General features: G+C 63.5%; 52 protein-coding genes, 4 tRNA genes, 1 other RNA gene and 1 riboswitch (2 of these 58 running past the window's edge). Of the genes, 25 read left to right on the top strand and 32 right to left on the bottom strand.

What is annotated here, in order from left to right:
• From JAB1_RS00545 to JAB1_RS00530, 4 genes are all read right to left on the bottom strand, one after another.
• Positions 1–158: the 5' portion of a bifunctional diguanylate cyclase/phosphodiesterase gene (locus JAB1_RS00545; RefSeq protein ID WP_070278054.1), read on the bottom strand. The gene continues 1,888 nt to the left of window position 1, outside the view; the window shows 158 of its 2,046 coding nt (coding positions 1–158); it begins with the start codon at positions 156–158; its stop codon lies beyond the left edge, outside the window.
• A gap of 1 nt (position 159) precedes the next feature.
• Complete coding sequence (locus JAB1_RS00540; protein ID WP_343215969.1) at positions 160–1,248, bottom strand: HDOD domain-containing protein; 1,089 nt, start codon at positions 1,246–1,248, stop codon at positions 160–162.
• 302 nt (positions 1,249–1,550) lie between these two features.
• A complete protein-coding gene (locus tag JAB1_RS00535; RefSeq protein ID WP_070278050.1) occupies positions 1,551–2,180 on the bottom strand; it encodes a response regulator transcription factor in 630 nt (209 codons plus the stop codon).
• A 9-nt stretch (positions 2,181–2,189) separates the two neighbouring features.
• A complete protein-coding gene (locus JAB1_RS00530) occupies positions 2,190–3,560 on the bottom strand; it encodes a cache domain-containing protein (RefSeq protein ID WP_070278048.1) in 1,371 nt (456 codons plus the stop codon).
• A 241-nt stretch (positions 3,561–3,801) separates the two neighbouring features.
• On the opposite strand from JAB1_RS00530, the gene JAB1_RS00525 reads away from it, so the two are divergent.
• From JAB1_RS00525 to JAB1_RS00510, 4 genes are all read left to right on the top strand, one after another.
• Positions 3,802–5,862, top strand: coding sequence for a carbon starvation CstA family protein (locus tag JAB1_RS00525; protein WP_034786604.1), 2,061 nt, complete (start codon positions 3,802–3,804; stop codon positions 5,860–5,862).
• Positions 5,862–6,062, top strand: coding sequence for a YbdD/YjiX family protein (locus JAB1_RS00520; protein ID WP_070278097.1), 201 nt, complete (start codon positions 5,862–5,864; stop codon positions 6,060–6,062). The genes JAB1_RS00525 and JAB1_RS00520 overlap by 1 nt, the downstream gene beginning before the upstream one ends.
• A gap of 302 nt (positions 6,063–6,364) precedes the next feature.
• Positions 6,365–9,226, top strand: a complete 2,862-nt coding sequence (locus JAB1_RS00515; protein WP_070278046.1) for a response regulator — start codon at positions 6,365–6,367, stop codon at positions 9,224–9,226.
• A gap of 1 nt (position 9,227) precedes the next feature.
• Positions 9,228–11,387 (top strand): EAL domain-containing protein, encoded by a 2,160-nt coding sequence (locus JAB1_RS00510; RefSeq protein WP_034786602.1) that lies wholly within the window; start codon positions 9,228–9,230, stop codon positions 11,385–11,387.
• Here JAB1_RS00510 and JAB1_RS00505 read toward each other — a convergent pair.
• From JAB1_RS00505 to ubiD, 7 genes are all read right to left on the bottom strand, one after another.
• A complete protein-coding gene (locus JAB1_RS00505; protein WP_070278044.1) occupies positions 11,356–12,504 on the bottom strand; it encodes an esterase-like activity of phytase family protein in 1,149 nt (382 codons plus the stop codon). The genes JAB1_RS00510 and JAB1_RS00505 overlap by 32 nt on opposite strands.
• A 100-nt stretch (positions 12,505–12,604) precedes the next feature.
• Positions 12,605–13,825 (bottom strand): CaiB/BaiF CoA-transferase family protein, encoded by a 1,221-nt coding sequence (locus JAB1_RS00500; protein ID WP_070255267.1) that lies wholly within the window; start codon positions 13,823–13,825, stop codon positions 12,605–12,607.
• A gap of 7 nt (positions 13,826–13,832) precedes the next feature.
• On the bottom strand, positions 13,833–14,423 hold the full coding sequence (recR, locus tag JAB1_RS00495; RefSeq protein WP_034786598.1) for a recombination mediator RecR: 591 nt from the start codon (positions 14,421–14,423) through the stop codon (positions 13,833–13,835).
• A 47-nt stretch (positions 14,424–14,470) separates the two neighbouring features.
• Complete coding sequence (locus JAB1_RS00490) at positions 14,471–14,797, bottom strand: YbaB/EbfC family nucleoid-associated protein (RefSeq protein ID WP_034759121.1); 327 nt, start codon at positions 14,795–14,797, stop codon at positions 14,471–14,473.
• A 41-nt stretch (positions 14,798–14,838) separates the two neighbouring features.
• Positions 14,839–17,157 (bottom strand): DNA polymerase III subunit gamma/tau, encoded by a 2,319-nt coding sequence (gene dnaX / locus JAB1_RS00485; RefSeq protein WP_070278042.1) that lies wholly within the window; start codon positions 17,155–17,157, stop codon positions 14,839–14,841.
• 237 nt (positions 17,158–17,394) lie between these two features.
• Positions 17,395–17,493: signal recognition particle sRNA small type (ffs, locus tag JAB1_RS00480), an RNA gene on the bottom strand.
• A gap of 181 nt (positions 17,494–17,674) precedes the next feature.
• Complete coding sequence (ubiD, locus tag JAB1_RS00475; RefSeq protein WP_071653274.1) at positions 17,675–19,159, bottom strand: 4-hydroxy-3-polyprenylbenzoate decarboxylase; 1,485 nt, start codon at positions 19,157–19,159, stop codon at positions 17,675–17,677.
• Between the two features lie 479 nt (positions 19,160–19,638).
• Here ubiD and JAB1_RS00470 point away from each other — a divergent pair, with 479 nt between their 5' ends.
• A complete protein-coding gene (locus JAB1_RS00470) occupies positions 19,639–20,553 on the top strand; it encodes a lytic transglycosylase domain-containing protein (RefSeq protein WP_052140520.1) in 915 nt (304 codons plus the stop codon).
• Positions 20,554–20,674: 121 nt separating this feature from the next.
• Here the strand turns inward: JAB1_RS00470 and nusB are convergent, their stop codons facing one another.
• From nusB to ribBA, 3 genes are all read right to left on the bottom strand, one after another.
• Positions 20,675–21,145 (bottom strand): transcription antitermination factor NusB, encoded by a 471-nt coding sequence (gene nusB / locus JAB1_RS00465; protein WP_034786595.1) that lies wholly within the window; start codon positions 21,143–21,145, stop codon positions 20,675–20,677.
• Between the two features lie 91 nt (positions 21,146–21,236).
• The gene (ribH, locus tag JAB1_RS00460; protein WP_034786791.1) at positions 21,237–21,719 is read right to left on the bottom strand and encodes a 6,7-dimethyl-8-ribityllumazine synthase; all 483 of its coding nucleotides are present in this window, start codon (positions 21,717–21,719) and stop codon (positions 21,237–21,239) included.
• Between the two features lie 176 nt (positions 21,720–21,895).
• Positions 21,896–23,014, bottom strand: coding sequence for a bifunctional 3,4-dihydroxy-2-butanone-4-phosphate synthase/GTP cyclohydrolase II (gene ribBA / locus JAB1_RS00455; protein ID WP_034786594.1), 1,119 nt, complete (start codon positions 23,012–23,014; stop codon positions 21,896–21,898).
• 422 nt (positions 23,015–23,436) lie between these two features.
• Between ribBA and JAB1_RS00450 the strand changes: the two genes are divergently transcribed.
• Complete coding sequence (locus tag JAB1_RS00450) at positions 23,437–23,862, top strand: OsmC family protein (RefSeq protein ID WP_070278038.1); 426 nt, start codon at positions 23,437–23,439, stop codon at positions 23,860–23,862.
• On the opposite strand, the gene JAB1_RS00445 is transcribed toward JAB1_RS00450, so the two are convergent.
• The 11 genes from JAB1_RS00445 to glyA all read right to left on the bottom strand — a co-directional run bounded on the left by JAB1_RS00445 (position 23,859) and on the right by glyA (position 36,686).
• Positions 23,859–25,271, bottom strand: coding sequence for a hypothetical protein (locus JAB1_RS00445; RefSeq protein WP_070278035.1), 1,413 nt, complete (start codon positions 25,269–25,271; stop codon positions 23,859–23,861). The two genes, JAB1_RS00450 and JAB1_RS00445, sit on opposite strands and share 4 nt — an antisense overlap.
• Before the next feature lie 99 nt (positions 25,272–25,370).
• Positions 25,371–26,006: a riboflavin synthase gene (locus tag JAB1_RS00440; protein ID WP_070278033.1), complete on the bottom strand. Its 636-nt coding sequence runs from the start codon at positions 26,004–26,006 to the stop codon at positions 25,371–25,373.
• 29 nt (positions 26,007–26,035) lie between these two features.
• Complete coding sequence (gene ribD, locus JAB1_RS00435; RefSeq protein ID WP_070278031.1) at positions 26,036–27,136, bottom strand: bifunctional diaminohydroxyphosphoribosylaminopyrimidine deaminase/5-amino-6-(5-phosphoribosylamino)uracil reductase RibD; 1,101 nt, start codon at positions 27,134–27,136, stop codon at positions 26,036–26,038.
• Between the two features lie 35 nt (positions 27,137–27,171).
• Entirely contained in the window at positions 27,172–27,759 is a 588-nt protein-coding gene (locus JAB1_RS00430) for a GspH/FimT family pseudopilin (protein WP_070278095.1), read from the bottom strand.
• 9 nt (positions 27,760–27,768) lie between these two features.
• Positions 27,769–28,269, bottom strand: a complete 501-nt coding sequence (locus JAB1_RS00425) for a type IV pilin protein (protein ID WP_083299503.1) — start codon at positions 28,267–28,269, stop codon at positions 27,769–27,771.
• A 57-nt stretch (positions 28,270–28,326) separates the two neighbouring features.
• Positions 28,327–32,232: a PilC/PilY family type IV pilus protein gene (locus JAB1_RS00420; protein WP_083299502.1), complete on the bottom strand. Its 3,906-nt coding sequence runs from the start codon at positions 32,230–32,232 to the stop codon at positions 28,327–28,329.
• Positions 32,229–32,885, bottom strand: a complete 657-nt coding sequence (locus JAB1_RS00415; protein WP_070278027.1) for a pilus assembly protein — start codon at positions 32,883–32,885, stop codon at positions 32,229–32,231. The genes JAB1_RS00420 and JAB1_RS00415 overlap by 4 nt, the downstream gene beginning before the upstream one ends.
• A gap of 12 nt (positions 32,886–32,897) precedes the next feature.
• Positions 32,898–33,875: a PilW family protein gene (locus JAB1_RS00410; RefSeq protein ID WP_070278025.1), complete on the bottom strand. Its 978-nt coding sequence runs from the start codon at positions 33,873–33,875 to the stop codon at positions 32,898–32,900.
• Complete coding sequence (gene pilV / locus JAB1_RS00405) at positions 33,872–34,441, bottom strand: type IV pilus modification protein PilV (protein ID WP_139144400.1); 570 nt, start codon at positions 34,439–34,441, stop codon at positions 33,872–33,874. The genes JAB1_RS00410 and pilV overlap by 4 nt, the downstream gene beginning before the upstream one ends.
• Positions 34,442–34,670: 229 nt before the next feature.
• Positions 34,671–35,132 (bottom strand): transcriptional regulator NrdR, encoded by a 462-nt coding sequence (gene nrdR, locus JAB1_RS00400; RefSeq protein ID WP_034759169.1) that lies wholly within the window; start codon positions 35,130–35,132, stop codon positions 34,671–34,673.
• A 306-nt stretch (positions 35,133–35,438) separates the two neighbouring features.
• Positions 35,439–36,686 carry a serine hydroxymethyltransferase gene (gene glyA / locus JAB1_RS00395; RefSeq protein ID WP_034786580.1) on the bottom strand — a complete coding sequence of 416 codons (1,248 nt, stop codon included), beginning with the start codon at positions 36,684–36,686 and terminating at the stop codon, positions 35,439–35,441.
• 111 nt (positions 36,687–36,797) lie between these two features.
• Positions 36,798–36,922, bottom strand: a riboswitch (ZMP/ZTP riboswitch).
• Positions 36,923–37,237: 315 nt separating this feature from the next.
• On the opposite strand from glyA, the gene ybgC reads away from it, so the two are divergent.
• The 9 genes from ybgC (at position 37,238) to JAB1_RS00350 (ending at position 42,941) form a co-directional block, all read left to right on the top strand.
• The gene (gene ybgC / locus JAB1_RS00390) at positions 37,238–37,639 is read left to right on the top strand and encodes a tol-pal system-associated acyl-CoA thioesterase (protein WP_046682324.1); all 402 of its coding nucleotides are present in this window, start codon (positions 37,238–37,240) and stop codon (positions 37,637–37,639) included.
• Positions 37,640–37,686: 47 nt separating this feature from the next.
• A complete protein-coding gene (gene tolQ, locus JAB1_RS00385) occupies positions 37,687–38,376 on the top strand; it encodes a protein TolQ (protein ID WP_034759183.1) in 690 nt (229 codons plus the stop codon).
• Positions 38,377–38,391: 15 nt separating this feature from the next.
• Entirely contained in the window at positions 38,392–38,832 is a 441-nt protein-coding gene (locus JAB1_RS00380; protein WP_223278896.1) for an ExbD/TolR family protein, read from the top strand.
• A gap of 48 nt (positions 38,833–38,880) precedes the next feature.
• Entirely contained in the window at positions 38,881–39,900 is a 1,020-nt protein-coding gene (tolA, locus tag JAB1_RS00375) for a cell envelope integrity protein TolA (protein WP_083299501.1), read from the top strand.
• A complete protein-coding gene (tolB, locus tag JAB1_RS00370) occupies positions 39,897–41,174 on the top strand; it encodes a Tol-Pal system beta propeller repeat protein TolB (protein WP_080753660.1) in 1,278 nt (425 codons plus the stop codon). The genes tolA and tolB overlap by 4 nt, the downstream gene beginning before the upstream one ends.
• Positions 41,175–41,217: 43 nt before the next feature.
• A complete protein-coding gene (pal, locus tag JAB1_RS00365; RefSeq protein WP_034786578.1) occupies positions 41,218–41,739 on the top strand; it encodes a peptidoglycan-associated lipoprotein Pal in 522 nt (173 codons plus the stop codon).
• A 135-nt stretch (positions 41,740–41,874) separates the two neighbouring features.
• Positions 41,875–42,633 carry a tol-pal system protein YbgF gene (gene ybgF, locus JAB1_RS00360; RefSeq protein WP_034786577.1) on the top strand — a complete coding sequence of 253 codons (759 nt, stop codon included), beginning with the start codon at positions 41,875–41,877 and terminating at the stop codon, positions 42,631–42,633.
• A 67-nt stretch (positions 42,634–42,700) separates the two neighbouring features.
• Positions 42,701–42,776: transfer RNA gene (locus JAB1_RS00355), tRNA-Lys, on the top strand.
• Positions 42,777–42,865: 89 nt separating this feature from the next.
• A tRNA-Lys gene (locus JAB1_RS00350) sits at positions 42,866–42,941 on the top strand.
• Between the two features lie 45 nt (positions 42,942–42,986).
• Here the strand turns inward: JAB1_RS00350 and JAB1_RS00345 are convergent.
• From JAB1_RS00345 to JAB1_RS00330, 4 genes are all read right to left on the bottom strand, one after another.
• Positions 42,987–43,286 (bottom strand): BrnA antitoxin family protein, encoded by a 300-nt coding sequence (locus JAB1_RS00345; RefSeq protein ID WP_070278022.1) that lies wholly within the window; start codon positions 43,284–43,286, stop codon positions 42,987–42,989.
• Positions 43,246–43,518 carry a BrnT family toxin gene (locus JAB1_RS00340; protein ID WP_070278014.1) on the bottom strand — a complete coding sequence of 91 codons (273 nt, stop codon included), beginning with the start codon at positions 43,516–43,518 and terminating at the stop codon, positions 43,246–43,248. The genes JAB1_RS00345 and JAB1_RS00340 overlap by 41 nt, the downstream gene beginning before the upstream one ends.
• 83 nt (positions 43,519–43,601) lie before the next feature.
• Complete coding sequence (locus tag JAB1_RS00335; protein ID WP_070278012.1) at positions 43,602–44,732, bottom strand: acyltransferase; 1,131 nt, start codon at positions 44,730–44,732, stop codon at positions 43,602–43,604.
• Positions 44,733–44,854: 122 nt separating this feature from the next.
• On the bottom strand, positions 44,855–45,196 hold the full coding sequence (locus tag JAB1_RS00330) for a helix-turn-helix domain-containing protein (RefSeq protein WP_070278089.1): 342 nt from the start codon (positions 45,194–45,196) through the stop codon (positions 44,855–44,857).
• Positions 45,197–45,302: 106 nt separating this feature from the next.
• On the opposite strand from JAB1_RS00330, the gene JAB1_RS00325 reads away from it, so the two are divergent.
• The 3 genes from JAB1_RS00325 (at position 45,303) to JAB1_RS00315 (ending at position 46,905) form a co-directional block, all read left to right on the top strand.
• Positions 45,303–46,391: an NADH:flavin oxidoreductase/NADH oxidase gene (locus JAB1_RS00325; RefSeq protein WP_070278011.1), complete on the top strand. Its 1,089-nt coding sequence runs from the start codon at positions 45,303–45,305 to the stop codon at positions 46,389–46,391.
• 292 nt (positions 46,392–46,683) lie between these two features.
• Positions 46,684–46,759: transfer RNA gene (locus JAB1_RS00320), tRNA-Lys, on the top strand.
• A gap of 70 nt (positions 46,760–46,829) precedes the next feature.
• A tRNA-Lys gene (locus JAB1_RS00315) sits at positions 46,830–46,905 on the top strand.
• Between the two features lie 54 nt (positions 46,906–46,959).
• Here the strand turns inward: JAB1_RS00315 and JAB1_RS00310 are convergent.
• Entirely contained in the window at positions 46,960–47,673 is a 714-nt protein-coding gene (locus JAB1_RS00310; RefSeq protein ID WP_254671922.1) for a helix-turn-helix transcriptional regulator, read from the bottom strand.
• Positions 47,674–47,801: 128 nt separating this feature from the next.
• On the opposite strand from JAB1_RS00310, the gene JAB1_RS00305 reads away from it, so the two are divergent.
• Together JAB1_RS00305 and JAB1_RS00300 are read left to right on the top strand one after the other, a co-directional pair.
• Complete coding sequence (locus JAB1_RS00305; protein WP_070278009.1) at positions 47,802–48,059, top strand: hypothetical protein; 258 nt, start codon at positions 47,802–47,804, stop codon at positions 48,057–48,059.
• A gap of 67 nt (positions 48,060–48,126) precedes the next feature.
• Positions 48,127–48,732 (top strand): YigZ family protein, encoded by a 606-nt coding sequence (locus JAB1_RS00300; protein ID WP_070278008.1) that lies wholly within the window; start codon positions 48,127–48,129, stop codon positions 48,730–48,732.
• Positions 48,733–48,735: 3 nt separating this feature from the next.
• Here JAB1_RS00300 and JAB1_RS00295 read toward each other — a convergent pair whose 3' ends face one another.
• Both JAB1_RS00295 and JAB1_RS00290 read right to left on the bottom strand, forming a co-directional pair.
• A complete protein-coding gene (locus JAB1_RS00295; protein WP_070278007.1) occupies positions 48,736–49,125 on the bottom strand; it encodes a hypothetical protein in 390 nt (129 codons plus the stop codon).
• A 13-nt stretch (positions 49,126–49,138) separates the two neighbouring features.
• Positions 49,139–49,516: a nuclear transport factor 2 family protein gene (locus tag JAB1_RS00290; protein WP_034785122.1), complete on the bottom strand. Its 378-nt coding sequence runs from the start codon at positions 49,514–49,516 to the stop codon at positions 49,139–49,141.
• Between the two features lie 262 nt (positions 49,517–49,778).
• Here JAB1_RS00290 and JAB1_RS00285 point away from each other — a divergent pair, with 262 nt between their 5' ends.
• The 5 genes from JAB1_RS00285 to JAB1_RS00265 all read left to right on the top strand — a co-directional run.
• Complete coding sequence (locus tag JAB1_RS00285; protein WP_070259747.1) at positions 49,779–51,179, top strand: cation:dicarboxylase symporter family transporter; 1,401 nt, start codon at positions 49,779–49,781, stop codon at positions 51,177–51,179.
• Between the two features lie 239 nt (positions 51,180–51,418).
• Entirely contained in the window at positions 51,419–52,183 is a 765-nt protein-coding gene (locus JAB1_RS00280; protein ID WP_034785117.1) for a histidine phosphatase family protein, read from the top strand.
• A gap of 17 nt (positions 52,184–52,200) precedes the next feature.
• Positions 52,201–53,079: an NAD(P)H-hydrate dehydratase gene (locus JAB1_RS00275; RefSeq protein ID WP_070278006.1), complete on the top strand. Its 879-nt coding sequence runs from the start codon at positions 52,201–52,203 to the stop codon at positions 53,077–53,079.
• A gap of 126 nt (positions 53,080–53,205) precedes the next feature.
• Positions 53,206–55,719 (top strand): TonB-dependent receptor, encoded by a 2,514-nt coding sequence (locus JAB1_RS00270; protein ID WP_254671920.1) that lies wholly within the window; start codon positions 53,206–53,208, stop codon positions 55,717–55,719.
• 17 nt (positions 55,720–55,736) lie between these two features.
• Positions 55,737–56,629, top strand: the 5' portion of a protein-coding gene (locus JAB1_RS00265) for an S-adenosyl-l-methionine hydroxide adenosyltransferase family protein (protein ID WP_083299500.1). It continues 31 nt past the right edge of the window; the window shows 893 of its 924 coding nt (coding positions 1–893); the start codon lies at positions 55,737–55,739; its stop codon lies beyond the right edge, outside the window.

Raw genomic sequence — 56,629 nt, 5'->3', positions numbered from 1 at the left:
ATGCTGGCCGCAGGCAGGAACCGGCCATGCGGGCTGGCCATCACGGCGCTGGCGATACGGCCCAGCTCGGCCACCAGCGCAGGGCCGCGCAAACGCACGACTGCGTCGCACAGGGCGGCGCTGTCACCGAGGAAATCCGACACCGGAAACAGGGTCATGCTAGAGGTTCCGGCTGACCTGGATGGCCCATTGGTAGGCCTGCAGCAGGCTGCGCCAATAGGTTTCTCCATCGATGCCGGCGCGGCGCAAGCCCTCGGGCGACGGCGCGGCGCTTTCGACCAGCGCCAGCAAGGTGCCCAGTTCGCCATTGCGTTCGAGCAAGGCGGCGCTCACTTCCGGCGCCAGATTCAGAGTGGCGATGATTTCCTGCATCGGCATGCCCAGCAGGACGTCGAGCAGCGAAAACACGCCCGCCATGAAGGCCAGGTCCTGCGCGTCGCGGTCGCCGCCGCGCAGCTGGCACAGCGCTTCCATCTGCGCCGCGCGCACGGCCGCCAGCGGCAGCAGCGCGTGGATCTTGCCATCGTCCTGTTGCCGCGCATACAGCAGCAGTTGCAGCCAGCGCTGCAGCTGGCGCCGGCCCAGCAGGGTGATGGCCTGGCTGAAGCTGGTAATCGGCGCCGTGAAGCCGAAGGCGGCTGAGTTGACCAGTTTCAATAAATGATAGCTGAGCGATGGATCTTGCTTGAGCGGCACTTCCAGCTCGTGCGCGTCCGCATCGCGGGCCAGCAAGCCCAGCAGCGCCAGCAGGCGGCGCCGCGACGTGGCGTCTTCCGGCTCGCTTTGCTGGCGCGCATGGTGCAGGGCGTAGTCGCCGGCAAACCAGCTCACGCCGAGTTCTTGCAAGGCAGCAAACTGCTCCGCGTCGGCGATGTTGTAGGCCAGGTGCGGCCCCGCCAAGGGCAGCAACTGGTGCAGGGCCGGGCGCGCGCCGGACGCGTCAAAGCTCAGCGCGCGCGCGTCGACTTGCGCCGCCGCCACGGGACCGGCATCAGCGCCATCGAGGATGAGGCGGTAGCCGGCGTCGCGCCATTGCTGGCATTTTTTCTGGATCTGCTTGTCGCCGGCAAGATGGGCGGGCAAACGGAAGATGGTGCGTTGCGGCGCCAGTTGCGCCAGCACGGCCTCGTCCACGCCATGCGGATCGGCCAGGGGAATGATGCAGTCGAGCGGCGCCAGGAAGGCATACGCATCGGCGGCGGCCAGCGCCGCCAGCAGCGGCGCCGTCGAGGCCTGCGGTACATGCAAGGTGACAGCGACCCACTCGTTATGAGCATTGGCAACTGCTTGTAATCCCACCAACGGAAACAGGTTTGATTCAGACGCTGACATCGGTATCTCAGTGTGGGTAGGGCGCCATAGTAAATAAACTGACCAGCATTGGCAACCCTGGCCCGACAGGGATGCCATTTCGACAGCGAGAATCATTCTATCCGAATCTCACCCATGAAACAGTTTAATTTTGGCAATAAATATTCAAAAAGAACATTCCCCCGCGAGACCCGCCTGCCATGCGGGTTTGACAAAAACACGGCACGGCGCGCGCATTCTCAGGCGCTGCCGCCATGCGCGTGCTCGACCGCATATTTGATCAATTCGGCCTGCCCTTCGATGCCGAGCTTGCGCTTGATGTTCAGCCGGTGCGTCTCCACCGTGCGCACGCTCAGGTCCAGGTCGCGGGCGATCTGCTTGTTCGACTGGCCCGCCGCGATGTGCTGCAGCACTTGCTGCTCGCGCGTGGTGAGGAAGGAGTCGTGCACCTGCGGGCGCGACAGTTGCCGCGCCAGGGCCGCGCTGTAATAGATGCCGCCGGACATCACCGTCTCGATGGCGAAGACGATATCTTTCCCTGGTGCATCTTTAAGCACATAGCCGCGCGCCCCGGCGGCGATGGCTTGCGACACATATTCGAGCTTGTCATGCATGGACAGGATCAGCACGGCAATCTGCGGAAACGCCTGCTTGAACAGCGCCGTCGCTTCGATGCCGTTGATGCCGCGCATATTGATATCCATCAACACGAGATCCACCTGGTGCGCGCGCGCCTGAAGCAACGCCTCGTCGGCGCCGCCCGCCTCGGCCACCACGTCGAAATGCGCCACCGCTTCCAGGCGCGCGCGCAAGCCGTCGCGTACGAGGGGGTGGTCGTCCACCAGCAGGATGTTGATCTTCTCGGTCATGTGTATCTATCAGTGTGAGGGTGGAAGGGCGAGCCGCGCCAGCACCAGGGTACCGGCAGCAGACGAGGTAATGTGCAGGCTGCCGCCGATGGCTTCCATACGTTCCGTCATGTTGCGCAGACCGATGCCGCGCTGCGGATGCAGGGCGATGCCGTCGAAATCGAAGCCGCCGCCATTATCCTGGATGCGCAATTCCAGGGCCTTGCCCGCCTCGTGCAAGCTCACTTCCACGCCGCGGGCGTGGGCATGGCGCTCGCAATTGGTCAGCGCTTCCTGGGCGATGCGGAACAATACGGTATTGACCATGTCGGGCAAGCCCTCGCCCGCCGCCGCCGGGCTGGCCGTGAAACTGGCTTGCGCGCTGCTGCTGTCGTTAAATTCATGCACGAGGTGGTCGAGCGCGGCGGCCAGGCCCAGGTCGTCGAGGATGGCCGGGCGCAGGTTGTGCGAAATGCGCCGCACTTCGCCCAGCACCTTGTTGAGTTGCTCGGCGGCCCGCTCGAAGGTGGCGGGCGCCTTGTCTTTCTGTTCTGCATTGCCGGCCAGGCGCGCGATGCCCGCCTCGATCTGCAGCTTGATGGACACCAGCCACTGGCTGATGCCGTCATGCAAGTCGCGCGACAGCCGCGCCCGCTCTTCTTCCTGCGATTCCACCACGCGCTGCGCCAGCACTTTCAGCTTGGCGTCGGCCACCCGCAATTCGCGCAGGTTCAGCACGAGGCCGCAGGCGGCCACCAGCAGGGAGCCGAGGATGGCGATGGCGGCGATCAGCTCCATGGTCGAGCGGATATTGCGCGACTGCTGGGCGTCAACCTTGGCCAGCGCCTGGTCCACGTCATCCATATAAATGCCGGTGCCCATCATCCAGCCCCATTCCGGCATCAAGATCACATAGCCGAGCTTGGGGGCGGACTTGTTCGTCGACGGCTTGATCCAGTTGTAGCGCTCGAAGCCGCCGCCGCTCTTCGCCCGCTGCATCAGGCGCTGGATGGTCAGATTGCCCTCGGCGTCGCGCAATTGCCACAGATTCTGCCCCACCAGCTCGGGCTGGCGCGGATGCATCAGCGACTTGCCCTGCAAATCATAGATGAAGAAATAGCCGTCGTCGCCATAGCTGAGGGCGGACAGGATGCGCTTGGCCTCCTCTTGCGTGGCCTCATCCTTGCGCCCCGACTGGTACAGGGAAGCGATGGAATGGCTGGCCAGGGTCACGTAATGCTTGAGTTCAGCTTCCTTGCTGGCCAAATACGCCTGCTGGATGGTGGCGCGCTGCTGCTCGGCCAGGGTGATGGCCTGGTGCCGCACGGCAAATGCAATGGCGCACAAGGCGAGGATCAGCGGCGTGATGGCCAGGAAGATGACTTTCTGTCTGAGTTTCATGACCTGGCGCTCCGGCGGCGTCGATGCTGGTGGGAATGCGTGATTTTACGTCGCGGCACGGCGATCGGTCTGCGTAGTAATACTGAGCGTTACTGCGTAGTCGTGCGCTTGCGGCAATTATACGATTCCTGAATACTCGCCATAAGCTGCAAACACCCAATTCACACCCAAACTGGCGACGACCAGGCTCGGCAGCACACATCATCGCACGGCACAGCGCCCGTCAATCTCTGGAGGAAGCATGAACCGCATTTTCAAACAACTGGGCTGGGCAGCGCTTGCGCTGGCAGGCGCCGGGTCCCTGGGCGTCGTCGCCCTGCAACGTGGCGAACCGATCAGCGCGATCTGGATCGTCATCGCCGCCGTCTGCGTGTATCTGATCGCCTACCGTTTCTACAGCCTGTTCATCGCCGACAAGGTGCTGGGCCTGGACGCACGCCGCATGACGCCCGCTTTCAAGCACAACGATGGCCTCGATCACGTGCCGACGAATAAATATGTGCTGTTCGGCCACCATTTCGCGGCGATCGCCGGCGCCGGCCCCCTGGTCGGCCCCGTGCTGGCCGCGCAGATGGGCTATCTTCCCGGCATGCTATGGATCCTGGCGGGCGTGGTGTTTGCGGGCGCCGTGCAGGATTTCATCGTGCTGTTCATTTCCATGCGCCGCGATGGCCGCTCGCTGGGCGACCTGATCAAGGCTGAACTGGGCGAAATTCCCGGCATGATTGCGCTCCTGGGCTGCTTCATGATCATGGTCATCATCCTGGCCGTACTGGCATTGATCGTCGTCAAGGCGCTGACCGGTTCCCCATGGGGCAGCTTCACCGTGATGGCGACGATCCCCATCGCGCTGTTCATGGGCGTGTATTCGCGCTTCATCCGCGTGGGCCGCATCGGCGAAATTTCCATCATCGGTTTTGTCTTGCTGATGCTGGCCATCATCGGCGGCCAGTACGTGCAGGAACACGCCGTGCTGGGCCCGATGTTCACGTTCACGGGCACGGAACTGACGTGGATGCTGATCGGCTACGGCTTCATCGCTTCCGTGCTGCCCGTGTGGCTGCTGCTGGCGCCGCGCGACTACCTGTCTACTTTTCTCAAAATCGGCACCATCCTGGGCCTGGCCATCGGCATCATCGTCGTTGCGCCGTACCTGAAAATGCCGGCCATGACCAAGTTCATCGACGGCTCCGGCCCCGTCTGGTCGGGCAATCTGTTCCCCTTCCTGTTCATCACGATCGCCTGCGGCGCCGTCTCCGGCTTCCACGCGCTGATTTCCTCGGGCACCACGCCGAAGATGATTGAAAACGAAAGCCACGCCCGCTTCATCGGCTATGGCGCCATGCTGATGGAATCGTTCGTTGCCATCATGGCCCTGGTGGCCGCCTCGACCATCGAGCCGGGCATCTATTTCGCCATGAACAGCCCGGCCGCCCTGATCGGTACAACAGCCGAGTCCGCCGCACAGGCGATCTCGCAGTGGGGTTTCTATGTCACGCCGGACATGCTGACGCAGACGGCCAAGGACGTTGGCGAACACAGCATCATCTCGCGCGCCGGCGGCGCACCGACCCTGGCCGTCGGCATGGCGCAGATTCTGTCCGGCGCCATCGGCGGCAAGGCCATGATGGCCTTCTGGTACCACTTCGCCATTCTGTTCGAAGCGCTGTTCATCCTGACGGCCGTCGATGCGGGCACGCGTGCCGGCCGCTTCATGCTGCAAGACTTGCTGGGCAGCTTCGTGCCAGCTTTGAAACAGACGGAAAACGTCATCGCCAACCTGCTGGCCACGGGCCTGTGCGTGGCGGCCTGGGGCTACTTCCTGTACCAGGGCGTGGTCGATCCGCTGGGCGGCATCAACACCTTGTGGCCGCTGTTCGGCATCGCCAACCAGATGCTGGCGGCCATCGCGCTGATCCTCGGCACTTGCGTGCTGTTCAAGATGAAGCGTGGCCAGTATGCGTGGGTGACCATCACGCCGACGATCTGGCTGCTGCTGTGCACCCTGACGGCGGGCTGGCAAAAGATTTTCGACGCCAACCCGCGCGTCGGCTTCCTCGCGCACGCCAAGAAATATTCGGCGGCCCTGGATGAAGGCACCCTGCTGGCGCCGGCCAAGTCGGTGGCGCAGATGCAACAGATCATCTTCAACGATTACCTGGACGCCGGCCTGGCCGCCTTCTTCGTCATCGTCGTCGTCAGCGTGCTGTTCTTCGGCATCCGCACCATCATGAAGGCGCGCGCCGACAGCCGTCCGAGCACCAAGGAAACGCCGTTCCAGGCCATGCCCACGGTGCAATGATGATAGACGAAATCATCAAGGCTGGACGATATCTGGGGCAAAGCATGCGGCTGATGTGCGGCTTGCCCGAGTACGACACCTACGTGGCCCACCGGGAAGACACCCATCCCGGCGAGCCGATGATGACGTATGAAGAGTTCTTCCGCGAACGGCAGGAAGCCCGCTACGGCGGCGCCGGCAAGCGTGGCGGTTGCTGTTAGCGGACACCTGACCCAGCCTACTGCGCGTCGGTATAGGCGGCTTGCGATGCTCACCGTACTAAAGTACGGTTGCGCTTCTCGGCCACCTCTCCCTTCCGCTCGCTACGGCTGAGTCAGGTGTTGTTGCTCAGCAATAATTTGAGGGCGGTCTTGTGAGACCGCCCTATTCATTTCCTCTCGTATAAGTTCCCCTCCCCTCTCTTCCCTTAGACCCACATCAACATCTGGGTGTGTCTTCGCGTCTATATTTTTCCAATAGGAATTAAATAACAGTCAACGGGCGACCGGGGAAGCAGCGACTCATGTTCAATTTCCAACGCTCCAGCATCAGCCAGAAGCTGACCATGATTTCGGTACTGTCATCGGGCTGCGCGCTGCTGCTGGTGTTCGTGGCGTTTGCGCTGACGTCCGTGCTCAGCCACAAGAACGATGAAGGCAAGCAATTGCTGTCGCTGGCGGGCGTGATCGGTGCGGCCGGCGCGGTGCCTTTGCTGGCGGGAAAATCGGCGCAGGGGCAGGCGGAACAGGTGCTGGCGGCCTTGTCCGCGCGCGACGAGGTGGCCCAGGCGGCTCTGTTCGATAAGGGCGGGCGTTTGTTCGCCCTGTACCGCGCGCCGCAGCATGCGGACGGCCTGCCGGCGCCGGAAGACATGGACCCGGCCTTGCTGGCCGACATGGCCGTACAGCCCGTCACGCAAGGCTCGGGCACGACCCTGGCGCCCGGCATGCGTTTGTACCGTCCCGTCTACCGGGCAGGCGAGCCGCAACAGATCATCGGCGCCGTGCTGATCGAGGCGGACCTGAACCACATGTGGCGCGACATCGGCCGCCACGTGGGCGCCATCGGCGGCGCCACCGTGCTGTCCTTCCTGATCGCCGTGTTCCTCGCGCGGCGCTTCAAGAGCGTGATCGCCGAACCCATCACCAAACTGATCGATACAGCGCAAAAAGTGTCGAGCAGCCAGACCTACAGCCATCGCATCGCGCACCAGCGCAGCGACGAGCTGGGCGTGCTGATCGACAGTTTCAACGACATGCTGGCGCAGATCGACAGCCGCGACAGCACCCTGGCCAATTACCGCGACCAGCTCGAACGCCAGGTGGGCGTGCGCACGGCGCAGCTGGAAAAGGCCAAGGATGCGGCCGAGGCGGCCAGTCACGCGAAAAGCGCCTTCCTCGCCACCATGAGCCATGAAATCCGCACGCCGATGAATGGCGTGCTGGGCATGACGGAACTGCTGCTGGCCAGCCCGTTGAGCCCGCAGCAGCGCCACTACACGAGCATGGTGCAGCGCTCGGGACAGAATTTGCTGGTGATCATCAACGACATCCTCGACTTTTCCAAGATCGAGGCGGGCAAGCTGAGCGTGGAATACATCCGCTTCAATTTCCGCGAATTGCTCGACGACATAGAACACGTGTTCGCGCCGCAGGCGGAAGCGAAAAACATCAGCCTGGAATTCGATATCGCCTACGACATCCCCATCGCCATCTGCGGCGACCCGAACCGTTTGCGCCAGATCATCGTCAATCTGCTGGGCAACGCCATCAAGTTCACGGAAACGGGCAAGGTCACGGTGAAAGTGACCGTGTGCAGCGAAGACGCGCCCAGCGTGGGCCTGCGTTTCGAGGTGCATGACACGGGCATCGGCGTGTCGAACGAGGCGCAGACGCGCATCTTCGAATCGTTTTCGCAGGCGGATGGCTCGACCACGCGCAAGCACGGCGGCACTGGCCTGGGGCTGACGATCTCGAAACAGCTGGTGGAGCTGATGGGCGGCACTATCGGCGTTGATAATGCTTTAACGCAAGGCTCGATCTTCTGGTTCGAAGTAAATTTCGATAAGCGGCGGGTCGACAGTGACGACCCGTCCTTCAACCTGAAAACCACGCGAGGGTTACGCGCCTTGATCGTCGACCACACACCCGCCACGCGCGCCGTGCTGGAGCGGCAACTGGCCAGCTGGCACATCGTCAGCGACAGCGCCGGCACGGCCAGCGACTGCCTGGGCAAGCTGCGCGCGGCGGCCCAGGCCGGCACGCCGTATGCCGTGGCCCTGCTGGACATGGAATTGCCGCGCACCAGCGGCCTGGCCCTGGCCGCCAACATCAAGAGCGATCCGCTGCTGGCCGACCTCAAATTACTGCTGCTGAGCACGGAACAGGCGGCGGCCGATCCCGTGCAGCGGCGCGAGGCGGGCGTGGCCTTCCAGCTGATCAAGCCGGCCCGCGAATGCGACCTGTTCGACTGCATCGTCACGCCGCCGCGCGCCAGCGACAGCCTGCGCATCCATCCGCCGCACACGGCGCGCCAGGTGGGCCGGCGCCAGCGCCGCCGCGTACTGCTGGCCGAGGACAATGCCGTCAACGTGGAAGTGGCGCTGGCCATGCTCGACAGCCTGGGCCTGGACGTCGTCTGCGCGCGCAACGGCGAAGAAGCCTTGCAGGCGGCGCAGGCCGAGGATTTCGATTTGATCTTGATGGATTGCCAGATGCCGGTGATGGATGGCTTTGCCGCCACGGCGGAAATCCGCCGCCACGAACAGCAGTGCGGCCACGCGCGCGTGCTGCCCATCGTCGCCATCACGGCCAATGCGCTGCAGGGCGACCGCGAAGCATGCCTGGCGGCCGGCATGGACGATTACCTGAGCAAACCGTTCACGCAGCAAGACCTGGGCCACACGATCGCCCGCTGGATCACCCTGCCGCGCGCGGCCACCGTGCACCACAGCGAAGCGCCGCAGTCACACACGCCGCAGGAGGCGCCGCCCGAAGTGCCACCGCCTGCGCCTGCCTCCGCGATATCGGCCCAGCCGCTGAACCGGCAGGCGCTGGAAAACATCCGCGCCCTGTCCGGCACGGATGGCGATGCGCTGCTCGAACGGGTCATCCTCGCCTTTACCAGCGAGACGCCGCGCCAATTGACCGCCATGCGCGAAGCGATTGCCGGCGCGGATGCGGAAGCGCTGCGCAAGGTGGCGCACAGCCTCAAGTCGGGCAGCGCCAACGTGGGCGCCGACGGCCTGGCGCAGCTGTGCAAGGAGATGGAAAAACTGGGCCGCGCCGGCAGCACCGAGGGCGCGGCTCCCCTGCTGCAAGAAATGCAGCAGGCCTTCCTGGCCGTACGCGAATCGCTGAACGCCATCCTCGTGAAGGAACACTGACATGACAGCGCCCCTCTCCCCTCCCCGCGGCCTGGTGCTGGTGGCCGATGACGATCCCGTGATGCGCTTGCTGATGCGGCAAATGCTCACGCAGGTGGGCCTGGACGTGATCGAGGCCGAGGACGGCGTGCAGGCCCTGGCCAGCTACAAGCACAGCGGGCCGGACCTGGTCATGCTCGACGTCGACATGCCGGCCATGGACGGCTTTGCCGTATGCCGCGAAATCCGCCACCAGGAAGTGGGCGGCACGGTGCCCATCATCATGGTCACGGGCGGCGACGAACTGGAAGCCGTCACGCGCGCCTACGAGGTGGGCGCCACGGATTTCATTTCCAAGCCCATCAACTGGCCCATCCTCGGCCACCGCGTGCTGTACGTGCTGCGCGCCAGCGACGCCATCGCCCGCCTGCGCATCGCCGACGCGCACAACCGCGCCGTGCTGGCCGCCATCCCCGACACCTTCTTCCGCCTGAACCGCGAAGGCTTTTATCTCGACTACGAACAGGGCCACGACGCCAGCGCCGGCTTTTCCCTCAGCGACTGCGTGGGCAGCCATATCCGCGACGTGCTGCCGCCCGAAATCGCCGCGCGCCTGCTGGACCAGGCGCACGCCGTGCTGGCCACCCAGCATATCGGCTCGGTCGACTACACGCTCACACACGAAGACAGCACGCGCCATTTCGAGGCGCGCCTGGTGGCGACGGGGGCCGATGAAGTGCTGGGCCTGGTGCGCGACATCAGCGAGCGCAAGCGCACGGAAGAGCAGATCCGCCGCCTCGCCTATTGCGACAGCCTGACGGGCATCCCCAACCGCCAAGCGTTCCTGGAAACGCTGGAGCGCGAACTGGTGCGCTCGAAAGAACACGACAAGAAATTCGCCGTGCTGTTCATGGACCTCGACGCTTTCAAGCGCATCAACGACACCCTGGGACACGACGTGGGCGACCATTTGCTCAAGGTGGTGTCCGAACGCCTGCGCGAAACCATCCGCCCCAGCGACCTGGTGCTGCGCGCCGAGTATGAACTCGACGGCATCTCCGGCGGCAGCAACCTGGCGCGCCTGGGCGGCGACGAATTCACGATCCTGATTCCCGACCTGGAGCGGGTGGAGGACGCGCTCAACGTGGCGCATCGCGTCAAGGAAGCCATGCGCCGGCCCTTCATGATCGAAGGACACGAGATTTTCGTCACGGCCAGCATCGGCATCTCGCTGTATCCGGAAGATGGCGAGGACTGCAACTCGCTGCTCAAATATGCGGACACGGCCATGTACCACGCGAAGAACTGCGGCAAGAACAACGCCAAGCTGTACAGCTCATCGCTGACGATGGAAATCATGAGCCACGTCAAGATGGAAGTGGGCCTGCGCAAAGCCTTGCAGAACAACGAGCTGTATCTGCTGTACCAGCCGCAGATCGACGTGCCCAGCACGCAGATCGTCGGCGTGGAAGCGCTGGTCCGCTGGCGCCATCCCGAGCGGGGCATCATCTCGCCCACGGAATTCATCCCGCTGGCCGAAGAGACGGGACTCATCGTGCCGATAGGCGAATGGGTGCTGCGCACAGCGTGCAACCAGGCCAAGGCGTGGCAAAGCGATGGCGGACGGGCCATCCGCATGGCCGTGAACCTGTCGGCCAAGCAATTCAAGGATGAAAACCTGATGCAGATCGTGCTCTCGGCCCTGGCCGACACGGGCCTCGACGCGCGCCTGCTGGAACTGGAATTGACGGAAGGGACGTTGATGGACGATGCGCGCGCCACCATGGTGACCCTGGAGCAATTGCGCGGCATCGGCGTGTACCTGTCGATCGACGACTTCGGCACGGGATATTCTTCAATGAATTACCTGAAACGCTTCGACGTGCGGGCCTTGAAGATCGACAAGAGTTTTATTGCCGGCTTGCCGCAGGATACGGAAAACGCGGCCATCACGCGCGCCATCATCGCCATGGCGCATGGCTTGAAGATGGTGGTGGTGGCCGAGGGCGTGGAAACGGACGAGCAACTGCTGATGCTGGAAGAATACGGCTGCGACATGGCGCAGGGATACTTCCTGGGCCACCCGTCGCCGCACGACACGATCACGGCCATGCTGGCCAGGCAGAGGGGCCAGCTGGCCAGCGTGGAAACTAGAGCACTTCGAAGGCAAGGATTTGCGTGACTTGCTGGGCGTTGAAATTATCGTCGGAAATCATCACCAGGCTGCGGCGGCCGTTTTCCAGACGCGGCCCCCAGCTGATGCCTTCGATATTGTCGACTCTTTCAAGGCCGGTCTTTTCCAGGTCCAGCAGCAATCGCTTGCGCGCAGGCACATAGCTGGCGCCCGCCAGCGCCGGGATGGCCTGGATATCGGTGGCGCCCTGCGTTTCCATCTCGTAGATGCGCACGTGATTCGTGTAGAGGCCGTCGGCGTGTTCCACGCCGGCCCGCTCCACCACCAGCAGCTGGTGATCGTTGACGGCGAGGATTTCCGACACGCCATTGTCCGCTTCCTTCCCCGGCGCGGGCCGCGACGCCACGGGCTCAATCGGATACGCGTACTGGCCCAGCACGGTGCCGGCGCGGTCCAGGCGCGTGATGCGCACCACGGAGCCGATGTCGGGCGTGGCCAGCGGAGCATCCTGGTACAGGGCCGCTTCCATGCCCAGCCACAGGCTCTTGCCATCCGACGAAAACGACAGCGCTTCAAAGCTCATGTTGTTGCGCGAGCCGATTTCGTCCTTCGCAACCTTGAACATGGCGGGCGTGGGCAAGGTGGCCAGGTAGTGGCCGCCACTATCGGCATGGCGCACGAACGGGTCCAAGCCCACCTTGCGGTTGCCTTCGCTGCCGTACCACAGGCTGCCGTCCTGAGGATCGACGCGGATGGTTTCGATGTCGGGCACCTGGTCGCCCTGCTCCAGCTTTGCATGCGCCAGGTTCGGATAGCGGCTGCCGTCGGGCTGCGTGAAGAAATGCACGCTGGCCAGGGTCACGCCCGTAAACGCCTTGCTGTCATAGGCCAAGGTGGCGCGGTAAAAGCGGGCCGGATTGATTGCCGAGCGGTCATCGCTTTCCATCACCCAGCTCTTGTTGGCCGCATCGTAATCGATGCCGGACAAGCCGCCCACCGTGGTGCCCTCGAACGGCTGCTTGAGCGCGATGCGCTGCTCGCCGATCAGGCGCAAGCCCGTGACCGGTGCGTCGTGGGGGAAGCTGGCGCAGGCGGAGAGGAGGATGGAGATGGCCAGCGCGGGGATCAGACGCGCACGGGGGGCGCGGAGGGACGACTGCTTCACGATATTCCTTAATAAAACCCAAAGGACAGAATCCGGGGTCGGACCCTGAGGGTCCGACCCCAGCCCTTGCCTGGGGTCAAGATGATTTACCAAGCTAAACCTACACCACCCCATCCGCCTTGAGCCGCGCGATGGCGGCCGCGTCAAACCCCAGCGACGCCAGCACCTCGTCGTTGTGCTGGCCCAGGGTCGGCCCCAGCCACTGCGTCTTGCCCGGCGTGGCGGACAGTTTCGGGCTGATCGCCGGCAATTTCACGGGCGTACCGTCGGCGAAATGGTGTTGTTCAAACATGTCGCGGGCGAGGAATTGCGGGTCGCTCAGCATGTCGCGCACCGAGTAGATTTTGCCGGCCGGTACGTCGGCTGCTTTCAGCACGGCCAGCGCGCTGTCTATCGTGTGCGTGGCGCACCAGGCGCCGATGGCGTCGTCGATTTCCTGCGTGCGTGCCACCCGGCCGTCGTTGCGCGCCAGTTGCGGGTCGCCCGCCATGTCGATGCGGCCCATGGCCAGCATCAAGCGCTTGAAGATGGCGTCGCCATTGCCCGCGATGACGATGTTTTCGCCGTCGCCCGTCGTGTAGGTATTCGAGGGTACGATGCCGGGCAGCGAGCCGCCCGTACGCTCGCGCACCACGCCCGCCTGGTCGTATTCGGGCACCAGCGATTCCATCAGGTTGAACACGGATTCGTACAGGGCCACGTCGACCATCTGTCCTTCGCCGCCATCCCGGCCACCCGTCACGTCGCGGTGACGCAGGGCCATCATGGCGCCGATCACGCCGTGCAGGGCCGCCACGGAGTCGCCAATCGACACGCCCACGCGCACGGGCGGGCGGTCGGCAAAGCCGGACACGTAGCGCAAGCCGCCCATCGATTCGCCGATGGCGCCGAAACCGGGCAAGTCCTTCATCGGCCCCGTCTGGCCAAAGCCGGACAGGCGCACCATGATGAGCGACGGTTTCTCTTTCTTGAGCTGCTCGTAGCCGAGATCCCACTTTTCCAGCACGCCTGGGCGGTAGTTCTCGATGATGATGTCCGCTTCCAGGGCCAGCTGGCGCGCGATGGCGCGGCCCTCGGGCGACTTCAGGTTCAAGGTGATGCTTTTCTTGTTGCGTGCCTGCACCGACCACCACAGGGAGGTGCCATCCTTCAGCACCCGCCAGGTACGGATGGGGTCGCCGCCATCGGGCGACTCGATCTTGATCACGTCGGCGCCGAATTCGGCCAGCATGCGGGCACAGAAGGGCCCCGCGATCAGGGTGCCCAGTTCCAGCACTTTAATGCCTTGCAATGGACCAGTGGTCGCGGAGGATGTTGTCATGTTGTGCTCAGGTTGCCCTGCGGTCGAGCATCGCGCGGGCAATCGTGCCCGCGTCGACGTATTCCAGTTCGCCGCCCACGGGCACGCCGCGGGCCAGGCGGCTCACGCGCAAGCCGCGCGCCTTCAGCATTTCGCTGATGTAGTGGGCCGTGGCTTCGCCTTCATTCGTGAAATTGGTGGCCAGCACCACTTCGCCGACCACGCCATCGTTGGCGCGGTTCAGCAATTTTTCGAGGTGGATATCTTTCGGGCCGATGCCGTCCAGCGGAGAGAGTCGCCCCATGAGGACGAAATACAGGCCCTTGTAGGTGAGCGTCTGCTCGATCATCAGCTGGTCGGCGGGCGTTTCCACCACGCACAGCAAGCGCTTGTCGCGCTCTTCGTCGAGACAGGTCTCGCACACTTCGTGTTCGGTAAACGTATTGCACAGGCCGCAGTGATGCACGGCATCGACGGCCTGGAACAGGGCGCGCGACAGCATGGCCGCGCCTTCCCTATCGTGCTGCAACAAATGAAACGCCATCCGCTGCGCCGACTTGGGGCCGACGCCGGGCAGGCGCCGCAGCGCCTCGGTCAGGAATTCAAGCGACTTGGACATGGATCAACCTTGTCCCGTGCCATAGATCGAACGCATGCGGTATGGCATCAGAATGGCATTTTGAAGCCGGCTGGCAAGTTCATGCCGCCAGTCAAGCCCGCCATTTTTTCAGCGGACGTCGCTTCCGCCTTGCGCACGGCGTCGTTGAAGGCGGCCGCTACCAGGTCTTCCAGCATGTCCTTGTCGTCGGCCAGCAGCGACGGGTCGATGGAGACGCGCTTGACGTCGTTCTTGCACGTCATGACGATTTTGACGAGGCCGGCACCGGACTGGCCTTCCACTTCCACCAGCGCCAGTTGTTCCTGGGCCTTTTTCATGTTGTCTTGCATTGCTTGCGCCTGCTTCATCAGGCCAGCCAGTTGATTTTTCATCATGAGAATGCTCCGTTCAATTCAGTTTGTGAGTGTGTTAATCATCAATGCAGGGTCGGCGCGGCGGAGCCGGCCGGTGCAGGGGTAATCGTTCCCGGCACAACAAAAGCGTCGAATGCACGCTTCATGTCGAGCACGAAGGGATCGCTGGCGATGGTTTCTTCCGCTTGCAGCTGGCACGCCTCGCGGTGGGCCTGCGCTTCCGCGCTGGCCGTATACCAGACCGCGCCCAGTTCCGTATCGACATTGACCTTGCGGCCGAAGCGCTCGCTCAGCACGGCAGCCAGTTTTTCCACGTTGGCCGGACTGCGCCACGTGTCGATCGGCACGCGCAGGCGGAACGTGGTGCTGTGACCGTCGTGCAGGCATTCGATCAGCTCGGCCTGCACGGCCAATTGCTGGGCTATGCCGCGCAGGGGCAGCACGGCGGCGACGGCCGGCCAGTTGCCGTCCCAGTCCAGGCCAGGCACGGGCGTGATCACATACGGTCCGCTGGGCGCGGCTTGCTTGGCGGCACGCTGCGGCATGATGACGGCCGGCTGCTCGCTGCTCTGCGCGGCGGGCGCCGACACGGCCGCGGAGGCGCTGTCGTCGGAAAATTCGGTGACCCACGGCGGCAAGTCGTCGTCGGCGGGCGCCTGCTGCTGTGGCGGCGCCTGGCGTACCGGTGCCGCCGCCGGTACGGATACCGGTGCTTCCATCACGGCCACGGGTGGCGCGTCGTCCCACGGCGCCGGCGCTTTCGCGGCGGTGGGCGGTGGCGGCGGGGCTGCCTGGACCGGCGCGGCCGGGGCAGCGGCGGCAGGCGCCACTGCTGGTACCGGTGCGGCTGGCTTGGGCGCCGACGATGGCGCCGACGGCGCGCTGCCCGGACGGCCCTTCGAGGCGGCGCGAGCCGCTTCCAGCGCCGCATTGATGGCGGCGCGCGCGGAACTGATCGGGGCGCCCGATGCGGCCGGGGCAGCCGCAGCAGGAGCAGCCGCTGGCGGCGTAGCGAGCGGCGGCGCCATTGGTGCCGGCGCCGGTGCAGCGGCTGGCGCCGGCGCAGCCGCGCGTGGCGGCGGCGCTTCGCTGCGCGCCATGCTGGCGGCTGCGGCGGCGACCACGGCGGGCGGTGTCACGGCGGCGTGGCTGGCCACGCTGTTCGTGGCGGCGCGGGCGGCGGGAGCCGAAGCCCCAGCCGCGGCGCGCGCGGCGGCCACGGCGGCCGGACGGTTGCCCGTGGCAGCGGCCGGTGCAGCCGGCACGCCATCGGCGCCGCCTATGCCGGGCCGAAAGGCCAGCATGCGCAGCAGGGTCATGGTAAAGCCCGCGTATTCATCGGGCGCCAGGCCCAGCTCATTGCGGCCATGCACGGCGATCTGGTAAAACAGCTGCACTTCTTCCGCGTCAAACGCGGAAGCCAGGCGCACGATGTCCGCGTATTCGGGCAAGTCCTGCGGCAAGGCGGCGGGTACGGTTTGCGCCAGCGCAATGCGGTGCAACAAGGTGCCCAGATCTTGCAGGGCGCCGTTGTAGGACAGGCTGCGCGAAGCCATCTCGTCGGCCACGGCCAGGAGATCGGCGCCATCCTGCTGCGCCAGCGCGTCGAGCAGGCGCACCAGATACGACTGGTCGAGCGCACCCAGCATGCCTTGCACGGCGTCCAGCGTGACTTCGCCAGCCGCATACGCGATGGCCTGGTCCGTCAAGGACAGCGCGTCGCGCATGGAGCCGTGGGCGCCCTGGGCCAGCAAGCGCAAGGCCGGCTGTTCGAAGGCGATGCCCTCCTGCCCCAGGATATTGTCCAGGTGGCTGATGATGTGGCCGGGCGGCATCTGCTTGAGGTTGAACTGCAGGCAGCGCGACAGCACGGTCACGGGAATCTTTTGCGGGTCCGTCGTGGCCAGGATGAACTTCACGTGCTCGGGCGGCTCTTCCAGTGTCTTCAGCATGGAATTGAACGCGTGGTTCGTCAGCATGTGCACCTCATCGATCATATAGACCTTGAAGCGCGCATTGCTTGGCGCATACACGGCTTGCTCGAGCAGCTGCGCCATTTCATCGACGCCACGGTTCGATGCCGCATCCATCTCTATATAGTCGACAAAGCGTCCCGCATCGATCGCCGTGCACGCTTCGCACACGCCGCAAGGCTGGGCCGTGATGCCGCCCGTGCCATCAGGGCCGATGCAATTGAGCGACTTGGCCAGGATGCGCGACAGGGTCGTCTTGCCGACGCCGCGCGTGCCCGTGAACAGGTAGGCGTGATGCAATCGGCCGCTGTGCAAGGCATGCGTGAGCGCGCGCACGACGTGCTCCTGGCCGACGAGCGTCTCGAAATTCTTGGGGCGGTATTTACGGGCGAGGACTTGATAGGACATGCTGAGATTTTACCATGCGATTTTGCGGGTGATCCTGCGCGGCGGGCGCAAGCCTCATGGCCGGGCCATTCAAAATGGCAAACGCGGCAAAGCAGCAATTGTATAACATGGCCAGCTGGAAATATGGAAAACACGGCAAGCCTGGCAATGCCGCAGCTCGGCAAGAAAAAGGGACCGTAATAGCAAAAAAGCTGCCCATGGCAGCTTGATTGTTGATCCTGATAAAACATTCCCGAAGGAGGCGAGCCTGATCTGCGGCACTCATGGTTAATAGCCGTGGCTGCTTCGTTCCCGACCTGACCAGGTTAGCCATGCCACGATGCGCAGGGGCCCGCCAGGGACAATTATAACCGACCTGCGCAAGATTGGGAAATTGCCGTACTGCACGCGATCATTTCATGCGTAGGTCGGCTCAGGCCGCAGGCCGTAAGCCGACACTGCTGACTACGCAGGCCCTGAACATCCAAGCGCCGCAACGTCGGGTTACGCGCAAGCGCTAACCCGACCTACTTAGCACCTACAAACCCAGCTCTTGCCAGATGCCATCCACCTTGGCCTTCACTTCCGGCGTCATGGCGATCACCGTGCCCCACTCGCGCGTCGTTTCGCCCGGCCATTTATTCGTCGCGTCGATCCCCATCTTGCTGCCCAGGCCGCTGACCGGCGAGGCGAAGTCCAGGTAATCGATGGGCGTGTTGTCGACCAGCGTGGTGTCGCGGATGGGGTCGACCCGCGTCGTGATGGCCCAGATGACTTCTTTCCAGTCGCGGATATTCACGTCTTCGTCGACCACCACGATGAACTTGGTATACATGAACTGGCGCAGGAAGCTCCACACGCCGAACATCACGCGCTTGGCGTGGCCCGCGTACTGTTTCTTGATCTGCACCACGGCCATGCGGTAGCTGCAGCCTTCGGGCGGCAGATAGAAGTCCGTGATTTCGCTGAACTGCTTTTGCAGCAGCGGCACGAACACTTCATTCAGGGCCAGGCCCAGCACGGCCGGCTCGTCCGGCGGCTTGCCTGTATACGTGGAGTGGTAGATCGGGTCGCGGCGCATGGTGATGCGGTCGATGGTAAACACGGGGAAACTGTCCTGCTCATTATAGTAGCCCGTGTGATCGCCATACGGCCCTTCCAGCGCGTGCTCGTAGCCGCTCGGATGGTTTTCATCCGGGTAGATATGGCCTTCGAGCACGATCTCGGCCGAGGCGGGCACGCGCAGTTCGCTGCCGATGGCTTTCACCAGCTCCGTGCGGCTGCCGCGCAGCAAGCCGGCGAACTGGTATTCGGACAGGCTGTCCGGCACCGGCGTGACTGCCCCTAATATAGTAGCGGGATCGGCACCGAGCGCGACGGCGATCGGATACGGCTTGCCCTTGCTCTGGATCGCATGCTCGCGGAAGTCCAGCGCCCCGCCCCGGTGCGCCAGCCAGCGCATAATGACCTTATTGCGCCCCAGCACTTGCTGGCGGTAGATGCCCAGGTTTTGCCGCTTCTTGTTCGGGCCCTTGGTGATCACCAGGCCCCAGGTGATCAGGGGAGCGACGTCGCCGGGCCAGCAATGCTGGATCGGCAGGCGCGCCAGGTCGACGTCGTTGCTTTCCCAGACGATTTCCTGGCACTTCGCGCCGCGCAACTCCTTCGGCGACATATCCCACACGGATTTCACCAGGGAACCGAGTCCCAGCAAGTCCTTGAAATCCTTCGGCGGCTCCGGTTCCTTCAGCCGCGCCAGCACATGGCCGATCTTGCGCAACTCGCTCACATCTTCCGCGCCCATGCCCAGCGCCACGCGGCGCGTGGTGCCGAACAGATTGCCCAGCACCGGCATGTCGTATCCCGTCGGATTGTTGAACAGCAAGGCCGGTCCGCCTGCGCGCAAGGTGCGGTCGCAAACTTCCGTCATCTCCAAAATCGGTGAAATGGGGGTCGAAATGGGCTTAAGTTCACCCATTTGTTGCAGTTGAGAAATAAAATCTCGCAAATCTGAATATTTCATGTGTTTTTAATTTTTTTTGACGTCGGACGCCGTTGCTGAAGGATCTATGCCAAGTAATTGATTTTATTGGCTTTTGGCACAATGCAAGACAAAAAGTAAGACATAAAAGTAATAAAGAAACGATTCGTTAGTATTGACTTGATATAAAACGGCTTCTACAATTCGCCCAACTTGAAAGAGCACGCCGGCCCAGAGCTTGATTTTAGCGTTTCTCTTTCATTCACGGAGTCGGGGCTCCACATGACATTTTAAGGAGTGTTTTCAAAAGGCGTCTGCCTTACCCCCGGTAAAAGTTGTATTGCGACTGATCCAATACCAAAAACGGGACCGATCAGCTCAAGCAAGCAATGACGGCGTTTCTCGCACGCATCCATACGCGGCGGAAACGATGATATTTCTGATGCACGGCATTGGCAGTACCCACAACACCGCGAGACCGCGGAGGGACTGCCTGTTGACGCGACATTTCGGGGAACTCTATGACTCATCGTAGCACTGAAGCAGCTTTGCCTGCTTCAACCGTGGCTGGCCAGCCAGCGTTGGCGCGTTTGCGCGCCCGCGCACAAGCCATTTCGGCACGTGGCGTATTGACCACGGCACAACACACACTGACAGTCTTCGGCATTTCCGCCCTGGCACTGATCGCCCTGCTGATGTTCCGCCCTGACCTGGGCAAGCAACTGACGCACAGCCTGTTCCCGCTGCCGATGGCAGAGGCGCAAGCCGTTGAAGCACCGGCCCTGTCGGCACTGATGGAAGCGCCTGCTTCCGTGCAAACGGCCGCCAGCGACGCACCGCTGAGCAAGGAAGAAAAAGCCTTGCTGGGCACGCAAAAGCAGCAGCAATGGGTCACCAACTGGCTTTCCAAGCGCTACCGCGTAGCCAACGATGCGACCAATATGCTCGTCTCGACGGCCTACCTGACAGCCCGTGAAATCAAGCTGGACCCGCTGCTGATCCTGGCCGTGATGGCCATCGAATCGGGCTTGAACCCGTTCGCGGAAAGCCCCGTCGGCGCGCAAGGCTTGATGCAGGTCATGTCGAAAGTGCACCATGAGCGCTTCCAGGAAATGGGCGGCGTGCAGGCAGCGCTGAATCCCGTCGCCAACATCCGCGTCGGCTCCCTGATTCTGAAAGACTACGTCACGCGTGGCGGTTCCGTCGAAGCGGGCCTCAAAACCTACGTCGGCGCCGCCAACTTCGCCACCGACTCGGGCTATGGCTCGCGCGTGCTGGCCGAATACCGCCGCCTGAAACAAGTGTCGGCCGGCCAGCGCGTGCCGACCACGACGCCGGTGATGGCATCGAACACGCCAGCGCCAGCCAAGGCCCCGGCAGCGGAAAGCGGCATCACCATCAAAGTATTGCCCCATAACGAGATCGCCGGCCTGTGACCCTTTAAAAGCCCTCACAGGGGCATCCAAAAAGCGGCACCCAGTAAAAAAGCCACCGCACGCAAGTGCCGGTGGCTTTTTTATTGCCCTGCAGCATCAGCCGCAGGAACTGCTGTATATATTACTTGCGCTTGTTGGCGCCCACTTCTTCCTCGCGGAATTTCACTGCCAGCTTGTCCAGCACGCCGTTCACATACTTGTGGCCATCGATACCGCCAAACGACTTGGCCAGCTCGACCGCTTCGTTGATGACGACGCGGTACGGGATTTCCATGTTGTTCTTCAGCTCAAATGCGCCGATCAGCAGGATGCCGTGTTCGATGGGCGACAGTTCCGCGATATTGCGGTCGATCAAGGGTGCCATGCTTTCGCGCAGCGCCAGCGAATCCTTGATGGCGCCGTACAGCAACACCGTGAAATGATCGCCATCGGCCTTGTCGAAACCATGCGCGGCGCGAATATTGTTCACGACGGTGGTCGCGTCTTCATTGTTCAGCAGCCACTGGTACAAGCCCTGCAGCGCAAACTCGCGCGCGCGGTGACGCGGCGTGCGGTTTTTGCTGGGATTGGCGAGCAAATTTTTCTCAGTCATGATTGTTACCTGTTCTTAAATACGTATTTACTGCAGATAGTGACGAATACCGCGGTGCGCTGCCAGGCAGCACGCTGCGGCGCAAGCACGATTAATCCTCGTCTGTGTCTTGCAACTCTTCTAGCGCTTGCGCCAGATTGGCCATTTCCACTGCCACGCGTGCTGCTTCTGCTCCCTTGACCAGCATGCGTACTTCCGCCTGCTCGTCGTTTTCGGTCGTCAACACTGCGTTGGCGATGGGGATGCCGTAATCGAGACCGACGCGCGTGATGCCCGCGCCCGATTCGTTCGATACCAGCTCGAAGTGGTAGGTTTCACCGCGAATCACGGCGCCCAGTGCGATCAGGGCATCGAATTGCTCGGTTTCCGCCATTTTTTGCAGAATCAGTGGGATTTCCAGGGCGCCCGGCACGGTCACGTGCAGGATATCTTCATCGGCCACGCCCAGCTTGCTCAACTCTTCCAGGCATGCCGACAGCAAGCCACCACCGACGATTTCATTGAATCGTGCCTGGACGATACCGACGCGCAAACCTTCGCCGGCAAAATTGGTTTCATATGTTCCTACGCTCATCATAAGCCTCTTTAATCTGGTGGTTCAGGGCGACATGCACATGTCGCCATCATTTACTCTACATCGACGCCTGACAAAATCGTAGCGAGCGGCAGCGAGTTGTGGTCGAGAAGCGCAACTGTACGAAGGTACAGTGAGCATCACAGGCCGCAAATCGCGACGCGCAGTAGATTTAGTCAGGCGTCCTGGCCTGGATGGCACTGAAAACCCGTCACTTCCAGGTCGAACCCGGCCATCGACGGCATCTTGCGGGGGCTGGCCAGCAATTGCATCTTGCTCACGCCCAGGTCGCGCAGGATTTGCGCGCCGATGCCGTAACTGCGCAAGTCCATGCTGGCGGCGCGGCCTTTCGGCTTGGCTTGCGGCGTATCGAGCGCGGCGAACTGGGCAAACAGCTCGCCCGACGTCTCGCCGCAGTTCAGCAAGACCATCACGCCCCGCTCGGCCTGCTTGATGGCGGCCATCGAAGCGGCCACAGTCCACGAGTGGGTGGTCGCTTCGCTTTCCAGCACGTCCAGCAGGGAAACGGGCTGGTGCACGCGCACCAGGGCTTCAAGGCCGGGCGCCAAATCGCCATGCACGAGGGCCAAATGGGCCGACGCGCTGGGCTTGTCGCGGAAGGCGATCAAGCGGAATTCGCCGTGCGCCGTGTGCAAGGTGCGCTCGGCAACGCGCTCGACCAGCGATTCCGTCTGGCTGCGGTAATGGATCAGGTCGGCAATCGTGCCGATTTTCAAGCCATGTTGTTCGGCAAAGACCAGCAAGTCCGGCAGGCGCGCCATGGTGCCGTCGTCCTTCATGATTTCGCAAATCACGGAGGCGGGCGTCAGGCCGGCCATGGCCGTCAGGTCGCAACCGGCTTCCGTATGGCCTGCGCGCATCAGCACGCCGCCTTTTTGCGCTTTCAGCGGGAAGATATGGCCAGGCTGGACGATATCGCTGGGCTGCGTGCCCTTGGCTACGGCCACCTGGATGGTCTTGGCGCGGTCGGCGGCGGAAATGCCCGTCGTCACGCCTTCGGCCGCTTCGATGGACACGGTAAAATTGGTGCCATAGGCGGTGCCGTTGCGCGACGTCATCATCGACAAGTTCAGCTCGTCGCAACGCTCTTCCGTCAGGGTCAGGCAGACCAGGCCACGCGCATGCGTGATCATGAAATTGATGGCTTCAGGCGTCACGAAATCGGCGGCAAGCACCAGATCGCCTTCATTTTCCCGGTCTTCTTCATCGACCAGTATCACCATGCGGCCGGCGCGCAATTCAGCGACGATCTCTTCGGTGCTGGATATTGACATTATTCATCCTCTGAAGACACCTGGCAAAACCTGCTGCGCGTCGGTATAGGCGGCTTGCGATGCTCACCGTACCTTCGTACGGTTGCGCTTCTCAGCCACCTCTTCCTTCCGCTCGCGACGGTTTTGCCTGGCGTTGTTAATGAAACTAAAAACTGAAATATCGAGCGCGAAAATTCCGCGAATTTCCGGGAATTTTCTTATAACCTGCTATTTTAAAGGATTTAGCGCTTGCAGACCTGAAATAAGACAGCTTTGCGGCACGGATGCCACCGCCTGCCCCGCAAAGCGCCCATTCCCTGATCCAGCGCATACGGCGACGGCAAGACGCGCGCCGCCGGCCTTGCAAAGAGCATAAGATCAGCCAGTCACCGCCACGGCGCTGACGCCCCACTCGCAGCTACACCCCACACAGGAGCGGCACTATGAAAACCAATGGATCGGCCATCTGGTCAGGCGGCATCAAGGATGGCAAGGGCGCCATCAGCACGCGCAGCGGCGCCTTGCAGGAATATCCCTACGGCTTTGCCAGCCGCTTCGAAGGCAAGCCCGGCACGAATCCCGAGGAATTGATCGGCGCCGCCCACGCGGGTTGCTTCACCATGGCCCTGTCGCTGATCCTCGGCGAAGCGGGCCTGACGGCGGAAAAGATGGAAACGACGGCCGAAGTGACCCTCGACAAGGTCGACGACGGCTTTGCCATCACGGCCGTCCATTTGATCCTGAAAGCGAAAGTCCCCGGCGCCAGCCAGGCTCAATTCGAAGAATTGACGGCCAAGGCCAAGGCCGGCTGCCCCGTGTCGAAGCTGCTCAAAGCCACTATCACGCTGGACGCCACCCTGCTGCCCTAGATTTTCGTCACGGGCTTGACGGGTTCCACAGGGGCCACCGGCGCCACCAGCGGCAGGCGCGAGTCGCTGGCCGGCAGTGGCCGGTTCATCAAACCGGGATTCAGGGCTGCATTGTTCAGGTTATAGGCGGCGATGGCCGCCGCCACGGACGGGTCTTGCGATGAAGGCGGCGGCACGGCCTGGCCCGCGTTTTGCGCAGCCAGCTCTTGCGCCTGCGCATTTTGCTGCGCCAGCCGGGCTTGCGCCGTCGCCAGGCCGGCATCGGCCTGCCCCTGCGCCGCGCGCGCCAGCGACTGCGCCCGGTCGGATGCCGCCTGGGCCGCCATCTGCGCGTCGCTGGCGGCCAGCTGCGCCCGCGCCGCATCGTCCGCCGCTGCTTGCGCCTGCTGCTGCAATCCCTGCTGCTGCACTTGCCCCTGACGCAGCTCGTCCACCCGCGCCGCTTCCTGCTGCTGCGCCTGCTGATCGGTATTGATGCGTTCGCTGTCCAGGCGTTCGGCGTCCAGGCGCTGGGCATCGACGCGCTGGTTGTCGGTGCGCTGCGTCTGCAACAATTGCGCGGCATCGGCGGCGGCTTGCGCCTGCGGCTGGGGCCGCAGTTCCTGCAAGTCCAGGTTCAGCTCCTCCGCTTCCAGTTGCTGCTGCAGTTCCAGTTGTCGCTGCGCAACGGCGGCCGTTTGCGGCGGCGCTTCGTCAATGGCCTGCATCTGCTCGGCCTGCGGAGCCTGCACGGCGCTGGACGGCAGTGCTTCGCCCGTCAAATCCGCTTCGACCACGGCAGCCAGCGGCGCGCCCTGCTGCTGGGCCAGCACGGCGCCCACCTGCGCCAGCACGTCCGTTCCCTGTTGCAAGGCATCCAGGGTGGCATTGCTGTCGGCCGCATACGCGGCCTGCAAAATAACCGCATCGACATCTTCATTGCGCAAGTCGATGCCAATGCGGGCCAGCTGCGCTTGCGTGAGCAAGCTGCCGTCCTGCGCCAGCGCGGCGGCCGCATCCGTCGTGCCGTCGCCCGACAGCAAATCGTAGCGCTGCGCCAAGCTGCCCGGCGCATCGCCGGCCGTCGCCAGCTGGATGGCATCGATGCCGCTCGTTTGCAGCTGGGCGAACGATTCCGTCAATTGCCGCGCCAGCGCCAGCAAGTCGTCATTGACATTCACGGGGGTATTGGCCGCCCTGGCCTCTTCCGTGGCGCCCTGCAAGGCCAGCAATTGCCGGCGCGACAAGGCCACGCCGGACAGGAACTGGCCCAACGGGGAGATGTCGACCTGGGTCGATGACAGGATGGCAAGAGCAGCCGCCGCGCTGGAAGGCGGCACGGGCAGTACAGGCGGCAGCGGCGCCGTTGCGCCCACGCGGGACGTGGCCGGGATGGTGTTGGGCACGGTTGCGCGCGAAATCGGGTCCATGGCTAGCCTCCACTGCGGAAAGCTTCATAGTATGCGCGTCTGAAAGAAAAGCAACACACGCTTGGCAGGGCAGCGAGTGTGTTGCTTCAAGCTGTGGTGTTAAGCGGCAGCCTTGTCCAGCGACAGCATGCGTTCGACGTAGCGGGCGATCAGGTCGATTTCCAGGTTGACCTTGCCATCGACCGTCAAGTGCTTCAGGGTCGTCATGGCGATCGTGTGCGGGATCAGGTTGATCGAGAAGCGGCAGCCGTTGACGGCGCCCGCGCCCAGGTCTTCCACGCGGTTGACGGTCAGGGACACGCCATTGACGACGACGGAACCCTTGAAGGCCAGGTATTTCGCCAGCTCGTGCGGCGCCTCGATCACCAGTTCCCACGATTCGCCCACTGCTTCGAACTTGCGCACGATGCCCAGGCCGTCGACGTGGCCGGACACCAGATGGCCACCCAGGCGCTCGGCCAGGGTCAGGGCTTTTTCCAGATTCACTTCCGTGGTGGTATCGAGGCCCACGGTGCAATTGAGGCTTTCGCGCGAGACATCGACTGCAAAACCCGTGTTCGACTTTTCCACCACCGTCATGCAGGCGCCATTAATGGCGATCGAATCGCCCAGGGCCACGTCAGCCAGCGGCAAGCCGCCCGCGTGGATGTTCAGGCGCACGCCTGCATCGAGGCCGCCGTCGAGCGGTTGCACGGTTTCAATCTTGCCGATGGCGGCAACAATTCCTGTAAACATGAACTAACCCTATAAAAAGTGTAAATCTATTAAGTGCGCTGGGCGAATCTTGCAAGGATACGCAAATCTTCGCCCACTTGCTGAACCTGGTGAAATTGCAAAGTGTGCTGCTGCTTGATATCCGTCAATGGGGGCAAGGCAAACATGCCTTGCGCATCGCCCAGCAAGGTCGGCGCCAGGTAGACCAGCAGCTCGTCGACGCAGCCTTCGCGGATCAGTGAGCCGTTCAGTTTGGAGCCAGCCTCGACGTGGACTTCATTGCATTGCCGGCGTCCCAGTTCCAGCATCAGCGCGGCCAGGTCGACCTTGCCGGCCGCGTTCGGCAGCATGATGACTTCCGCGCCGAGCGCCTGCAACTGCGCTTCCTTTTCCGGGTTGGCCACGGCCGCCACGATCCACGTGCCGCCCCCTTGCAGGATGCGCGCGTCGGGGCTGATGTCGAGCCGGCTGTCGACGACGATGCGGCGCGGCTGGCGCGGCGTCTCGACGGCGCGCACGTTCAATTGCGGATCGTCCGCCTTGACGGTGCCGATGCCCGTCAGGATGGCGCAGGCGCGCGCGCGCCAGGCGTGGCCGTCGGCGCGCGCTTGCGGCCCGGTGATCCACTGGCTTTGCCCGTTGTGCAAGGCTGTCATGCCGTCCAGGCTGGCTGCCGTTTTCATGCGCACCCACGGCTTGCCGCGCTGCATGCGCGAGAAAAAGCCGATATTCATTTCATATGCCTCGTCGGCCAGCACGCCCGTGGTGACGGCGATGCCGGCCGCCTCCAGTTTGGCCAGTCCCTGCCCCGCCACCAGCGGGTTCGGGTCCGTCATGGCAGCCACGACGCGCCCCAGCCCCGCGCGCACGAGCGCATCGGAGCATGGCGGCGTGCGGCCGTGGTGGTTGCATGGTTCCAGGGTGACATAGGCGGTGGCGCCGCGCACATCGTTGCCGCGCGCCGCCGCATTGGCCAGCGCTTGCACTTCGGCATGATCCTGCCCGGCCGCCTGCGTCACGCCGGCGCCGATCACCTGGCCATCCCTGACGATCACGCAGCCGATGCGGGGATTGGGCGAGGTCGTGTACAAACCGCGCGCCGCCCATTCCAGCGCCAGGCGCATGCCATCGATATCGTTGAGTATTTCCACGGGCTTCTTTGCTAGTGAGTGATAGGTGAGTCGGGTTACGAACTGTCGGCCACGCCGCTGCAATTGGTCGCCTGCTGCTGCGGGTCGCACACGCGCACCCTGCCCAGCATATTGATTTTAATATGCCGTACCTGCTTTCCCAAAGCCAGGGACAAGGTACCCCAGCGCGCCGCCAGGCTATTGGTCGCGCTGCAACTGCGTCCTGCGCCATTGTAGGCGATATAAAACGGCGCCGTGGCCGACGAAAACGCGAACTGGGCCGTGATGCCCGCCGGCAGCGGCCCCTGGCGGAACAGCAATTCGTCATCGCCATCGAACGCCAGGTTGGCATTGCGGTCGATGAATATCAGCCAGCCCGTGCGCCAGTCCACACCACCGGCTCCGGCCGGCATCAGCAGCACGCGCTGTCCCCGCGCCATCGCCTGTGCCCGCGTCAACTCGATGGCCGAAAACAAGTCCGTGGCCGCCGTCCGCACCTGCTGGCGCGCCAGCACCTGCTGCAGGCTGGGCATGGCGACGGCAGCCAGCAACGCGGCAATCGCCAGCACGGCCAGCAATTCGGGCAGGGTATACCCGACGGTGTCCCCGAAGGTGTGCCCAATCCGCGGTGAGCGCTTGTGCATGGCCATGACCTAGGGCCAGCAGTGGCTGGACGGGCCGCTGCTGCCGCGCTGGCCCGTGCTGCTCAAGGACAACACGCCGCAATCGGCATCCTGGAAGTGCGCATCGACCTTGGACGTGCCCGGCATCGCGCGCAACAGCACGCATTGCCCGATCGCCAGGCCGGGACAAGCCAGCGCCTCGATTTCATACGCGCTGCCGGCCGCGCCCCCGTCGCCAGACCACCATGGAAACTGCTGCACTTGCGACGACGGCGACGCGGAGGAAAATGCCAGATAGTGGTTGTTTTGCGAATAATAGCGTTCCTGCTGCTGCATCAGCCGCAGCAGGGCCGCCTGTCCCTGCACCCGCTTGGCGCGCACGACATGACCGTGATAGGCGGGCACGGCCAGCGCCAGCAACAGGCTCAGGATCGCCAGCGCGGACAGCAGTTCGATCAGGCTGAAGCCCCGTATGGCAGCAGGAGCACCACCGTTTGCAGCGGGACCGTTCCGGCTTGCCACCACGCCCATATGACCTCCCGTCTTTCCTGAAATCGCCGCCGATGCGATGCGCCAGCCTCGCTGGGCCTATTTTTTCTTGGCCGCCTCGTGCAATTCGCGCCAGTTCGCCACTTCGCGCCAACTGAGGCGCCGGGCCGGCAGCGGTGCGCTGACGACCTTGAGTCCCGTTCCGCTGGCTGCCCCAGGCAAGCCAGGCTGCAGCACCGCCAGTTCCTTGCGCCCCTCGGCCCGCCCCGCCGCCGTCGCGGCACCCACCGTACTGTTCAATTCCAGCGCCAGCGGCGGCGCACGCGCCAGGCCGTCGAACAAGCGCCCCGTCTGCGCACCCGCCTGCACGACCCCGGCGCCATCGGCGGCAAAGCCGCTCAGCACATCAAGCACGTACAGGCGCGTGGCCGGCTTGGCGCAAGGATCGCGCCCGGGCAGGACGGTGTTGAACAGCACCTTGCCGGCGGCCAGTACGGGACTGTTGATGCTGCGTTCACCCGTTTGCGCGGTATTGAGGAAATCGAGGTACCAGCCGCGCATGGCGTCGCTGCCTGTATAGCGCAGCTCGGCGCCATCGACGCGCACGCCGCCCACCGCCTCGCCCAGGCTGCGCTGTTCCAAATCAGCCCGGCTGCGCGTGGGAGACGACTCCCGCAAATCGTCGTGCACCGCGTAAAACGATTGCGACAAAAAGGCGGAAGGTGAGGTATCGGCCGCTTCGACCAGTTTGCCCGTGCCGAACAGCAGCAGATAGCCGCCACCGGGTGCGTAGGCCACGTTCAGCTGCTGCGTCACGGGCTGGCGCCTGCCCTGCGCATCGCGCGCGACAAAGACGAGCTTGCGTCCCGCCCCCTCTTTCCACGGCGGCCCGCCAGCCATGTCGAGCCGCCAGATATTGCCCTGCAAATCGCCCGCATATAGATAAGCCAGCGCGCCGTCGCCGCCCGGCACCACGACGGGCGGACCCAGCGCGTGGGGCATGGCGTCAGCGCCCGCGTTCGCGCCCGCATCAGTGTCATGGCCGCCATCGCCACCACCACCGCTGGCCACAGGCACCTTGAGGCGGAAGTAATTACTTCCCAACACCCAGGGCGTGCCGGGCGCCTTGTCCAGCGCCAGCAGGAAAATGGCGGCGGCCGATGCGGGCGCCGTCGTGTCCTTGCCATCATCCACATGGTTGTTGTAGCCGCTGGCGACGATGGCAAAATCGCGGTAGGCTGGCGCGCCCTCCTTGCCGCCCATGTTGATGCGGGCAAAGCTGGGCGGCGCGCGCACGTTGCCCATGAGCCTGTCGTCACGGTCCGTAAACTCCCACAGCGCTCCGTCTTGCGCGAAGCGGGCCGGATCCGTGATGTCGAGCGCAAACACGCCTTGCGCCCCGCCGCCCATGCCCGATACCAGTACCGTCTTCCAATGCCCCAGCGCCAGCACTTCCGCCGTGGCCGCCGCACCATCGAGCAGCGGGCCGGGGCTGTAGTGAGTACTCGCAGCGGCTGGCGCAAGGTGCAGCAGCGCTTGCGGCAGATAGGCAAACAATTCGCTGCCCGTGCGCGCATCGTAAGCATGCAGCAAGCCGTCGTTGGCGCCCAGGTACAGCATTTTGCGCCGCTGCAGCAGCGCCTTGCGGTGCAAGCCATAGCCTGCCCCCGGCATGCCCAGCCCCGGCGCGCCCACGTACAGCAAATTGCCATGCGGCGCCGCGCCCAGGCTGCCTGTGCGGCGGCGCAGGAAGCCGCCCGGCTGGCCCACCTCGTGCGTGCGCTGGCCCAGCAGATACGCCAGGCGCTCTTCGCCTCGTCCATCGCCGCCGTCGAATGCGCCGCGCTGCTCCGTATCGAGCCGCTTCCAGGCCAGCGGCATCAGGGTGTCCTTGGCGTCGAGCGTGTAGACGGGACGCAAGGCCGCCGGCGTTCCATCTGGCGCGACCTGCTCCTGCCCGCCCGTGCGCCACCATGGCTTGCCGGGAAGCAGTGCGCCATCGCCCCCTAGGGCAAATGCGGTGCGCGACAAGGTCATGCTGCCATCGGCCAGGCGCATCTGCGTCTGGAACCAGTATGCCTCTTCCGTGCCGCTGGCCAGCGCCATCAGGGCCGGCCCGGCGAGCGTCGCCGGCAAGCTGCCCTTGTCGGCGGCCGCAAAGGCTGCGCGCAGTCCCCCGATCAGGGCGGCCGGGTCGCTGCCGGGCAGGTAATGGGCGGGCCAGCGGCCATCCAGGCTCCACTCGCTCAGCGCGCTGCCAGCCGCACTTTTGAAGGGGTTGGCATCGCCATTAGCATCGAGAAAGCCGCCATACTTGGCCGCCAATAACAAGGGCGTAGCGGTGGGAGTGGCGGCCGATTCGCCGGCCGGGTCGCCCTGGCGCAAGTCGCCCGCATAGTGCTCGACCTTCGCCATGCCGTCGCTCTTGCCGCCGGGACGCAGGGCCTGCACATGCGACCAGTAGGCCAGTCCTGCCGCATGGTAGCTGGCGCCGCCCGCCCCCTCGGCCAGCAATTCCAGTGCCGCCAGTTCGGGCCGTGGCGCGGGATTGCCTTGCGCCCCACCGCTTTCCAGGCTGCCCACCGCATGCGTCCAGGCCATGGCATCGAACGGGGGCGGCGCAAAACTGTCCGGCGCGCGGGCGCGGTCGCCGTTTGATGCGGGAGTCGCCGGAACGTTGCCGGGCACGTAGCGGTCGCCCGCCATGCCCGCATCGCCGAAACTGACAACGATGTGACGCTGGCAACTGGCCGTTTGCGGGTCGCTCCATTGCGTCACGACCGGCCAGCCGTCGTCGATGGCAGGCGGTACCGTAGCGGGTGGCACGACGGCGCTCGCTTGCCGCCCCTGCAGATAGCGCAGCGATTCGTACAGCAATTCAGCCAGCGGCGCCGCGCTGGCGTACACGCCGGGATGCCCGGCGTTGCCGCGGCCCAGGCCATTGATGTAAGCGGTCACCCCGCCGCCAGGGCTCGCGCCTTGGGCCCCAGTTTGAACCGCATACACGCCAGTGGCGGGATGCCACTCGGCGCCGGTATTGTCTTGCGGCATAAAGTCGGGCGCCATCCAGCGCTGCTGTCCCACGTGGGCCAGCGGCGCGCGCAGCACGCCGCCATACACGGCGCCAGCGCTTGCAGGCAGGCCATTCAAATGGCCAAACACGCCCACGCGCACCCTGCCGCCATGGCGCTGCACGGTGCCCACCGGCTTGTAGTTCTTGCCATACGCCAGGCACAAGTCGTCGCGCAGCGGCCCCTCATCAGCGTCGCACACGCGCACGCGCGCGAGGAACACGCCGTGCGTGGCGGCGGCCCCAGGCGCGTCGCAATTGTCGCCCGGAGGCAAACTGGCGTCGCCGAACAACAGGCGATTACGGCAAGAAACGATGGCCAGTTGCGACAACGCAAATGGTGTCGCCGCCGCCACGCCAGTCTGCAAGACCTTGCGCGGGAAAAAAACGGGGTGGGCAAAAAAGTCGATGGGGCTGTCGGCATCGGGCAAATAGGCGCGCTGCAGCACCGTCTTGCGCACCTCGTCGATGACGCGGTCGCCGCCCGTCAGGGCATAGCGCACGATGTCGAGCATGCTGGCACTGGCCCAGTTGAGAAAGTTGCCGCTGAAACTGTCTCCGCCGCAGCCGTGCAGCGCATCGGCCGGTTTCAGCACGGAGAAGTAAGCGGTCGCTACGCGCAAGTCCGGCAGCATGACGCCGTCCTTGCTGCGATACGGATAGCTGTAGCACATGCGGGCATGGAAGTAACCGAGGTACTCGCGCTGCGGCGCATAGTCGCCGCCATATGCGGCAGCGGCGGCCGCGTGCGTAAGGGACAGGTTGAGCAGCAGATTCGGCGGCACCCTGGCGCCGTGCAAGCCCGCGTCGGCCCGCGCCAGCGCCACCGGGGGAGCGGCGGCAAGGACACTACTGCAAATCAGGCCAGCCCCCAGCAGCCAGGCCCAGCCGGAGCAGCGCAGCGCGGACGAGAAAGCGGACGGCAAAGCCCTCATGGCCCCGCTCCAGCCGCCTGCTTGCGGTAATAGCTTTGCAGCACGACTTGCGTGCTTTCCTGCGCGCCAAAACCGATGGCCGTGATACGGTACACATAGCTTTCCGTGGCCAGGCCGCCTGCCACTGCCGTGGCCTGCGCGCCGGGCGGATGAAACGGCAGCAATTCGATGAGGTAGCGGGGCCGGCGCGACGGCAGGAAACCCTGCCCCGTCTGCATGGCGGCGCCCGTAAACTGGCCGTACGGCACGGTGCGGCTGCCCCCTTCGTCACCACCCAGGTCCGTGCTCAGCCAGAGTGCCTGCGCACCCGGGGCTGCCGGCAGGCACAGGCCCAGTGTTCCCCCTTCGCCGCAGCCGTCCGCAAACCCTGCCGCACTGCCTGGTGCGAAGAGGCTGCTGCGCCCCGGTGCGCCGGGCAAGCCTTCGATATCGTTCTGCGCATCCACCAATACCTCCTCCGCCGCCTGAAACGCGATCTGCCTGTCGCGCTCGCCCCGTGCCGCCTTTTCGCCCTGCAAGGCCATCTGCGCCGCCGATATGCCCAGCAACAAGATGATCACCAGCAGGCACAGCACATACACGAGGGTGGCGCCGCCGCAGCGCCCACGAAGTGCGCGACAAGGTACGCAACAGCGGACGCCCGCGCCAGCCATCGCGCCGCCCGCCTAGGCCGGCCCGTTGCGCAGCATGATGCTCGTCTGAACCAGTTGCCGCAGCCGGGAGCGCGTTGCGGCGGGCAAGTACTCGCGCGCGATGCGCACGCCCGTGTCCCCGGCGCCGTGCGCCTCGGCATACGCCTTGCCGAACAGATCGAACTGCGCCGGTCCCAGTTCCGCCATATTGTCCGCCTGGCCCGCCTCGCCATGCAATAGCAGCGCCACGCGCACGCTGGCCACGCGCTTCCAGTGCGTGCGCCGGTGAAAATCGCGCTGACGCGCGGCCGCGTCCGCGCCAACCAGCACCAGCGCCGCATCGTAGGCGTCGAGCGCGCTGGCGTTGACATAGCGGTTCGCCACGCCGTCGGCCGGCGTATCCGTGTCGAGGCCATACAGCACCTGGAAGCCGTCGACGCCGCGGATGATGGCGTCCGCGCCCCAGCCGTTCGCGCCACGGTATTTGCAGCGCAATTCCCCCTCGCCATCGGCACCCTGCGCTACATAGAAAATGCTCCAGCCCCGCTGCGCCTCCGTTTGCGCGGCGCCCACGCCAAAACCCGCGCAATTGAGCACGGAACCGTCGCCGCCCTCTTCCTTGCCAGCGCCGTAATAGCGCAAGGCCAGCACATCGCTGCCATGCAGGGCGCCGGGCAGCGCGCCGCTGATGCCTTCGCTGTTCTTGCCCAGGCTGCGCGCGTCGAGTCCGGCCACATTGGCGCTGTCGTCATCGGCATGGGCGACGGGCGCGGCGCTGCTATCCCAGTTCACGTACGCCGTCTGGCGCACGGCGCGGGCGATGGTATCGAGCGCATAGCGGCCGCTGTCATCCAGCCGCGCGCTGGAGGACTGGTCGCCATAGCTGCCGCTGGCCGCCAGCAACACGCTACTGGCCGCCAACATCAACAGCGCACCGAGCGACAGGGCCACCAGCAATTCCACCAGGCTCATGCCACGATGCCGGCGCCACGCGGCAGGCACGCGGTTCATGCCCCGCCTCCGCCCAGCTGGAATGCCAGCCTGGGCAGCGACTCGCCTGCCGCATTCTCCGCGGACGAGCCATCGGGCAGACGGGCGCGCCAGCCCAGCTTGATGACGATGGGCGCCCCCTTGCCGCCGCTGCAAGCCCAGTGCAAACCCTCGGCAGCGGCGTCCCACGCGGCGAGGTCCCGGCAAATGTGCAGACGCGCGCCGGGCAAGGCCGCATGCAGCCGTTGCTTCCATTCGGCGATATCGAATTGCGCCAGTTCAGCCGCACCGCAGGCGGCGGCACCGAAGCAGTCCGGCGCACCGCCGCCAGCGTCGGCGCCGTCCGCCGCCGCGTACGTCACGTTCAGGTAGGGATTGCCCGCATCGGGTCCATTCATGAGCACGCTGTTTGCGCGCATGCGCTCGGCCATGCCGGCGGCCAGTTGCACGCCCGCCGACAACAACGCCGACTCGTGGCGCGCGCGCAGGGCGTTCAGTTGCAGGATGCTGGCACCGAGCAGGCCCAGTGCCAACAGCAGCAGCGACACGAGCACCTCGACGAGGCTGCTGCCACCCGCAAGAAACATAGTGCGACCACCATTGCGCATGCGCTACTCCCTTCCGCAGAAAGAGTCGCAAGAACAGGCGGCCCAGCTACAAGATAGGCGCGCGCAAAAAAACGGATCTGCGCTAGCGCAAACAGGACGGCGATAAGGTGAGAAGAACAGCGTTGAATTGTTCAGGCCGCTTGCCAGGCGAACGCTGGCGTGGTGAAAACGGAGCACATGAGCGGCCCCATTGTCGGCGAAGTGAACGTCAGGGCTTGCGTGCCTGTCCCACTTCGGCAATCGCATCCTGGAACTCGGCCAGGTCTTCGAAGTTCTTGTAGACGGAGGCGAAGCGGATGTAGGCGATCTTGTCCAGGCGCTTCAATTCTTGCATGACGAGTTCGCCGATATAGCCGGAATCGACTTCGCGCAAGCCGCTGGTCAACAGTTTTTCCTGGATGGACGCGATGGCCGTATCCACGGAGGCGGCCGCGACGGGACGCTTGCGCAAGGCCAGCATCAAACTGCCGCGCAACTTATCCGCAGCGAACTCCGTCCGGCTGCCATTCTTTTTGACGACGGCCGGCATGATAAGTTCAATGCGCTCGTACGTGGTAAAACGCTTGTCGCATTTGCCGCAGCGGCGGCGGCGCCGAATGGCATCCCCTTCCTCCGATACGCGCGTATCGAGAACCTGGGTGTCGCCGTGCTGGCAAAATGGACATTTCATGGGCTGGCTACAACTTTATAGTAATAATTACGGGAAATCGCCGCCCTTGTACAAAGGGCGCCCGAATCACTCCGGGCGCCCTTGGGCACGACTGGAATGTGTCATACAGAATCTTACTCCGTATGACACATTCTGGACAAATAATTAGCGACTATTCCGGTAAGGAGCGTCTGCAGCAGATTGCTCATCGGTCGCGCGGACAAGGCGCGAGGAGGACGCATGGCTAGCCATGCTACAACGAGCAACGCAGTACCCGCTTCCGAGGGGCTGTCTGCTGTAGATGTATTCCTTCACCGGAACAGGCTCTTAAGCTGCGTATACCGGGTGCGCGTCGGCCAGCACTTTCACGGCCGCTTTCACGCGCTCGATGGTGGCGGCGTCATGCGGATTGTCCAGCACGTCGGCGATCAGGTTGCCCACTTCTTCCGCTTGCGCTTCCTTGAAACCGCGCGTCGTCATCGCCGGGCTGCCCAGGCGGATGCCCGAGGTGACGAATGGCTTTTGCGGGTCGTTCGGGATGCCGTTCTTGTTGCAGGTGATGTGCGCGGAACCGAGGATGGCTTCGGCTTCCTTGCCCGTCAGGTTCTTGGCGCGCAGGTCGACCAGCATGACGTGCGATTCGGTGCCGCCGGACACGATGCGCAGGCCGCGCTTGATCAGGGTTTTCGCCAGCACGTCGGCGTTCTTGATCACTTGCTTCTGGTATTCGACGAATTCAGGGCTCAGCGCTTCCTTGAAGGCGACGGCCTTGCCGGCGATCACGTGCATCAGCGGGCCGCCCTGGATGCCAGGGAAGATGGCCGAGTTGATGGCTTTTTCGTGTTCGGCCTTCATCAGGATGATGCCGCCGCGCGGGCCGCGCAGGGATTTATGCGTGGTCGAGGTGACGAAGTCGGCGAACGGCACCGGGTTCGGGTACAGGCCGGCGGCGATCAGGCCGGCGTAGTGGGCCATGTCGACCATGAAATACGCGCCAACTTCCTTGGCGATCTTGCTGAAGCGTTCGAAGTCGATCTTTTTCGAGAACGCCGATGCGCCAGCGATGATCAGTTTCGGTTTGCGTTCGCGGGCCAGGCGCTCCATTGCCTCGTAGTCGATGTCTTCTTCCGCCGTCAAGCCGTAGGAGACGACGTCAAACCATTTGCCGGACATGTTCAGCGGCATGCCGTGGGTCAGGTGGCCGCCTTCGGCCAGCGACATACCCATGATCAGGTCGCCTGGTTTCAGCATGGCGAAGAACACGCCCTGGTTCGCCTGCGAGCCGGAATTCGGCTGCACGTTCGCGCATTCGGCGCCGAACAGCTGTTTCACGCGGTCGATGGCCAGTTGCTCGGCCACGTCGACGTATTCGCAGCCACCGTAGTAGCGCTTGCCTGGGTAGCCTTCGGCATATTTATTCGTCAGCTGCGAGCCTTGCGCTTCCATTACGGCTGGCGACGTGTAGTTCTCCGACGCGATCAGTTCGATGTGGTCGTGCTGGCGCGTATTCTCTTTTTGAATGACGGCGAACAATTCAGGATCGACGTTGGCGAGGTTGTGATCTTTTGCAAACATGTAAAAACTCCAAGTATGAGGGTGCTTGTACTGGCAGGTTGGATCGAATGAGGGGAGCCGGAGTTAAGTGAATAACAACATTGGACAGGCAGCCTCTTCGTGCTTTTCCATAGTGGCTACCCAGGCGAACGGCTGATGAAAAATCTCACGTTTCCCGGTGGATGCCCACCTTTCGCCGGTTTGCCGATCGCCATTCATGGAGATCGCCCGACTTTTCGCCAGTCACGTGAGACGTAATGGAAGCCAAATTGTAAGTTAAGTGCCCAAATTGAGCAAGGAATGCAACCGTGCGGCTATAATCGCCGCGCGCCACCCCAGCCAGGGTGCGGCCACAAGCTGCCCCGGGGCATGACTGCGGCTTTTAAGCTGGACTTAAACCTGGCCATGGCATGTAAGCGTATGTTACGAAGCTTGCCATTGCACACGCCGGATTTACAATGCTGCGGTGCAACTTATATGCAGCTTTTGCATGGCTTTCCAGCAAGCGCCCACAGTCACAAGAAGAAAAATCGCGTAAAATGTTGCTCAATCTCACTACTGGCGCAATAAACATGCCTTCAGTCTTTACCTGGAACGTACGTGTCTACTATGAAGACACCGACGCCGGCGGCATCGTCTATTACGCAAATTACCTGAAATTCTTCGAACGCGCGCGTACCGAATGGCTGCGCGCCATCGACGTGGGCCAGCAGGAATTGCTGGAGCAGCACGATGCAATGTTCGTTGTCAAAAGCGTCAACGCCGACTATCATGCGCCAGCCAGGCTCGATGACACGGTAAGATTAACCTTAAGCATAGAAAAAATGGGGCGCGCCTCCATCGTTTTCCTGCAACAAGCCTGGTGCGGCGACCGCCTGCTCAATACGGCCCGCGTCAAGATCGGCTGCGTCGATTCGGCACTGCGCCCGCGCGCCGTGCCTGATGCAGTCGCGGCCCGCATGCGCGCCGCCTGAGCCCTACCCGCCACTCCCGGACAATTCACCCAACAGACTGCCAGCCAATGAACGTTACACAAGATCTTTCTTTCCTCGCGCTCATCTCCAATGCCCATTTGATCGTGCAACTGATCATGGCCCTGCTGCTGCTGATTTCCCTGACCAGCTGGACCTACATTTTCCGCAAGATGTTTGCCGTGCGCCAGGCGCGCAAGCAAACCATCGAATTCGAACGCAGCTTCTGGGCCGGCGGCAACCTGCATGCGCTGCACCAGAACGCCAGCGGCAACCGCGACCAGAGCGGCGCGCTGGCCCGCATCTTTGATGCCGGCATGGGCGAATTCATCAAGGGCAAGGCTTCTTACGGTTCGCGCGAAGCGCTGGACGTGGGCGCCGTGCTCGACGGCGCACGCCGCGCCATGCGCGCCGCCTTCCAGCGTGAAATGGACGTGCTCGAATCGCACCTGGCCTTCCTCGCTTCCGTCGGCTCCGTCTCGCCGTACATCGGTCTGCTCGGCACCGTCTGGGGGATCATGAACGCCTTCCGCGGCCTGGCCAACGTACAGCAAGCCACCCTGGCCGCCGTCGCGCCCGGCATCGCCGAAGCGCTGATCGCCACCGCCATCGGCCTGTTCGCGGCCATTCCCGCCGTCGTCGCCTACAACCGTTTTTCGCATGACATCGACCGTCTGGCGATCCGCTTCGAAAGCTTCGTCGAGGAATTCTCCAACATCCTGCAGCGCCAGTCGCGCTAAGAGGGAGCAGCGTCCATGGGTTCCTCATTCAATAGCGGCGGCATGCGCGGTGGCCGTGGCCGCAAGTTCAAATCCGAGATCAACGTCGTGCCGTATATCGACGTGATGCTGGTACTGCTGATCATTTTCATGGTGATGCCGTCGTCGAACAATCCCAGCGTGGTGAACTTGCCCAACGCGGAAAAGTCGGCCAAACCGCCCGATGACTATATTCAGATCGTGCTGAAACCGAATGGTTCGCTGTCGATCGGCGTCATCGGCAAGGAACAGCTTTCGCCGGAAACGGAACCGAACCGCGACGCCCTGCTGCGCAAGCTGCGCGGTTTGCATGAAAGTAATCCCGACTATCCCGTGATGATCGCGGGCGACAAGGAAAGCAAGTACGACGATGTGATCCAGCTCATTTCGGAAGCGAAAAAGATGGGCATTACCCGCGTCGGCCTGGCCACCAAGTAAGCGCAGCACCCTGTTTCCAGACTTGACCGTTTTTAGATAGACTAGACTTTGCAGAACAAACAAATCGACCATGTACTCGGCAAGCCCTACAGCGTGCCGCGCGAACGCAGCCGCTGGCCCTCGCTGGGCCTGGCGCTGGCGATGCACCTTGGGCTGCTGTTTTTCCTGTGGGTGGGCGTACACTGGCAAAATACGGAACCTGTCGCCGTCGAAGCGGAAGTGTGGGATATGAAAGTGCAGACGGCCGCGCCGCCGCCTGAAGTGGCGACGGAACCGGAGCCGACACCGGCGCCGCCGCCGGAACCGCAAGTGGAACAGCCGGCTCCGCCGCCACCGCCGCCCGTGGCAGCGCCCGAGCCGAAGGTCGACCTGCGCGAGGCGGAGATCGCCCTCGAGCGCAAGAAGGCCAAGCTGAAGGAAGAAAAAGACAAAGCGGCAGCGGAAGAACGCCGCAAGCAGGAATTGAAGGAACGCGAGGAAGAAAAGCGCGAACTGGAAAAACAGAAGCAGAAAGAAAAAGACAAGGCTGAAAAGCTGGAAAAAGAAAAGGCCGACAAGCTGGAGAAAGCCAAGGAAGCCAAAGAGAAAGAAAAAGCGGCGGAAGAAAAAGCCGAGAAAGAACTGTCCGAGAAAAAGGCAGCGGCGGAAAAGGCCGCCAAGGCGAAAAAAGCGGCGGAAGAGAAAAAAGCCGCCGACAAGGCGCGCGCCGCGGAAATGAGCCGCATCACGGGTGCGGCGGGCGCCGGCACGACGGGCACGGCCGCGAAAGCGACCGCGCCACGCAAGGACAGCGGCTATGTCGCTGCCCTGACGAGCAAGATCAAGAGCAATATCGCGTACAGCGGTAGCACGGACGTGCCGGGCAACCCGCGCGCCGTGTTCAAGATCGAGCAACTGCCAACTGGGGAAATTATTTCGGTCCGAAAGATTAAAAGTAGCGGCCTGCCGGCGTATGACAGCTCGGTGGAAAACGCCATTAACAAATCGTCGCCACTGCCGAAGAAAAAAGACGGCACCGTGGAACGCGAGATTGAACTCATATTCGAGATGAAGGATTTGCCTAAATGATGACCATGAAAAAAATGAGCTATGTCGTGCTCTGCGCCAGCCTGGTGCTGGGAGCGTCAAGCGCCCAGGCGCAGCTGCGCGTGGAGATTACGGGGATCGGCAGCAACCAGATCCCGGTGGCCGTCGCCAGCTTCGTCAATGAATCGGCGGCGCCGCAATCGCTGTCGGGCATTATCAAGGCCGACCTGGCGCGCAGCGGCGTGTTCAAGCTGATCGACGCCGATGCGCCCGTATCGGAAACGGCGCCCGTCAGCTACGAGCAGTGGAAGTCGCGCGGCGCCGACGCGCTGGCGGCCGGCACCGTGCAAAGCATGGCCGATGGCCGCCTGGACGTGCGCTACAAGCTGTTCGACACCATCAAGGGCGCCCAGATCTCCAGCATGAACAATGCGGCCGCGCCGCAGTTCAACCGCTTGCTGGCGCACAAGATCGCCGACGACATCTATGAAAAACTGACAGGCGTCAAGGGCGCGTTCGCCACGCGCATCGCCTACGTCACGCAATCGGGCCGCGAATACCGCCTGGAAGTGGCCGACGCCGATGGCGAAGGCATCCAGGTCGCCCTGCGCTCGAACGAACCGATCATTTCGCCGTCGTGGTCGCCGGATGGCACCAAGGTTGCGTATGTGTCGTTTGAAAAGAAAAAGCCGATTGTCTACGTGCAAAATCTGGTGACGCGCCAGCGCACCATCGTGTCGAATGAAAAAGGCAGCAATTCGGCGCCGAGCTGGAGCCCGGACGGCTCGCGCCTGGCCGTGGCTCTGTCGCGCGATGGCCATACCCAGGTCTACACCGTCAATGCCGACGGCAGCGGCTTGCGCCGCGTCAGCAGCAGCAGCGGCATCGATACGGAACCTCAATTCTCGGCCGATGGCCAAAGCATTTACTTCACCAGCGATCGCAGCGGCGGACCACAAATCTACCGCATGTCGGTCAGCGGCGGCGAAGCCAAGCGCGTGACGTTTGGCGGCTCCTACAACATCAGCCCGCGGATTTCGTCCGACGGGAAGACACTCGCTTATATTTCCCGTCGCGACGGCAATTTCCAGCTCTACGCGCTCGACCTGGCTAGTGGCCAGGAACTGCGCCTGTCGGACACCGCCAACGACGAATCACCGAGCTTTTCGCCCAACGGGAAATATATCATGTACGCGACCGAATCCGGACGACGCAAGTCGCTGGCAGTGGTATCGGTGGATGGCCGCGTCAAACAGCGTTTGACTACGCAAGCTGGCAATATCAAGGAGCCCACCTGGGGTCCTTTTATGAAGTAAATGCTGTACAGTTTCACCTTTAACCATGACCCGGAGAATAAAAATGAGTAACTTTAAAAGTTTGGCTTTCATCGCCGCTACCGCAGCCCTGCTGTCCGCCTGCAGCACCCCAGTCAAAGTCGCAGAAACCCCAGTGGTTGAGCGCGCTCCTGAAAAAGTCGTTGCTCCAGTTGACACCCGTCAAGTTCAGCCAGTGACGACCGCATCGGTCGATCCACTGGACGATCCAAAAGGCGTGCTGGCTAACCGCAGCATCTACTTCGACTTCGACAAATACGTCGTGCGCGAAGCGGACACCCCAGTCGTGCAAAACCACGCTGGCTACCTGGTGAAAACGCCTAGCCGCAAGATCCTGATCCAAGGTAACACCGATGAACGCGGTGGCGCTGAGTACAATCTGGCCCTGGGTCAGAAACGTGCTGAAGCCGTGCGCAAGTCGATGGCCGCCCTGGGCGTGCCAGAAGGCCAAATGGAAGCCGTGTCGCTGGGCAAAGAAAAGCCTAAAGCTCAAGGCAGCAACGAAGCAGCATGGGCAGAAAACCGCCGCGCTGACATCGTTTATTGATGTTCAGGGGTGAGCGCCGCAGCATTGACGCTTACCTAACTGGCCAGTCATAGGCATAATAATGGGGCGCAGCGCGGTGATTCACCGCCCGGCGCCCCGTTTGCATGTTTTGCGTAACCTTTGAAAGCCCGACCCATGATGACATTCTCGAAAGCCGGCGTCGCCGCCGCCTTGATGGCGGCGTTTGCCTACCTGCCCCTGCACGCCAACGCCGCCCTGTTCGACGACGACGAAGCACGCAAGGCCATCCTCGAGCTGCGCGCCAAGGTCGACGCCATGGCGCGCGACCTGAACAGCCGCATCGACACCAAGGCGGACAAGACCAGCACCTTGAGCCTGATCAACCAGCACGACCAGACCATGCAAGAGATCGCTCGCCTGCGCGGCCAGATCGAAGTGCTGGGCAACGACCTGGCGAATGTGCAAAAGCGCCAGAAGGATTTCTACACCGACATCGACGCGCGCCTGCGCAAGCTCGAGCCACGCCAGGTCACCATCGACGGCCAGGAAGCGGCCGTGGGCGTCTCCGAGCAAAGCGCGTACGAATCCGCGTTCGGCCTGTTCAAGTCGGGCGACTACAAGGGCGCCGTCACGGCGCTGGACGGCTTCGTGAAACGCTATCCGGAATCGGCCTACGCGGCCAACGCGCAATACTGGCTGGGCAACGCCTATTACGCCCAGCGCGACTGCAAGAGCGCCATCACGGCCCAGCAGGCAGTGCTGAAGAACTACCCGGACAGCCCGAAGGCAGCCGATGCCATGCTCAACATCGCCAGCTGCTACACGGAGCTGAAAGACAAGCCGAACGCGACCAAGACGCTGAACGCGCTGATCTCGCGCTACCCGGACTCCAGCGCGGCCCAGGCGGCCAAGGAACGGGGCGGCAAAAAGTAAAAGCGGGGAAAAAGTTGCCCGTTAGGTTTGACAGAATCCCGGGCACCCCCTATAATCTTTCTTCTTCGGGTCGTTAGCTCAGCTGGTAGAGCAGCGGACTTTTAATCCGTTGGTCGCAGGTTCGAATCCCGCACGGCCTACCACGAATACGCAGTACTGATCTGCTTGCGAGTTGTTATAGCAAGCATTTTTTTACGGCACAGTGTTACCGAAGTTGTTGTAAAAAGTTTTTGGGTCGTTAGCTCAGCTGGTAGAGCAGCGGACTTTTAATCCGTTGGTCGCAGGTTCGAATCCCGCACGGCCTACCAAATTCTACAGAAAAGCCAACCGTTCGCGGTTGGCTTTTTTGTTTTCTAGGCTTGCCTGGATCGCAGCCACTCCTTCAGCGCCTCATTCATGCGCGTTTGCCACCCATCACCGGTGGCCTTGAAGGCTTCGAGGATGTCTGCATCGAAACGTATGGTCGTGCTGACCTTGCCTCCGGTGCCAGCGGGTCTGCCGCGGCGGCGTGCCGCCTCCTGCCGCGCGTCGGGACGGGAAACGGGCTTGTTGCCCACTTGCCAGACACCCTGCTCGAAAAAACCGTCCGTCAATTCAGGCGCATCGTCGGGATCAACCCAGGCTTTGCTTGTATTTGTCGATTTCGCGTTCATTTGCCTTCCTCATGCTGATGATTCTGCGCGCCCGGCCACGCGGCGTCCAGACCAGTACAACCAGGCGCTCGTCGAGCCAGCCTGCAGTGATGAAGCGGGGTTCGCCGTAGTCCTGGCGCTGGTCCGGCAGCGTAATGGTGAGCCCGTCAAACACTACACGCGCACGCGCAAAGTCGAGACCACGCTCCCTGAGCGTCTTTTCACGCTTGACAGCATCAAAAGTGATTCTCATTATTTATTGTAGTAACAAATAATAGAAACAGCCAGCCCTGTTTCGCGAGCAAGGGCGCCATCGGGACTGCTACATCGCCACCCTTAACGCGACGCCAACGCCGGCCTACCCGCCAGATGCGCCACCACGCCGCCCATCACCCGCCCCAGCGGCACCTCCACCCAGCGGTAAAACGCGGCGCCGGCCACCAGGCTGGCGCCCCAGGCTGTCAGCATGCCCAGCGCTTGCCATTCCGGCTCGAGCGGCACATACGTGATGAACAAGGCATTCACCAGCAGGCTGACGGGGAAGTGGACGAGAAACACGGCATACGAGATCCGGCCCAGGGTGTTGATGATGTTCCAGGCGCCGCCTTGGGACGGCGTGCGGGCGCGGCCGAACAGGAACAGGGCGCAGGCGACGATCAGGGCCAGCGCGATGCGGCTGCGGTAATCGATGGCCAGGGCCAGCAGGACGGGCACGGCGGCCATGGCCATGAGCACGGTCATGGCACCAGGTTTGCGGGCCGGATCGCTGGCCCACCAGGCCAGCATGCCAAGGCCATAGCTGCCGAAGAAATACGGCGCCCAATTGTCCCAGTCCGCGTCGAGATTGAAATACAGCAGGGAAAAGGTGATGCCCACGGTGACGGCCAGCGGCATCAGCCAGTGCCCGCGCCGCTGGCCCGCCAGGCGGCCGCCCAGCCACAGCAGCGATACCGTCAGCAGGTACAGCTGGAAATCGATGGCCACGTACCAGGCGCCGGCCGACAGCGACTCATAACCGAGCACGCCATGCAGCAGCAAGGCATGAGCGCTCAGCTGGCCCAGGGTGACGGCGGCCGACATGGAGTCGTGCTGCATCCAGATGCCGGCGAGCGGCGTAATCACGGCAGCGAGCAAGGTGGCAGCCAGGAAAGGCGGCGCCAGCTTGGCATAGCGGCGCCAGATCGCCTGTAGCGGGGTGGCGATGCCGGGACGGCCGGCAGGCGAAAGGGATTTGGCGACGAGAAAGCCGCCGATGACGAGAAACACTTGCACGGCGATGCGCGCACTGCCGCCCAGCCAGTCCAGCAATGCGGGCCACAGGGGTTGCACGTAATCGGACATGGGGCCGTAAAACGCCAGGTGATGCAACACGATCAACTGCGCCGCGCCTGCCTTCAAACCATTGATCCAGCCAAACTGCGGACGATGTGCCAGGTCCGCCTGTGATACCACTGCTGCTGCCGTCATTCCCATCCCTTGCCGTGCCAGGTAGCGTCGCCAGTCCATCGCGCAACAGGCGCGCGGCCGGGGACTTACCGAAAGGCCGATATCATAGCCGAGCCTGGAAGATGGCGGGGCACGGCAGGCCGCTACGCGCCCTGCCCGCCCGCGTCCGGCGCCTCGGGCGCCAATGGCTGTTGCGCCAGGATGGTGTCCAGCAAGCCGGGGAAGCGGCTTTCGATATCGGCGCGGCGCAAGGTATTCATGTGCGTCGTGCCCGCGTTTTCCGTATAGACGAGGCCCGCTTCGCGCAAGACCTTGAAATGGTGGGAAACGGTCGACTTCGGCCGTCCGCCGTCGAGGTCGCCGCAAGCGGCCGCGTCGACTCTGGCCAGGTGGCGCACGATGTCGAGGCGAATGGAGTCGCTCAAGGCGTAGAGCACGCGTTCGAGCACGAATTCGCTGGCGGGAGGATGTTTGTGTGGGCGCATGAGCAGAATCATACAGCATGCGCTATACTAATTCCATTCTTCGAATATTTACGAACTACCGAATCAACATCCACCAATACTTCCACCAACAAACACAAAGGCCACCATGTCCGCCCTCTTCCAGCCCTACACCCTCAAAGACATCACCCTGCGCAACCGCATCGCCGTGCCGCCGATGTGCCAGTACATGGCCGTCGATGGCCTGGCCAACGACTGGCATCTGTCGCACTACGCGGGCATGGCCCGTGGCGGCGCCGGCCTGGTGATCGTCGAAGCGACGGCCGTGGCACCCGAAGGCCGCATCACGCCAGGCTGCACGGGCATCTGGAACGATGACCTGGCGCAAGCCTTCGTGCCTGTCGTGAAGGCCATCAAGGCGGCCGGTTCCGTGCCCGGCATCCAGATCGCCCACGCCGGCCGCAAGGCCAGCGCCAACCGCCCATGGGAAGGCGACGACCATATCGCTGAGGGCGACGCGCGCGGCTGGCAAACCATCGCCCCATCCGCCATCGCCTTTGGCGGCGGCCTGCCGAAAGTGCCGCGCGCCATGGACCTCGACGATATCGCCCGCGTGAAGCAGAACTTCGTCGACGCTGCCGTGCGCGCCCGCGAAGTTGGCTTCGAATGGCTGGAACTGCACTTCGCCCACGGCTACCTGGCGCAAAGCTTCTTTTCCGCCCACTCGAACCAGCGCGACGACATCTATGGCGGCAGCGTGGAAAACCGCAGCCGCTTCCTGCTGGAAACCTTGAAAGCCGTACGCGAAGTGTGGCCCGAGCACCTGCCGCTGACGATCCGCTTCGGCGTGCTGGAATTCGATGGCCGCGACGAGCAAACCCTGCTCGAATCGATCGGTCTCGTGCGCCAGTTCAAGGATGCCGGCATGGATATGCTCAGCGTCAGCATGGGCTTTACCATTCCCGACGTGGCGATTCCCTGGGGCCCGGCCTTCATGGGTCCGATCGCCGAGCGAGTCCGCCGCGAAGCTGGCGTACCCGTCTCGTCCGCCTGGGGCTTCGGCACGCCGGCCATCGCCGAGCGCGTCGTCAAGGAAGAACAGCTCGACGTAGTGATGGTGGGCAAGGCGCACCTGGCCAATCCGCACTGGGCATATTTTGCCGCCAAGGAGCTCGGCGTCGAGCGCGCCTCGTGGACCCTGCCGGCGCCCTACGCGCACTGGCTGGAACGCTACTGATCGTCCTTCGTCTGCGCTGCCGGATGCCCATCCAGGGGCAATTCCGGCAGGAATAACAGCCCCAATAGCAGCAGTGGCATGCAGCAGACGTCTGGACGCCGTGCACAATTCGTCGGACGGCGCCGGCGCTCGCTCGGGGATGGGAAGGTCTTCGTTGCAGGCATGGGATCCGATATAGGCAGGCTATCTAGCAATATGAGACCGCGCATGAGGGCTACGCGAGGCTTTTTTCCGCCCATATCCCGCACGGCCCTTCCCAAAACCGCCGTTGGCCGTCATAATAGCCGCCCTTGGGTCGTTAGCTCAGCTGGTAGAGCAGCGGACTTTTAATCCGTTGGTCGCAGGTTCGAATCCCGCACGGCCTACCAAGATTCAGTCGTCATCATGCAAGCATGCTGATACGGCACAGTATTACCGCAGTTCAGTTGTAAAGTTTTTGGGTCGTTAGCTCAGCTGGTAGAGCAGCGGACTTTTAATCCGTTGGTCGCAGGTTCGAATCCCGCACGGCCTACCAAATACTTCAGAGAAGCCAACCGTTCGCGGTTGGCTTTTTTGTTTTCAGCGCCAGCTATGCCCCTTCCCCATACCTTCCCGGCGTCACGCCCATCACCCGCTTGAACATGGCGATAAAGGCGCTGACGGTGTCGTAGCCCAGGGTCAGCGCAATCGTCGTGACGGGCTGGCCGGCGGCCAGCAGTTCCAGGGCGCGCAGGATGCGGGCGCGCTGGCGCCATGCCGAGGGCGTAAAGCCGGTCTCCGCCGTAAAACGGCGCGCCAGGGTGCGCGGCGAGACGCCGGTCCAGGCGGCCAGCGCTTCCACGCCCCGCTCGTCGGCCAGGTCATCGAGCACGGCGCGCGCCACGCGCAGCAGGCGCGGGTCCGTCGGCAGGGGCAAGCCGAAGGACTCGTGCGGCGCGGCGGCGATCTCGTCGAGGATCACGCCCGCCACCCGGGCCTGCCGGGTGTCCAGTGCACCATCCTCCCAGGCGCTGGCGCGGCCCACCGCCTCGCGCAGCAAGCCCGAGACGCGCATCACACACGGCGCGGCGGGCAAGCTGCCGCAACTGGCCTCGTCCACATACACGCTCCAGCCCGCAAACGGGCCATGGGAACGCAGCGCATGCACGTGATGGGGCGGCATCCACACGCAGTGGCTGGCCGGCACCACCCATTGCCCGTTGTCGGCGGCAACGGAAAGCAAGCCCCGCATGGCGCCAAACAGCTGGCCGCTGGCATGGCGGTGCGCCGCCGTCACCCGCTCCTGCGGCTGGACAATGCGCATGGCGCGCAGCGGTGACGGCGGCGACGCTGAAAAAATTGGCGGATTTAACGTATCGAATGACATAAACAACGCAGACAAGACAATCCCATCATCATACAGTGAAGTCTTTCGATATTCAGGAGTGCATCATGCGTGCAGAAGACGTATTACCCGATCAACAAAACCAGGGCCAGTTCAATGGCGTCACTGTACGCAAGGGAACGGTGGGGGCCTTCCTGGCCAACGCCCGGCTATGGCTGGACGAGACCAGCAGCGACGCCGACCGGAGCATGGCCGAGCGCGACATTATTGAAGCGCTGCCCGCTCTGCACGCGCTGGGGCTGTTCGACATCGTGCAAGTGCGCGATGCGGCGCTGCGCGAACTGGTATCGCCATCGGGCGCCTAGGCGGCACCGGCTCGTCGCCGGCGCGCATTTCCTCTATCATGCTGCTTTGCCCGCCTTCGCACCCGCCATGCCGTTTACCATTGCCGCCCCCGTCCACAGCGAACTGATCATCAAGAAAAGCCGTTTCATCGGTTGCGTGCAGCCGATGACGGACCGCGCCAGCGCGCAGCAGGTGGTCAACGATTTGAAGGCGCAGCATCCGGGCGCCTGCCATGTGTGCTGGGCGCTGCTGGCGGGCGGACAGTCGGCGGCCGTCGACGATGGCGAGCCGAGCGGCACGGCCGGACGGCCCATGCTCGACGTGCTGCGCCACCAGGACCTGGAAGGCGTGCTGGCGACGGTGGTGCGCTACTTTGGCGGGATCAAGCTGGGCGCGGGCGGTCTCGTGCGGGCCTACACGGATAGCGTGGCGCAAGCGTTGTTGCAGGCGGAAAAGACGGCCATCGTACGCCAGCGCAGCCTGCGTTGCACGGTGCCGTATGCGATGGAAGGCATGCTGCGCCGCGAGCTCGATGGCGCCGGCGCCACCTTGCTGAACGTGGAACACGGCGCAGACGTACTGTTCGATTTCAGCCTGGCGGAAGCGGCAGCCACCGCCCTGCTGGCCCATTTGGATGAGGCAGGCAATGGACGGATAACCTGGCTGAAAGCAGAAGCCGAAGAGGAAGAATAAAAATTACAAGTTGCCAGGGCGCTTGATCTGCAGCAAGATGAAATGCGTCCACGCCAGCGCCGGCAGCACCATCAACAGCAGCATCAGTCCGGCAGGCATGTCCGGCACGAAACGTACGAAGCAACCGAGAAAACCGGCGATGGCCAGCCAGAAGCGCCAGTTGAACGCATACGCCTTGCGCGCCACCGTTGCCAGGGCGATGCGCCAGAATTCCAGCAAGGCCCACAAGCCGCCCGTCAGCAGCAACGCGGCCAGCGCATTGGCGCCGGGGGCGTCGGCCCAGGTGCGCACCAGGTTGTACAACAGCACGGGATAGCCGGCCGTGATGGCCAGGGTGGCCGGGCCGGCGGCGATGACAGCTTCCAACAGCTGCCCTTTGGAACGATGATCCACTAACTCTTGCTCCTCAAGCCACGACGCCGGAATGGGCGGCGATCACTTGCAGCGCGCCGGCCGCATCCTGCGCCCAGACGCGCGTAAAACGGAAGTCGCCATGCGTTTCCACGTCGTGATAGCTGCCTGTCAAGTGCATGCGCACGGAGACGACGGCCACGTTGCCAGTGACACGCACATGGCGCTCGGACGCGCGCAAGTCCGTGATGGTCAGCAGCCGCTGCTCGTGCGCTGCCAGGTCCGCATGTTTGCTCAGCAGATGACCCAGGTGATTCGTAAACAACAAGTCATCGGCCAGCAACACATTCAGTACAGCCACATCGGATGCCATCATGGCCAGGCGCAAGCGTTCTTCCGCATCGAGTACCTGTACTTCCGTTAAAGCATTCATCTTTTTCCTTGAAATAATTGGCACGACATTAATAAATAAGCAAAACATGCTTGCATGAAATCTTCTTTTTCACAATCCACCGGAAGACTTATGCCTGTGGAGCATATTTATATAGCGTAATATTCGCAGCGGTATTGCGCAAAACGCCACCATAGTACTGTACAGTGCTTGCCCTTCCGCCCCGGGCTGGGGCAGCTGTCAGTTGCAGTACTGTTTTATGTGCTCCGTGCAGTCTCGAATAAAACCAAGATAAGGCCCCTTCATGGCAATTAACATCATCCTGAACCTGCTCGTTGCGTTGCTCGTCTTCGCTTTCATGTTCCACCAGCAACGCAAACACGCGACATTTACCGTGCGCGTCTTTACAGGCCTGGGCCTGGGCGTGCTGCTCGGTGCGGCCGTGCAGTGGCTGTACGGCGCCGGCTCGCCCATCATCGCCGGTACCAATGAATACATCGACATCGTCGGCAGCGGCTACGTCAAACTGCTGCAGATGATCATCATGCCGCTAATCATGGTCTCGATTATTTCCGCCATTCTAAAGCTCAAGGATGCGAGTTCCCTGGGCAAGATCAGTGCGCTGACCATCGGCACCCTGCTCATCACCACGACCATCGCCGCCGCGCTGGGCATCCTGATGGCCAAGCTGTTCGGCCTGACGGCTGTCGGCCTGACGTCGAGCGCCGCCGAAGTGGCGCGCGGCGTGCAGCTGCAAGGCTCGCTGGAAACGGCGAAGGCCCTGTCGCTGCCGAAACTGCTGGTCAGCTTCGTGCCGACCAATCCTTTCCTCGACATGACGGGCGCGCGCAAGACGTCGACCATCGCCGTGGTCGTGTTCTCCATCTTCATCGGCATCTCGGCCACGGGCATCGCCGTGAAGAAGCCGGAAATCTTCGCGTCCTTCGAAAACTTCATGAAAGTGGCGCACGCCATCGTCATGCGCATGGTCACCCTGGTGCTGCGCCTGACGCCGTACGGCGTATTCGCGCTGATGTTTGAAGTGGTGGCGTCGTCGAGCTACACGGACATCTTGAAACTGATCAACTTCGTCGTCGCCTCGTACAGCGCGCTGATATTGATGTTCCTCGTGCACCTGGCCATCATCGCCGGCGTGGGTCTCAATCCGCTGCGCTTCGTGAAAAAAGTCTTCCCCGTGCTGGCCTTCGCGTTTACCTCGCGCACCAGCGCCGGTTCGATCCCGATGAGCGTGCAGACGCAAACCCAGCGCCTGGGCACGCCGGAAGGCATCGCCAACTTCGCCGCCTCGTTCGGTTCGACCATCGGCCAGAACGGCTGCGCCGGCATCTATCCCGCCATGCTGGCCGTCATGATCGCCCCCACCGTCGGCGTCGATCCGTTCACGATCAGCTTCCTGCTGCCCTTGCTGGCCATCATCACCATCGGTTCCGTCGGCGTGGCCGGCGTGGGCGGCGGCGCCACGTTTGCCGCCCTGATCGTGCTGTCGGCGATGGACTTGCCCGTCGCGCTGGCCGGCTTGCTGATCTCCGTCGAACCGCTGATCGACATGGGCCGCACGGCGCTGAACGTGAGCGGCTCGATCACGGCCGGCACCGTCACCAGCCGGGTCATGGGACAAACCGACCTGGCCGTCTACAACAGCGACGACGCGCCCGACCTGGACGAAGCGGAACATACCGCCTAGAACGCATAACCAAACCTACTGCGCGTCGCGGGTCGCGGTTTCCGATGCTCACTGGCTCGGCGCCCCCGTACATTCGCACAGTTCCGCTTCTCAAGCCAACGGGGGCGCCGAGCCTCGCTTCCGCTCGCTACGGTTTTGTTAGGTGTTCTTAAGCGCGTCCAGCCACACCAGCGGCGCGCCGCGCCTTGCCGCTTTCGTCTATATTTATTAACAATAAATATAGAGGAAGGCGCAAGGCGATGGAACAGAAATGGCCGCAGCAAATCTGGATCGTGCGTCACGGCCAAAGTGCCGGCAACGTGGCGCGCGATGCCGCCGAAGCGGAAAAACAGTTATTGATCGCCATCGCCGAGCGCGATGTCGACGTCCCCCTCTCCGAGCTGGGCGCGCGCCAGGCGCAAGCCCTGGGCGACTGGTTCGCCACCCTCCCCCCTGAACAACAACCGACCGTGGTGCTGTACTCGCCGTATGTGCGGGCCCAGCAGACGGCGCAAGCCGTGCTGGCGCGCATCGATGCGGACAGCCTCGCCTCCGTGGTGGCCGACGAGCGCCTGCGCGAAAAGGAATTCGGTATCCTCGACCGCCTGACCGTGCACGGCATCGCCAGCAAGTACCCGGAACTGCACGAACAACGCCAGCACGTCGGCAAATTTTACTTCCGTCCGCCAGGCGGCGAAAGCTGGTGCGACGTCATCCTGCGCCTGCGCAGCGTGCTCGACACCATCACCCGCGAATACCGGGGAGAACGGGTGCTGATCGTCGGCCACCAGGTCATCGTCAACTGTTTCCGCTACCTGCTCGAGCGCTGCGACGAGCACGCTATCCTGGCCATCGACAAGGCCGCCGACGTGCCCAACTGCGGCGTTACCTCCTACGCCTTCAACCCCGCCCTCGGCAAGCACGGCAAGCTGCAGCTGGACCTGTGCAACTTCGTCGCACCGTTGGAAGCGGCCGGCACACCCGTCACGGCCCAGCCCGACATGCCGGCTGCGCCCAAGTCCTAGTTTTTTCGGAGTCACGCATGGACACCACCGCCATCACCCCATCCCTGCTGCGCTCCTGGCCCCTGCCCATGCCGCAGCCCGACGGCGACAAGGAAGTGCGCGGCCACCTGCTGATCGTTGCCGGCTCGGCGGAAATGCCGGGCGCCATCCTGCTGGCGGCCACGGCAGCGCTGCGCGCGGGCGCCGGCAAGCTGACCCTGGCGACGGGCGCATCGGTGGCGGCGCAGGTAGCCATCGCCATGCCCGAGGCGCGGGTCATTGGCCTGGACGAAACGGCGCTGGGCGGCTTCCGGCATGAGGCGCAACACCAGCTGGCGCCGCTGGCCGGCAAGGTGGACGCCGTCCTCGTCGGGCCAGGCATGTGCGACACGGCCGCAAGCTGCGAGCTGATGCGCCACCTGCTGCCCCTGTTTGCCAGCAGCAGCCTCATTTTCGACGCCTGCGCCATGCAGGTCGTGCGCAAGCCCGCGCACTTCCGTTTTGAGCAAGCCGTGCTGCTGACGCCGCACGCGGGCGAACTGGCCCAGTTGCTGGGCCTGTCGAAAGACGCCGTGCTGGCCGACCCGCATGCCTGCGCCGTGGACGCGGCGCGGCGCTGGAACGCCATCGTCGCCCTGAAAGGCGCACTGACCGTCATCGCCATGCCCGACGGCACCTGCTGGACGCATGCAGGCGGCAATATCGGCCTGGCCATTTCCGGTTCCGGCGACACCCTGGCCGGCATCATCACGGGCCTGGCCGCGCGCGGGGCGCCGTTGGAGCAGGCGTGCGCCTGGGGCATCGCCCTGCATGCGCTGGCAGGCGAACAGCTGGCCCTGCGCTTCGGCAGCCTCGGCTACCTGGCGCGCGAAATCCCGACCGAGATTCCCGCCCTGCTGCGCCATCTGGCCGCATGAACGGCGCGGCGTGGAAACAACAGCATAAGCATATCCAGAAAGAATCGTTAGCGCCGGCGGGCGCCTCCCTTAAGCTCATTGCAACTGTTTCCATACGAACACCAATCGAGCCCAAAGGACACCGCCTTGCATCCGCGCCATTCATCCACCCCTGCCTCCCGTCCCGCCACGCCGCTGCGCGCCATCGTGCTGGCCTGCACCATGCTGGGCACCGCGCCCGCCTTGGCCCAGGACGCGCAAGCCAGCGCCAGCACAGGCACCACCGCTGAAACGACCGGCGCCAGCATCGACCAGGTCACCGTCGTCGGCTCGCGCGCGCGCAACCGCACGGTGTTCGACAGCAGCGTGCCCATCGACCGTTTCGGCGCGCGCGAAGTGAGCAATGCGCTGGCGACGGGCGACGTGGGCGCGGCCCTGCAAAACCTGTCGCCGTCGATCAACTTCCCCCGCATCGAGTCGAGCGGCGCGTCCGATTCCGTGCGCGGCATCCAGTTGCGCGGGCTGGCGCCCGACCAGGTGCTGGTGCTGATCAACGGCAAGCGCCGCCACACGAGCGCCGTGCTCGACACGGAAAGCAGCTTTGCCGGCACCGTGCCGGTCGACATCAACGCCATTCCGCCGAACGCCATCGACCATATCGAAATCCTGCGCGACGGCGCGGGCGCCCAGTACGGCAGCGATGCCGTGGCGGGCGTCATCAACATCGTGCTGAAGAAGGCCCGCACGGGCGGTGCCGCTTCCGTCAGCTATGGCGCCAACCATACGCATTTCGACCCGACCGACCAGACCCTGACGGATGGCCAGACCATCATCGTCAACGCCGACTATGGCGTGCCGCTGGGCGAGGCGGGCTTCTTCCGCTTCGGCGCGGAGACGCGGCGCCGCTCGCCCACGGAACGGGCCGGCCCCAGCGACGCGGGCTGGACTTCCTACAACTTCACGCCAGCCGACCAGGCGCTCGACGGCAAGGTAGTGTTCAAGTCGGGCGACTCGCGCCAGCGCAACCACTATTTGTTCTACAACACCCAGCTCACCCTGGACGGCGGCCTGGACCTGTACTCGTTTGCCACCCTCAACGAACGCACATCGGACGGCAGCGCCTACTTCCGCTATCCGGGCGACCCGTCGAACGTAGCGGCCCTGTATCCGAACGGCTACCGCCCCGTCACCAATGGCGGCAAACGCGACCTCAGCATCGTGGCCGGCGTGCGCGGCAGCGCTGGCGAATGGAACTGGGACGCCAGCGCGCGCCACGGTAGCGACCGCTTTGACTACGGCGTGAGCCACTCCGTCAACGCTTCGCTGGGTGCGGCCAGCCCCACGCGTTTTGATCTGGCCGGCTTCGACTTCCGCCAGAATGCCTTGAACCTCGATGCCACACGCAGCATCGACATCGGCTTGCCCGCGCCATTGAGCCTGGCCGTGGGCGCCGAATGGATGCGCGAAACCTACACCAGCTCGGCCGGCGATCCTGCCTCGTATGCGGCCGGCAGCTTCACGGACGCTCCGCCGGGCGCCCAGGCGGGACCGGGCTTGCGTCCCTCGGACGCCTATGACGGCAGCCGCCAGATCCGCTCCGTGTATGCGGACGTGGAAAGCGACCTCACGCCGCGCCTGCTGGTGGGCGCCGCCGCCCGCTATTCCCACTACAGCGACTTCGGCAGCGCCAGCACGGGCAAGCTGTCCACGCGCTATAAAGTGACGGATAACTTCCTCGTGCGCGGCTCGCTGTCGAACAGCTTCCGCGCGCCGGCCCTCGTGCAGACGGGTTTCCGCTTCGCCACACTGAACTTCAACGCCGATGGCACGGCACTGCAAACGGCAGCCCTGCTGCCGGCCAGCGATCCGCTGGCGCGCAGCTTCGGCGCACAACAGCTGAAACCGGAAAAATCGACCAACGTCTCGCTGGGCCTGGCCTGGAAACCGTCCACCGCCACCAGCGTGACGGTGGACGCCTACGTGATCCGCATCCGCGACCGCATCACCCGCTCGAGCGACTTGCAAAGCGACGCCGTCACGGCCTACCTGGCCGCCAATGGCCGCAGCGACATCCAGTCCGTGGCCTACCTGGCCAACCTGCTCGACACGCGCACAAAAGGCCTGGACGTGGTGCTGAACCATGACCTGGCGTTCACCTCAGGCAAGCTGAACCTGAATGCGGCGCTGAACCTGAACAAGACCAGCCTCGACAAGGTGCACCAGAGTTCCGCCGCGCTGGCCAATATCGATCCGAGTCTGACCCTGCTGACGGAAACGAGTTTGTTCCGCATCAAACATGCGTCACCCGCGAGCAAATTGATCCTCGGTGCCGACTGGCAAGCGGCCGGCTGGGGCGTGCAGGCGCGCGCCACGCGCTTTGGCGAGCTGAAAGATTTTTCCTACGACAGCGATGCACCCTTAATCGACGGCATCCCGGCCCAGCGCTTCGGCGCCGTCTGGTCGCTGGACCTGGAAGGCCAATTGAAACTGAGCAAGCAACTGACTTTGAGCGTGGGCGGCAACAACATCCTCGACCGCTATCCGCAGCGCGTGCGTGAGACGAATAACGCCACGTATGGCGGCGCCCTGCCCTACAATTTCATCAACCCCATCGGCGTCAATGGCGCGTACTTCTACGCCAAGCTGAACTACACCTTCTAACGCCACGGAAAGAACCCATGATCATCAAGAAAATCTCCCACCTCGTCGCCGGCGCCTGCCTGAGCGCCCTCCTGCTGTCGTCCGCCCAGGCCGCCGCGCCGCTGGTGCTGATGACGGACTTCGGCACGGCCGACGGCGCCGTATCGGCCATGCATGGCGTCGCCTATGGCGTCGATCCCCAGCTCACCATTTCGGACCTGACGCACCAGATTCCCGACTACGACATCTGGCTGGGCGCCTATCGTTTGTACCAGACGGCCAATTACTGGCCGCAAGGCACGGTGTTCGTGTCCGTCATCGATCCGGGCGTGGGCACGGCGCGCAAGTCGGTGGTGCTGAAAACCAAGGGTGGACGCTATTTCGTGGGGCCGGACAATGGCCTGTTCACCCTGATCGCCGAGCGCGACGGCGTGGCCGAACTGCGTGAAATCGATGAAAAGGTCAATCGCCTGGCGGGTTCCGCCGAATCGTACACCTTCCATGGCCGCGACGTGTACGCGTATGTGGGTGCGCGCCTGGCGTCGGGCGCCATCACGTATGAACAGGTGGGTCCGCAATTGCCGAGCGAATCCGTGGTGAAGATCGCGTATCAAAAACCTGTACGCGACGGCAACACCATCCGCGGCATCGTGCCCGTACTGGACGTCAAATATGGCAATGTGTGGACGAATATCCCGAAATCCCTGCTCGACGAATTGCAGGTAAAGCTGCACGATCCGCTGCAAGTGCGCATCTTGCACAAGGGCAAGCAAGTGGCCAAGGTCACGGCGCCATTCGAACACACGTTTGGCGGCGTCGCCAAGGGCAAGCCGCTTGTCTACCTGAACAGCCTGCTCGACGTGGCCGTCGCCATCAGCCAGGGTGACTTTGCTGCCAAGCACCACGTCGAGTCGGGCGTGGATTGGGAAGT

This window comes from Janthinobacterium sp. MP5059B (assembly GCF_001758645.1).
GTDB classification, from domain to species: Bacteria; Pseudomonadota; Gammaproteobacteria; order Burkholderiales; family Burkholderiaceae_D; genus Janthinobacterium; species Janthinobacterium lividum.
The sequence above is the reverse complement of the archived record's forward strand: the minus strand, read 5'-3'. Positions and strand labels throughout refer to the sequence as shown.

Coding starts and splice junctions, on each gene's coding strand:
- JAB1_RS00535 (WP_070278050.1), bottom strand. CDS start 2,180: ATGACCGAGAAGATCAACATCCTGCTGGTGGACGACCACCCCCTCGTA.
- JAB1_RS00530 (WP_070278048.1), bottom strand. CDS start 3,560: ATGAAACTCAGACAGAAAGTCATCTTCCTGGCCATCACGCCGCTGATC.
- JAB1_RS00525 (WP_034786604.1), top strand. CDS start 3,802: ATGAACCGCATTTTCAAACAACTGGGCTGGGCAGCGCTTGCGCTGGCA.
- JAB1_RS00520 (WP_070278097.1), top strand. CDS start 5,862: ATGATAGACGAAATCATCAAGGCTGGACGATATCTGGGGCAAAGCATG.
- JAB1_RS00515 (WP_070278046.1), top strand. CDS start 6,365: ATGTTCAATTTCCAACGCTCCAGCATCAGCCAGAAGCTGACCATGATT.
- JAB1_RS00510 (WP_034786602.1), top strand. CDS start 9,228: ATGACAGCGCCCCTCTCCCCTCCCCGCGGCCTGGTGCTGGTGGCCGAT.
- JAB1_RS00500 (WP_070255267.1), bottom strand. CDS start 13,825: ATGACAACATCCTCCGCGACCACTGGTCCATTGCAAGGCATTAAAGTG.
- recR (WP_034786598.1), bottom strand. CDS start 14,423: ATGTCCAAGTCGCTTGAATTCCTGACCGAGGCGCTGCGGCGCCTGCCC.
- JAB1_RS00490 (WP_034759121.1), bottom strand. CDS start 14,797: ATGATGAAAAATCAACTGGCTGGCCTGATGAAGCAGGCGCAAGCAATG.
- dnaX (WP_070278042.1), bottom strand. CDS start 17,157: ATGTCCTATCAAGTCCTCGCCCGTAAATACCGCCCCAAGAATTTCGAG.
- ubiD (WP_071653274.1), bottom strand. CDS start 19,159: ATGAAATATTCAGATTTGCGAGATTTTATTTCTCAACTGCAACAAATG.
- JAB1_RS00470 (WP_052140520.1), top strand. CDS start 19,639: ATGACTCATCGTAGCACTGAAGCAGCTTTGCCTGCTTCAACCGTGGCT.
- nusB (WP_034786595.1), bottom strand. CDS start 21,145: ATGACTGAGAAAAATTTGCTCGCCAATCCCAGCAAAAACCGCACGCCG.
- ribH (WP_034786791.1), bottom strand. CDS start 21,719: ATGAGCGTAGGAACATATGAAACCAATTTTGCCGGCGAAGGTTTGCGC.
- ribBA (WP_034786594.1), bottom strand. CDS start 23,014: ATGTCAATATCCAGCACCGAAGAGATCGTCGCTGAATTGCGCGCCGGC.
- JAB1_RS00450 (WP_070278038.1), top strand. CDS start 23,437: ATGAAAACCAATGGATCGGCCATCTGGTCAGGCGGCATCAAGGATGGC.
- JAB1_RS00445 (WP_070278035.1), bottom strand. CDS start 25,271: ATGGACCCGATTTCGCGCGCAACCGTGCCCAACACCATCCCGGCCACG.
- JAB1_RS00440 (WP_070278033.1), bottom strand. CDS start 26,006: ATGTTTACAGGAATTGTTGCCGCCATCGGCAAGATTGAAACCGTGCAA.
- JAB1_RS00430 (WP_070278095.1), bottom strand. CDS start 27,759: ATGCACAAGCGCTCACCGCGGATTGGGCACACCTTCGGGGACACCGTC.
- JAB1_RS00425 (WP_083299503.1), bottom strand. CDS start 28,269: ATGGGCGTGGTGGCAAGCCGGAACGGTCCCGCTGCAAACGGTGGTGCT.
- JAB1_RS00420 (WP_083299502.1), bottom strand. CDS start 32,232: ATGAGGGCTTTGCCGTCCGCTTTCTCGTCCGCGCTGCGCTGCTCCGGC.
- JAB1_RS00415 (WP_070278027.1), bottom strand. CDS start 32,885: ATGGCTGGCGCGGGCGTCCGCTGTTGCGTACCTTGTCGCGCACTTCGT.
- JAB1_RS00410 (WP_070278025.1), bottom strand. CDS start 33,875: ATGAACCGCGTGCCTGCCGCGTGGCGCCGGCATCGTGGCATGAGCCTG.
- pilV (WP_139144400.1), bottom strand. CDS start 34,441: ATGTTTCTTGCGGGTGGCAGCAGCCTCGTCGAGGTGCTCGTGTCGCTG.
- nrdR (WP_034759169.1), bottom strand. CDS start 35,132: ATGAAATGTCCATTTTGCCAGCACGGCGACACCCAGGTTCTCGATACG.
- glyA (WP_034786580.1), bottom strand. CDS start 36,686: ATGTTTGCAAAAGATCACAACCTCGCCAACGTCGATCCTGAATTGTTC.
- ybgC (WP_046682324.1), top strand. CDS start 37,238: ATGCCTTCAGTCTTTACCTGGAACGTACGTGTCTACTATGAAGACACC.
- tolQ (WP_034759183.1), top strand. CDS start 37,687: ATGAACGTTACACAAGATCTTTCTTTCCTCGCGCTCATCTCCAATGCC.
- JAB1_RS00380 (WP_223278896.1), top strand. CDS start 38,392: ATGGGTTCCTCATTCAATAGCGGCGGCATGCGCGGTGGCCGTGGCCGC.
- tolB (WP_080753660.1), top strand. CDS start 39,897: ATGATGACCATGAAAAAAATGAGCTATGTCGTGCTCTGCGCCAGCCTG.
- pal (WP_034786578.1), top strand. CDS start 41,218: ATGAGTAACTTTAAAAGTTTGGCTTTCATCGCCGCTACCGCAGCCCTG.
- ybgF (WP_034786577.1), top strand. CDS start 41,875: ATGATGACATTCTCGAAAGCCGGCGTCGCCGCCGCCTTGATGGCGGCG.
- JAB1_RS00345 (WP_070278022.1), bottom strand. CDS start 43,286: ATGAACGCGAAATCGACAAATACAAGCAAAGCCTGGGTTGATCCCGAC.
- JAB1_RS00340 (WP_070278014.1), bottom strand. CDS start 43,518: ATGAGAATCACTTTTGATGCTGTCAAGCGTGAAAAGACGCTCAGGGAG.
- JAB1_RS00335 (WP_070278012.1), bottom strand. CDS start 44,732: ATGACGGCAGCAGCAGTGGTATCACAGGCGGACCTGGCACATCGTCCG.
- JAB1_RS00330 (WP_070278089.1), bottom strand. CDS start 45,196: ATGCGCCCACACAAACATCCTCCCGCCAGCGAATTCGTGCTCGAACGC.
- JAB1_RS00325 (WP_070278011.1), top strand. CDS start 45,303: ATGTCCGCCCTCTTCCAGCCCTACACCCTCAAAGACATCACCCTGCGC.
- JAB1_RS00310 (WP_254671922.1), bottom strand. CDS start 47,673: ATGCGCATTGTCCAGCCGCAGGAGCGGGTGACGGCGGCGCACCGCCAT.
- JAB1_RS00305 (WP_070278009.1), top strand. CDS start 47,802: ATGCGTGCAGAAGACGTATTACCCGATCAACAAAACCAGGGCCAGTTC.
- JAB1_RS00300 (WP_070278008.1), top strand. CDS start 48,127: ATGCCGTTTACCATTGCCGCCCCCGTCCACAGCGAACTGATCATCAAG.
- JAB1_RS00290 (WP_034785122.1), bottom strand. CDS start 49,516: ATGAATGCTTTAACGGAAGTACAGGTACTCGATGCGGAAGAACGCTTG.
- JAB1_RS00285 (WP_070259747.1), top strand. CDS start 49,779: ATGGCAATTAACATCATCCTGAACCTGCTCGTTGCGTTGCTCGTCTTC.
- JAB1_RS00280 (WP_034785117.1), top strand. CDS start 51,419: ATGGAACAGAAATGGCCGCAGCAAATCTGGATCGTGCGTCACGGCCAA.
- JAB1_RS00275 (WP_070278006.1), top strand. CDS start 52,201: ATGGACACCACCGCCATCACCCCATCCCTGCTGCGCTCCTGGCCCCTG.